Raw genomic sequence first — 57,671 nt, 5'->3', positions numbered from 1 at the left:
TAAAATAACCGGCGCAAACGTCGCTGTTAATGTATGCGGTCGCGTCATTTGCCACATCAGCTTTGCTGGGCTTAACTCTTTTTCATATTCCATAGAATTATTCAACTCTCCTATTTAGATACCTATATAAAACGATTCCAAACAACAATTATACACTACAATTGCATAATACTAAAGTAGGAATCGCATTAAACCGTTGTTCTTGAAATAGCGAGGATATCGTTATTCGAAAGAAGAAGAGAACAATATATATTCACTATATTTAGAACTAGATATCAGGTAAACTAGTGATAGATTGAAAATTACAGTACAGCTTTGGAGAAACGATGGGACAAAAAAAGGGAGTTGTTGGTATTGGGGAATTTGAGCGAGTTTGACGTGTTTGCAGAAAAGCTAATAAAGGAAAATCATATCCCAGGGGTGGGGATAGGGCTTAATAGAAACGGCGAGCGTTTTTATGAGAAAGGCTATGGCTATCGCGACGTGGAGAACGAGTTGCCGATTACACCGGATACGATTTTTGGGATCGCTTCCATGACGAAATCATTTACATGTGTTGCGATTATGCAACTTCAAGAAGCAGGTAAACTTTCTGTTCATGATGGAATTTCGAAGTATTTACCGGAGTTTCATACAGCGGATATCAAGAAAACAAAACAAATCACGATACATCATTTAATGACGCACACGGGGGGAATTCCACCAATATCAACCCATGTATTTGCACGGAAACGCAGTATTGACAAAGATCCATCGGCGAAGGATTATCTTGATTTGGATCTGGTTAATAATGCTGGTGATGCAATCGATACATATGATGACATGTTTGAATTTATTGCAGCGCTAGATTTTCAACCGCTTGACCAACCCGGACAGTCTTTTAGTTATTCTAATGATTCTTACGGTTTACTCGGTGTGATTATTGCCCGGGCAAGTGGGCAGTCTTATGAGGAATATGTGAGTGATCATATATTAAAACCGGCAAAACTAGAGAGAACTTTTTTTGATTTAGAGAAATTAGCTAACTTTGAAGATGTGACAACGCTTTATGCGGCTAAAACGACAGAAGATGGGGTGACGGTTTATCCGACAGCAGTTTGGTGGGACGCGCCTGCCATGAGAGCTGTGGGTTATTTGAAGTCAACCATCAATGATATTTTAAGATATTTAGAAATCTATCGGAATGAAGGCATGGTAGACGGGGTTCAAATTTTATCGAAGGAAAGTATTGCACAAATGTTATACCCTCATTTTGAGTATAACAAGGGCATTTCTTACGGTTATGGGTTGCGGATTACACCAGATTATTATGGAGATACGCTGATTGAGCATGGGGGCGGCTTGAAAGGTGTTTCTTCACTGATGTTTATGGTGCCTGAGAAAGGGTTAACGGGTGTGGCGTTATCAAGTTTAGCAAGTGTCCCTTCTGGTAGAATGCTCATGGGCGCGCTAAATGTTCTCAGCGGGAGAGCACTAGATGCGACGAACGTTCATTATAAATCTGAACCAATTGATGAGGTCAAGTTGGAAAAGTTTGCCGGGATCTACAAGTCAGGGGAAGGGATGCATGTGCAAATTGATGTGAAAGATGGTCAATTAAGACATCTTACAGGTGGTTCCTACAATCCACTACGTCATGTTGGAAATCATACGTTTGTAGGAATTGAGAAGAATAAACAAGAGCCCATTCGGTTTATTTCAAATGATGAAGGAATCGTTGACCGAATCTATTATAGTTCTAGGCAAATACTGAGAGCTGAGTAGTGACTGAGGACGCTTAGTATTTAGCCAACTGAAAGCAGGTATTTTATGAATATTATTGATAAAGCAATTAATTTTGCTGCAGAAGCACACGCAGGCCAACTTCGAAAAGGAAACAACACACCGTATATTACACATCCGTTTGCAGTAGGCATGAGCCTGCAGAGAATCCAGTGTTCTGATGAGGTAATCGCAGCTGGTATTTTACATGACACGATAGAAGATACATCTGTTACTTATGAAGAATTAGCAAAACACTTTGGGCGTCATGTCGCTGAACTAGTGCTTGCGGCATCTGAAGAAGATAAGCGTCTATCATGGCTAGAGCGGAAACAACATACGATTGCTCAATTAGACAGTTTGAATTTAGAGGAAATCCAAGTGATCACCGCAGATAAATTGCATAACATCAAATCAATTCGAGCGGATATTGAGAGTCATGGAGACGGTGTTTGGAGTCGATTTAATCGCGGCAAAGCAGACCAACATTGGTACTACAGCAGCATTGTAAAAAAAGTTTTACCAAGAAAACAGGAATGTGAATTGATAGCAGAATTAGAACGAGAAGTATTCGCAGTATTTGGATGATCGGAGATTGCCGATTAGGGGTGTTGAGAATAATGAAAAAAACAAAGATGTTATGGTTTTTGTTAGCATATAGTCTATTCGCTGCAACTTCCACGATTATTTTTGCATATAAACAAAATGGTCATTTAGATATTAAAATATTAATAGATAGTTTTGTATATATTCATTTTATAATATTTTTGATAGTTTTAATGTTGCTATTTATAATGAAGAAAAAGATAGTAGAATCCTGATTTACTATTGCAATGAACGCCTTGAATACATCGCAAGATTTCTCCGTGATGGAATAGTCAGTAAATTCATTGTGGTTGTATAATGACTAAAGGGGTTATCGATTAAACTATGCTTTATCGATAACTCTTTTGAATTTTTATCCTAAGTCATGCATTGTCATGAAAAAGTCTCACACAAGTTCCTCTGATTTTGATCAAAAAAGCTCCATTTTTAGACAGCCACTATCTGTCCGAAAATGGAGCTTATTTATATTTGTTAAAAAGGTTTAAAGGGTTATGAATTGCAATTGCTATTGATGTAGCTTGACTTCTTGGTGGAATTTTCAGTATAGCCACTTATTCACAATATAACATAATTACAGATAATTCTTGCGCTAGGAAATTAATTATGCTATATTCTCAATTATTACACTTACACTTCAATTTGAAGGAGCAGAGTCATGGATGAGATTCATAACAAGATTAAAGCTTTACGTCGGGATCGTAATCTCACGTTAAAAGATTTAAGTGAACAAACAGGATTATCCCTAAGTTTTCTGTCACAAATTGAGCGAGGTGCATCGTCATTATCGATTACTTCACTAAAAAAAATCTCAGATGCTTTGGAAATCCATATTAACTATTTTTTTGAAGAAGAAAATGAACATCAAAATTATGTTGTACGTTCAACGGATCATCATAGTTTTACCACGAGTTCAGGTAGCCAATTGTATACAAGGCTGACAGGTACTTTCAACAACCGAAAACTTGAACCGATGAAAGTAGTATTACCACCGAAAATGAAGGAAGAATATTCTTATAGTCATAACGGCGAAGAATTTTATTTTGTTTTACAAGGTGAAGTGATTTTTCATTTAAATGATGATGAATACCACTTGTTTGAAGGGGATACCATTCACTTTCCTTCGAGCTTAATTCACCAGTGGGAGAATCCACTTTCAACGGATAGCATTGTACTTAGTATCGTGACACCATTAATTTTCTAAAAAACAGGAGTGTGAATAGGATGAGAGTCGCAACAGATATTGGCGGAACATTTACAGACTTAGTATACGTTGATGAAAATGGCCATATTGGCATAGCTAAAAGTAGTACAACACCACCGAATTTTGAAAAAGGTGTTTTGGATGTTATTCGAAAAAGCGGTGTGGATCAATCACCCATATCGATGTTCATACATGGAACAACGGTGATTATTAATGCATTAACAGAAAGAAAAGGCGCGAAAACAGCACTCATTACAACAAAAGGTTTTCGGGATGTGTTGGAAATCGCAAGAGGTAATCGACCTGATCTCTTTAATATCAATTATGAAAAGCCAACACCATTTGTAGAAAGATACTTACGTAGAGAAGTAAATGAACGTGTAAATTATAAAGGTGAAGTTTTACAGGAACTTGATTTGGACGAAGTAAAAGAGTTAGTAGCCTATTTTAAAAAAGAAGGAGTAGAGGCGATTGCTGTCTCATTCTTACATTCGTATGTAAATCCTGCGCATGAACAAAAGGCAGCCCAACTGATTCGAGAATTATGGCCAGAAATCCAAGTGACTGCTTCTAGTGATATTACGCAAGAGTGGCGTGAATACGAGCGGACGAATACAGCTGTATTGAATGCTTATGTTCAACCTGCCGCAACAACTTATATTAACCAATTAGAACAAGAACTGAAGGCACAAGTGGACATCGACCAACGCTATATTATGCAATCGAACGGTGGAACGACCAAGTTCGATAAAGCGAAAGAAGCACCAATCAATATGGTTGAATCCGGTCCTGTTGCTGGTATTTTCGGCGCTGCCGTCTTAGGAGAAATGATCGGCGAGAAAAACATTATTGCCTTCGATATCGGCGGAACAACAGCGAAATGTTCACTTATCGAAAACGGTGAAGTGAAAGTATCAACTGATTATTATATCGAGAAAGATAGTCGTCACGCAGGTTATCCGATTAAGACACCAGTCGTCGACATCGTCGAAATCGGTAATGGTGGCGGTTCGATCGCTTGGATTGATCAAGCAGGATCACTAAAAGTTGGCCCTCAATCAGCTGGCGCGAATCCGGGACCAGTTGCTTATGGACAAGGAGGAACTGAGCCAACTACGACTGACGCAAACTTACTAACGGGGCGACTCTCACCGAAGAACTTTGATTATAATGTGGACTTAGAGGCAGTTAAGGCTGCGGTTGAAACGAAGATTGGGAATCATTTTGGTATAACCGCAGAAGAAGCAGCACTTGGAATCATTCGAATTGCCAATTCAAATATGTTGAATGCATTGAAATTGATATCCATTCGTAAAGGGTACAACCCACAAGACTTTACATTGCTCGCATTTGGCGGCGGTGGTTCAATGCACGCACCTGCACTTGCGATTGAACTCGGTGTTAAAAAAGTTGTCGTACCCGTTGCTTCGCCAGTATTTTCTGCATGGGGCATGCTCATGACGGATCTCCGACATGACTATATCCAAACCTATATTAAGCGAATGAATGAATTAACATTGGATGAAATCGACAGTCAGTGGACGGAAATCGAAAGTAACGCATTTAAGCATTTTGAAGAAGAGGGAATGGAAGCAGACAATGTAGAATTCCATCGCTTCGCTGATATGCGATACCTCGGGCAAGAGCACACTGTTAAAGTCCCTGTGGCAAACGGCAAGTGGACAGACGAAGATAGATTGAAAGCCATAGAAGATTTCCACAAACTACACGAAAAAAATTACACGTTCAAATTGGATGATGCAGCTACGGAAATCGTAAATATTCATGTAACAGCATTTGGAAAAGTAGAGAAGCCGGTCATTTCAAAACTGGAGAGATCAGGTTCTTTAGAAGAAGCGAAAAAAGAAGATCGAGATGTTTATTATGAAAATGAGGGTTGGGTTTCTACACCTGTTTACGACCGCGATCTATTACCGACAAATGAAGTGGTATATGGACCGGCGATTGTCGAGGAAAAAGCAGCAGTAACCGTAATATACAACCAGCAAAAGCTCTACTTGGATGACTACGGCAATATTATCATCGAGAAGGAGGATAACTAATATGACTGGAACAAGAAAAGTTGACCCATTTACGCTCGAAATTGTGAAAGATTCTTTACTTGCTGTGGGAGATGAAATGTTTGTTGCGCTTGCACGAACATCCATGAGTCCAATTATTTATGAAGTTCTTGACTATGCAAGTGGTCTGACAGATGCAAAAGGGAACTTATTGACGCAAGGGAATGGTGTTACAGGTTTTATCGGCATGCTGACGTTTATGGTGAAAGAGACGTTGAATAAGTACCCTGGCGACAAATTGAAACCAGGCGATATTATCATCATCAATGATCCTTACCAGGGTGGAGGTTCCCATTTGTCAGACGTGGGGCTCGTTATGCCGATTTTCCAAGACGGCGAATTAATTGCCTTCTCGGCGAATAAAGCTCACTGGACAGAGGTAGGTGGAAAAGATCCTGGATCCTTTACAAATGACTCCGTCGATATTTTCCAAGAAGGCCTTCAGTTCTCGTGTATAAAGCTTTACGACGAAGGCAAGGTGAATGAAGGAATCGTGGAGATTATACGTTCGAATGTTCGCTTCCCGGATTTATCACTAGGTGATATGTGGGCACAAGTGGCAGCACTTCGCACGGGAGATCGACGTTTGAAAGAGCTTTGTGATAAGCATTCCAAAGAAACAATCCTTTCTGCAATCGATTATTTATTAGACCACGGTGAAAAAATTTCACGACAAGAATTACAAAAATTACCGAAAGGCGATTTTTATGCAGAAGACTTTATTGACACGGATGGTCTTGGAAACGGTCCATTCCCAATTAAAGTAAAAGTTACGATTACAGATGATGAGTTTATCTGTGATTTTAGAGGAAGTTCACCACAAGTACCAGGGCCTATGAACTGTTCCTATACTGGACTTGTTTCAGCGGTTCGCGCAATATTCTTAGCGCTCACAAACCCTGAACAAGATGTGAATGATGGTGTATTCCGCCCGCTTAAGGTCATCGTCGATCCGAAATCGATTATGTCAGCTGAACGTCCAGTACCAGTATCGAATTACTTTGAAACATTATTAGGTAGTTTAGATCTTGTGTGGCGTGCAATGGCACCGCATGTTCCGAACCGTTTAACTGCTGGACATTTCCTTTCAGTCTGTGCGGTAACTTTATCTGGGAATCATCAAGATACCGATGATGCATTTCTAATTGTTGAGCCTTCAGTTGGTGGATGGGGCGCATCGCCAACGAAAGACGGAGAATCGGGTCAATTCTGTTTCTCAGATGGTGAAACTTACAACGTTCCTGTTGAAGTTGCAGAAACGCGCTACGGTGTTTTATTGGATGAATATAGCCTTCGTCAGGACGGAAATGGTTCAGGGGTTGGTAAGTTTATCGGCGGTAAAGGGGTGATTCGCTCTTACCGTGCATTATCGGATGGACAAGCCGTTACAGTCACATTTGGGCGAAATAAATTCCTACCTTGGGGACTTGAAAAGGGGAGCGACGGTTCACCGAATGAGTTTTATATTGTAAAAGCAGACGGCGAAACTGATGGTCCTTATGGTGTTTATCCGCGCTATAGACTTGATACAAATGACGTCGTTCAACTGATGACAGGAACAGGCGGCGGTTACGGTGATCCGAAACAACGGCCAGCCGCACAAGTTGCGATGGATGTAAAAAATGATTATTTTACGATTGAAGAAGCGCGTGAGCATTTCTTAGTAGAAGTTAATCCTGAAACATTTGAATATGTAGAACTGGCTGGCAGATAATTCTAAGGGAGGAAAATTGATATGATCAAAAAATCACCACAAAACACAGGAGAAATAGTACAAAATCTATTTCACGACAAATATCCAAATGCGGAAGTAAAGTTTGGATTTGTTACGATACCGGTAGGAGAGCGTTTGCCAGCCGAAGGAACAACATTTCATGAAGAGCAGGAGTATTCTTATGTGCTAAAAGGTACGCTCAAAGGCGTGTCAGGTGGAGAACCATATGAAATAACTGCAGGTGAAGCATCCCTTATTCCAGCTGGAGAAGAACATTGGTGTCAAAATATTGGAGAAGAACCAGTTGAACTAATCTTTGCATTAGTAAAAGCATAATAGAAATTACATCTTAGATGAAAAGGAGCGAGATTATGGAGCAAAACCAAGGCAATGATGCCAATAACAATCTAACAGGAACTGACGAAGCTTTAGCGCCAGTTCCTGAAAATAAAAGACAGCACTGGATCACACCTGCAATGATTTTTGGTGGGTTAGAATTTACAATTCCAGTTTTAATGGTTGGAGCAGCACTTACAGCAAGTTTTGGATTAAATAAAATTCTATTGATTTTAATCATTGCCCTTTTCGGGTTTCAGTGGGTTGGAAATACATTACAAGGTTATATTGGCGCTAAAACCGGTCGCTCCTCTTCTGTCATTGCAAAGTCTAGTTTTGGGACAATCCAAGCAAGATTTATTGTTGGATTGACAATTTTTGCAGTTTCACTTGGTTGGTGGGCATTACAAACTGCAGTGGCAGGTAACGCGATGTCAGCAATGATCGGCATTGATTATGAAAATAACTGGTTTGGCTGGGCTGCGGTTACGACGGTTGCAGGATTATTATTTGCTCTGCCATCGATCATTGGTTATAACTCGATGAAATGGACGGATTACCTTGCAGTCCCTTCAGGTCTCTTACTTATTATTGGAGGAATTTACCTTGCACTGAAAAATACTGGGTGGGAAACAATTACATCCTGGAATCCAGAGCCAACGATGACTATAATGGCTGCCATCAGTCTAGTCATTGGTGTCAACGTTTCACAGTGGGTGATTGCATCGGATTATACACGTTATGCTAAGCCAACTTGGAGAGACAACTGGATCATTCCGAGTGGTATTGTTGTTATCGGGTTTCCTCTCTTCATTGTCGGGGCAATTATGTCTGTTGGTGTTGGAGATGCAGACATTGTAAACGTCATGATGAATCTTGGTTTTCCATTTTGGGGATTCTTAATATTATGGCTGGCAACATGGACATCACAATTAGTTAATAACTACAGTATGGGACTAGCACTATCCAACGTGTTAAATGTCAACTCAAGTAAAGGTCGCGCCATTCTAACGCTACTAGGTACACTTCTAGCAATAGTCGTTGCACTTATGGGTATCCTAGATTATTTTGAAGACTTCCTATACTTAACAGCTCTTTTCTATCCTGCAATGGCAGGCGTTATGATGAGTGACTTTTTCCTTGTACGAAAACAAAAATGGGTGGAAGTACCAGGCTGGAACTGGATGGCTACAATTGCGATTGTTGTTGGAATTATCCTAGGGTATATTACACAATACGTAACACCTATGGGATTACCAGCTGTTCAATCTTTACTAGCTTCCTTGCTAGCTTACTACATTGCCATGAAGATTAAGAAAAAAGTAGCACCGGATTTATTCACAGGATGAAATCAATACTTCTTTTCAGGTAGTACTGTGCAATAAGTGAATCAAATGACTAAAGGGATATCGACTAAGCAACGCATTGTCGATATCCTTTTTGAATTGTTATCCTAGCTCATTAAACTTCCTATCTATGTATAAAATTCGAAATCAGAAAAGCCGCCTTCTGGATTGTCTGTTTAGGTGGAAGGCGTCTTTTTGCATTATTGATTTAATTTTTAAGATTACTTCAGATAAAGCATCATTTACACTCTGCAAGAACACTTACTCCCCACTGTGACCATTTCCAATTACCTGTAAATCTGCCGCCTTTATAGACCAAACACCATATTGTTAAACCTGCAAAAATTGTAAATGCTAGGCCTAATAAAACTGCCAAAAATATTAAAAACCAAGCATCACTTCTAATCAATTGTTTTTCAAAATAGTTTACTGTGTTCATTTTCATTGTTTCAGCAAGAACCCAAAGACTAATTAAACTATTATTGATAGACATGGTCAAATTACTCACCTCCTTTCAAGTTGGGACTTAGCAGAGCTTTCATAATCATCTTCCCATCTCCGAATGGGGGAATGAGAAAGAGAATATGTAGAAGGAAAATATATGAGATAACCAACATGAGTTGAGAAGTTGCCGACACATACAAGACTAAACCAATCACAAAACATAGAGTAGGTCCTAATATAGCCATTATCATTATTTGAAAGTTACTGAGAGAGAAAAGGGGAATGATAGATATGCGCAAAAAATTGCTTTCAAAACAGACAGGGCCCTTTTTATTGAAAAATTTAAATGATAGCGTATGAAAATATTCATGTAGCATGAACGAAACTAACAACGATCCAAATAAGGCAAATTGTTGAAAAGATAATAGGGAAACATCAAATTTAATGAAAAATGGCAAAGGTAAAATTAGGCTTGTACACATTATGATCACCAAAGGCTTATTAAGCTTGAAAAATAGAATAGTGAAACTCAAGAAAGTGATGTCCTCAACATTTTTTGTGATTTTTTTCATAATTAGCTAAGTCCTGTTTTTCAGCTGAAGTTGTTTTTGTTTTAAAGCTTTATACATGATAAAAACAAACAAATAAAATAGGGTAAACACAACCACAGTAATAATTGCCGGATAAAAATTTTCAACTCCAAAATTCATCGTTGTAGAACCATCTGGCTGATCAGTAGAACTGAAAAATAAGGTGTCAAAGTAAATCGTTCTTTTTCCCGTATCCGCACCACCACTAAATAGCATATAAAGGAATGAACAAACAAGGATAATGAGCGTGGTGATGATCGCACCTAAAAATGCATTGAATCCTGAAGTTACTTTTTTCACTTTAAATTTCCTCCTTTATCTTATTTAAGCCCAGTATGCTGAAATAGACGATGACAATGAAAATAAAGAAAATGATTAGGATATTTTGAAAGTTTGACAGTTGAAGAATTCCTAATCCTAATAATAAAACAATAGAGATTGTGAAAATAATAATTAAACTAGTAATCACTGAAAACGGATTATCGTCATATGGCGGAAAGAGAATACCCATTAAGGTGAATAGAAAAACAGCAAGCAGTAAAGATGGAATTGCTAGTAGATCTACAGGTGTATTGAAAATAAGAATCGTTACCAAAGGCGGTATGGCAATGAGAAATATATAGAAAAATTGGCTACCCACAAGTAATAAATAATCTTTTAACACTGTATAATTTGTTTTCCACCATAGTTTTCTGACCGAGTTTGTATTGACGTATTGGTAAATTCCATTGAATGCAAGAGGGAATAATGAATACAAAATATACTCTTCCTTTTGATCAATGTATAAAAAGATAAAGATGACGTAGGAAACCCCTATATAACTTATCGTATCTTTCTTTCTAAGTATGCTGTAAACATAAGAGCCTAGCAGATTATTAAACGACTTTGAAATCTCAATTTTTAAATAATTCTGTACGGACATATAGCCCGTATCCGGAATTTTGATGATGAACAAACAAAGTAAAAGAAACAATAAAAGAAATAGCATTAAAACCGCCCAGAAACCAAATTGATCGAATAGCATAGGCCAGAAAGTTAATATGTGAAATTCAGGACCTTGCTCTCCCAAATATGTGGACACAATAGATTCTATTACAGAATTAGCTTCTTTATATAAAATGAAAAATAAACCACTGAAAAGAAAAATCGTAAAGATGTCTTTTAAGTAATTTAAATTCAAGAGGTTAAGAATAAATACGAGAATTTTGTCCATCAGTTGGAGTCCTAAATACGTAATGATGCTGGAGAAATAAATTGTACTAAATAATAAAAAGATAAATTGCATTCCGTGAACCAAGAGTAAGGCGAGTACAATAGCACTCGACAATAATGTTATCACTACAATAGAAATCAAAGTTTCAAAAATGAGCAAGGCAGTATTTCTTTCATTCATAGAAACGGGTAGGGTGGTCGTCATTTTCAGGAAGTTATTGGATTTCATAAAAAGGATTTTGACAAACAAAAAAATAATTAAGGTCCAAAACGAGATTGTCATGCCATATACTTTTAGAATGAGTTGAACTTCAAATTTAGTGTTGCCAATATCATTAAAGAACAAATAAACTAGAAAAGTGAACATACCAATGATCGCAGCTAATACAAATAGCAGTAGAAACCTAAAAGCTTTACTTTTTAAAGGTCCAATATTAAAAACTTTTCTTGTGAAATATAGGCTAATCAAATGAATTAAACTGGAAACCTGTGTTAATCTCATTTTTCACCTCCTCCAGATTCATCAGTTCTTTAAAATGTTCTGACAGAGATTTTTGAAGATTGCCGACTAAATCGTCAAGATAGACCTTCCCTTTGTATAATAGAATGACCCGATCACTGATTTCCTCCATTAAGGGGAGATCATGTGAACAAATGATGACTGTACCGCCATTGTTCACATAGGCGTCTAGTAAAACTTTAATGATTTCTTTCGCTTCAATATCAATACCGTTTAGCGTTTCATCTATGATCATGATTGGTGGATTTATAAGCAGTGCGTTTATTAACTGAAGTTTCTTCTGCATGCCATGAGAGTAAGATTCGACCATCTCAGTAAGCTTGTTATTCATATTAAGATGGGTAGAGATCAAATTTAGATTATCTACATCTATTTTCTGTTTATATAACTTAGCCATCAACATAATATATTCTTTTCCTGTTAAAAACTCCGGAACATAATTATCACTGGGTAGATAAACAATCTGGCTTTGTACAGACAGAGAAGTGTGGGGTGTGTCCTTAAATGTAATAGAACCATTTTGTAATTTTAGAAGATTGCATATTAACTTGATTAATGTCGTTTTTCCGGAACCATTTGAACCAGCAATAGCAACGAAATCTCCTCGTGTAATTTGGAGATTAATATCACTAAGAACTTCTTCTTTTTTATCGTATGAATGATTTAGGTTTTGGATAGATAGCATTGTCATCCTCCATTCATTAATAATCAATTAAGTAGTTTTAGACTTAAACTAGCCCTAATTCCTGTTAATAAGTAAAGTCTAGCACAATTATTTCACAATTGGGTCATTAGTTTTCGACACACTCTGACAACTAGGACTAAAGCCTAATTATTCGATTCCTACTTATAAAGATTAAAATTTAGTTTTCATTTCATATTAGTAGTCATTAATTGCGAATAGACTTAATTGTTCACTAGAAAGAATAATGGGTAGTCCGCATAGAGGGAATAGAATTGCAGACTGGATTTTGTCGAATGATTTTTGAAAATATTTCCAAGTACCTAATCAAGCAGCGTTTTTGAAGAAAAGTCGTCAGCGCATAGTCGTAAAGCATGAATCAAACAATAAATGCCCAAAATAAAAAGGTCAAGAAATCATGTCGATTTCTTGACCTTCTTCACTACTGTTTATTTTTTGTAGACCACGGCGTTCCTAAACGAGGCAATAGCCAACGATCGAGTCCGTACCAACCTGCAACTTTCCAAGCTAAGATTACGAGTATGGCAATCATGAACATAACGGGATTCGAACTCACAGTACCGGCCAATAAGAATGACATATTCATAAGTGCACCAAAGAAAGCAGCAATACCTGTTAAGAGTCCAACGATTAGGCCAAGTCCTATTAACACTTCACCCCAAGCGACCATGTAAGAAAAGGGAACTGCATTCGGAATCACAAGGTTTTCTAAAAACCATGCATACCAACCTGCAACTTCGCCTGCCTCAGCCTTGGCGAGGGCACCGCCCATAAATCCTTCAATTGCAACACCTGCATTAGCACCAGTCCATGCGTCAGAAGTAACTTTTCCAATTCCAGCTGTTAGCCAAGAATAACCAAGGTACAGTCTCAACACTAGCCAGATCCAAGCGGATGTTGTGTTAGAAAATAACCATCTTGATAATGGGTTTTCCTCAATAATTACATTTTTACCGAACTGAGATTTTCTTAATTCAACCATGTCATCACCTCATAATTTTTTTGTGTTGAATGCATTAATTTGTGTAAGATAATAAAGCATTTTGATTAAATTGTTGGAGGGCTAGTATTGCTTCATCTTGATCCTGGTATTCAAAGAATCTAACATTCATTTTCTCGAAAACTGTAATTACCCACATTTTGCATTCTTCCTTTCCTAATTTTTTGTTTGCTATATTTTTTAATGAATCCTTGCTTCTACTTTTGTTTCTGTCTAACTTAATTCTTATTTTACACCTTTTCTATATAGTAAATAGTAGTTTGTGAAATAATTCACAAAGCGTCCAAATTTTTTAGTCGAATTTGTGAATAATTTTGGTGATTGGTTTATTGTCGTGCTTGTTTTTTAGTTTGAGGTAAATACGAATAAAAGATGCTGTCCTTACAGACGTAAGGACAGCATCTTATCGTTTTAATTATTTTCCACCAAGCATGTTAAACAATCCACCTGCAATACTACCTTCATCGCGAGAACCGCCGCCCGGTGTTTGTGGTGCTGCTGCGAATACACGGCTGGCAAGTCTTGAAAACGGCAAGGATTGAATCCAAACTGTTCCAGGGCCGCGAAGTGTAGCAAAAAATAATCCTTCGCCGCCGAATAATGCTGTTTTCACGCCTTTTACCATTTCGATATTGTAGTCAATGTCATGCGTCATTGCCACAAGACATCCTGTATCAACACGTAAAGTTTCACCTGGCTGTAATTTTTTCTCAATAATCGTTCCACCTGCGTGGACGAATGTCATCCCATCGCCTTCGAGCTTTTGCATGATGAAACCCTCGCCACCGAAAAAACCTGTTCCAATTTTTCGCTGGAATTCGATACCGACTGAAACGCCTTTTGCGGCTGCGAGAAAAGCGTCTTTTTGACAAATAATTTTGCCATTGTACTGACTCAGATCCAACGGAATGATTTTTCCTGGATACGGCGATGCAAAGGATACATGTTTCTTTCCAGAGCCGTTATTTGTAAATGTCGTCATAAAAAGACTTTCCCCAGTGAGGACTCGTTTACCTGCTCCCATGAGTTTCCCCATGATTCCACTTCCAGAAGAACCGGATCCATCGCCGAATATGGTTTCCATTTCAATATTGTCTTCCATCATCATAAGGGCGCCTGCCTCTGCAATAACCGTTTCTTGTGGATCGAGCTCTACTTCAACGAACTGCATGTCATCCCCGTAAATTTTATAATCGATTTCGTGATTATTCATCGAATTCCTCCCAATTTAAGATAGTTGCTGCTTATTTATACGTGGACGAATAAAAAAAGTTTCACTGATATTTTATAGTTCCATCCGTATCACCATGTAAAAAATGCTTATAAAAGTTCTATGATGCATTAAAAATCATTTTTGGTAAAAGATAAGTCGAATTGTAACAACTTCAATTCGATTGCTAAACAAAGGAGGGTAATGCATGGGAATAATTCGAAGGATTGCTTTGGCGTTAGTTATCATTGGCGCGATTAACTGGGGCTTGATTGGGTTTTTCAATTTTGATTTAGTTGCATCAATTTTTGGAGGTCAAGATGCAGCTATGTCTAGGTTGATTTATGCGCTTGTTGGAATTAGTGGACTCATTAGTTTAGGGGTTTTACTTAAACCAGATGAGGAACCGGCTCCCACTTCAAATCGCCAGAAGTTCACAAATCCGAATTTAAATACCGAGCTAGGAGAAGAGCCGGACTTTTCCAAAGAAAGGGATTCTGCTGACAAGAAATCAGATCCTAACAACCATCAAGGTCCTTTAATGTAGTTGAGAGAGAAACAGCTGGTCTTTATCAACAAGTTTGCAGCCACGTTGGAACCTTTCCTCCAAGTGGCTGCTTTTTTTTCGCGTAATGTATTTATGCTCATTAAATAGGGGGAATATCACTTTAGATCAATATTCTAATTTATCGCACTAAATAAAACATTAGGGAACACCGACTATAAAATACTTTGTCGATATCCCCTTAGGATTATTATTATATTTTCGGAAAAAACTTTCTTAATGCAATAAATACCCATGAACATAAAATAAACGGGAATGTTAAAGCAGGTAAGCCAAGTGGATCGAGGAGTAATTCCAAACCTGCAGTGACGGGTACAGTTAACATTGCGGCGATAATGCCGGTAATGAGCGTTTTTTTAGATTTATGGTCAAAGACGAGACTAACAGCAATAATTGTCAATACGGCGTTATAATTATACAAACCTAAATTTAGCGAATGTGTATCAGCACCGATAAAATAAGCGGTTAACCAGGATGCGAAAGCTCCGATAATCGCGTAAAGCCCAAATCGCCATCCGACCCAAAATAATGCTAAAAGAATGAGCAGTCCAGTCCAAAGTGAGTCGATAACAAACACTTCGCCAATTCCTTTAATCATGCCAATGATTAATGTCGGCCTTCCTTCGACAGCTAAATTCCACATTGCGGGCGAGCTTATGACAAAGTCAGGATCCATATAAAGCTTGTCGACGCGATAGGCAATCAGAAGTCCTATCCATGTGATGATAACGAATGGAAAAGTCATGACAGGGATGTTCCACTTATCCAAAATTTTTGTCAGCACTTTCATACTTAATGCAGCAAGACCAGCAGCAAAGAGTGCGATAAACCACCGCTTATCTCCGTGGAGAAAAAGAATTGCTGCAATCCCACATAATACGGAATTGAAACCATAAATCCCATTGCTGATTAAAACTCGATCTCCACCACAGTATTTTCCAGTAATTGTACCCACCATTGAACTAAGAAAAGCCATCACACCGAGAACAGGTGAGTGCAAAAAAATTCCAATTAAAATTAAAAATCCGGAAAAAGCATTTCCCACTAATAACACTTGTGAAAAACCTTTTAATGAACTTGTTATCAATAAAATGAGGCTTCGGAAAAATTGTAAGTTTGCAGTTGCTTGGAGCAAATCATCATCTCCTGTGTGAAAGAAGTATTCTGGTATGTTAACACAGAAATCTATTTACTTAAACCCAATTACCCATATTGATAGTTTTCAGATAGATTACGCTGTTACGGTAAGTATGGAAATCTTTCCAGAATCCATGTCAAATTTGGGGCGACATACAAAAGGAGTTTAAAAGAAGCAGCTATTTACTACAATGGGTTTGATCGAAGAATAGGGCAGTCGATTAGTGAAAAAGTTCTTAATCCTTAAACTAATGACTTACTATGGATATAAAAAAATGGTAGTCTTGGGGTATACTCAGAGAACACGGCATTTTACGTCATGTTGCCAAGAATATCTACACTATAATAGGAGGGGAATTTATGAAACTAGGTGCTTTTTCAGTAAGTCTAAGTGTAAAAGATATCGAAAAATCAAAGGCGTTTTATGAAAAATTAGGATTTGAAGATTTGGGCGGGGACATTTCTCAGGGGTGGCTAATTCTGAAAAACGGAAGCACTGTGATTGGTCTATTTCAGGGAATGTTTGAAAAGAATATGCTCACGTTCAATCCAGGTTGGAATCAAAGTGCAGAGAATCTTGACGGATTTACTGATATACGGAAACTTCAAGCTGAACTAAAAGCTAAAGGCATTAAATTGACAACTGAAGTAGATGAAACAAGTGAAGGTCCAGGAAGCTTTACAATTGAGGATCCGGATGGTAATCCTATTCTTGTGGATCAACACAGATAACAGGTGGCAACTGAAAAATCGATAGAATAAAACAGAAGCTGTCAGAATGAATTTATTCTGACAGCTTCTGTTCTATGTTTTGTCCTCGGTCTTTTCCGCAATCCACAAAGCGACCTGTAAATTCAAAGCGTCATTAAACTTTCGGGGGTCATACCCTGTATCGCCTGTAATCTTGTTGAGTCGATAAATTAATGTATTTCGGTGCACATATAAAGCGTCAGCAGCTTTTTGGATATTCAGGCCATTGGCGAAAAAAGCATTAAGTGTTTTTGCTCTCACAGCGTTGTGGCCATCTTTAAATATCCGACTAGAAAAACGCTTTGATAATACTTCATCCAATTGATAGATTAAAGATTTGACTTCGATATTGGTAAAGGAAACCAGTTCTTGGCTATCCTCACTAATTTGTAAAGTAAGATCACAATCTAAATAAGACTGATTGAACTTTTCGAGTTTATGGAAAGGAAGGCTATAAGCCATTTTAAACACAATATCCGTCTTCTTCAATGTTTGATAGATACGGTCTACGCTATGATTCACCTCGTCTTTATCAAGTCTACAAAGCGTAATGAGGACCCGGTGTAGATTAATAAAACTCACAATCCCGTTTTGGTTGCCAATCGTGTGATCTAATTTTTTGATAAGTGCTTGATTGGACATCGAGCGTTCGGATATTTCTATCATGATTGTTAGATAAGGTGGGTTCATGTCAAATTCGAGTAAACTTAGGCCACGCTGAATTTGACTATAAGCAGGGTCGACTTTTAATAATTCTCCCACAATCATATCTTTCGTTTGTTGACGCCATTCCAATTGTGATGCGATAAATTCCTGTTTTATCATAAGTTCTGTTGTCATTTTCACAAGTTCTCCAACGTCTTTCACTTCATCTGGATCACCAGTAATGCCAATCACACCAATTGTTTCCTTTTGGAAAACAATCGGTAGATTCACACCAGGTTGGGCAACTTCCCAGGCTTTATCTTGCTCAGAATCGATAATGAGCGTAACGCCACTTCGAAGTACTTCAATAGCACCCTCATGCATGAGTCCGATTCTCGATTTATCTCTAGAGGCAATAATGATTCCATCAACATCCATAATATTTATATTTCTTTGCAGGCGCAGTGAAGTTTCCTGTACAATCTCATGTGCAATCTTAGTTGTTAGCATATTCACAGTAATCTACCTACCTTTTGGTTAAAGTAACTAATTATTAGTCTATTACACAGTCTATTTCTGTATTGTATAGCCATAGACAAATTACGTCAATATTCGTATGATTATATCAATACATTGAAAGCGCTTTCCTGGGAGGACATTATGAAGATTATTATTGCACCAGATTCATTTAAAGGCAGTTTAAATGCTGTTGAAGTAGCAAATGCCATAAATAAAGGGGTTAAAAAAGCTTATCCTCATGCAGAAACGCATTTACTTCCCGTAGCAGACGGCGGCGAAGGAACGATGGAAACACTGGTGGCTGCGACTAATGGAGAAATACGAGAAGTTATCGTTGTCGGGCCTTTGGGAAATAAGGTGAAAGCCGCATATGGCATTCTAGGTGATGGAGAAACATGTGTCATTGAAATGGCTAGTAGCTCCGGATTGGCACTTGTACCTGAAGGGAAACTAGCCCCGTTAGACGCAACAACATATGGTGCTGGGCAATTAATCAAACAAGCACTGGATGATGGGTTTTCATCGTTCATTATCGCATTAGGTGGTTCTGCGACAAATGACGGCGGCGCAGGAATGCTACAGGCGTTGGGTTTAAAGTTGTTAGATAAGGTCGGAGAAGAGGTTGGATACGGCGGGGGAAAACTAGCAGACATTGAAAAAATTGATACGCATAATTTTGATTTAAGAATAAAAGATAGTAAATTTCTGATTGCATCGGATGTACAAAATCCTTTAATTGGCTTAAATGGTGCTTCGCATATATTTGGACCACAAAAAGGCGCGTCTGCAAATGATGTGAAGGTTCTCGATGAAAACATGTCTCATTGGGCAAATCAGATCGCTACCTTAACCGGAATCTCTTTACATGATCTACCGGGAGCTGGGGCTGCTGGTGGCATTGGAGGCGCATTTCAAGCATTCTTTCCCGCGAAAATGGAGCGGGGTGTTGATGTTGTTTTAAAATATGTTAAATTTTACGGATATTTAAAAGACGCGGATTTGGTAATTACAGGTGAGGGGCAGGTTGATTATCAAACTGCTTCTGGGAAAACACCGCTTGGGGTTGCTCAGGCTGCAATGAGTGAAAATGTACCTTCAATTATTTTGGCGGGTGCGGTAGGTAAGGGTGTTGAAGTCCTTTATGAACACGGTGTAGTCAGCGTCCACAGCATCATTGATAAACCGATGACACTCAGTGAATCTATGGGCCAGACAGCAAGTTTGTTAGAAAAAAGCGCAGAACAAATTATTCGATCATACTTTTATGGTCGCATAAATGAACTAGAAGGAGGCAGATTGATTTGAAGATTAAAGCAACGATTGAAAAGGTTCCCGGTGGGTTAATGGTTGTTCCACTATTATTAGGTGCTACACTTAATACAATAGATCAATTACATATCCCAATCGTTATGAAAGCCCTCGAATTTCTAGGTGCGCCGCAAACAGAAGCGGGTTACTATGAATTTTTAAGAATTGGCGGATTTTCACAAGAATTATTCAAAGATAGTGCGCTTGTCCTTATCGCATTATTTCTATTTTGTGTAGGGAGTCAAATGAATCTAAAAGTTGGTGGACTCGCCTTGAAAAAAGGTTTTCTACTGACAAGTTCTAAATATTTGACGGGGCTTGCCGTAGGTGTGGCGTTCGGTATCTTCTTCGATCCATGGCATGGCATACTTGGTCTCTCGTCACTTGCGATCATCGCAGGAATGACCAACAGCAACAGTGGTATGTATGCTGCATTAACAGGTCAATATGGTAATCGGTCTGACGTCGGTGGGTTATCGATACTCGCGATTAATGATGGCCCTTTCTTAACGCTTTTGTCTTTGGGGATTCTTGGAACCGCTTTACCGATGATTGCGTTTATCGCTGTTTTATTGCCATTAGGCATTGGGATGATTTTAGGAAACTTAGATCCACAAATACGGGAGTTTTTAAAGCCTGGGGAGTCGTTAACTATACCGTTTTTTGCCTTTGCATTAGGGGCAGGTATGAACTTGGCAAGTTTTCTGAATCCGACTGTCGTCGCTGGTGGATTAGCACTTGCGGTTTTAACATTTGTTCTAACAGGTGGTGCGGGAATCCTAGTCTTTAAACTATTTAAGGAAAAGAGTTATATTGCGCCAATTGCTGAAGCTTCAACAGCTGGAAATGCCGCTGCAACACCAGCAGCAGTTGCTGCGGCAGCGTCTGTAGCAGTTGCTTCAGGTGCGATGACACCTGCAGAATTTGAAATGATACAAAACATTGTTCCGATTGCAACTGCACAAATTTCCATTTCAACAATTGCGACGACCTTACTTTGTCCGTTAGGTGTCATCTTGATGGACCGATACCAAAGGAAAAGAGGAATTGACGGAACGAAGGAGTATATTGTTGATCCACAGAAAAAAACTAAAGAAACGCTAGAAGAAACATTGAACAGTTAAATGATCGTAAATAATATTGAAAAAGGTGATTTTAACGATGAAGACAGAATTATTATATGGAAAAGAAGGGCTAGAATTAGAGTTACCCGACCAATCCTTTCTCATTGAACCAAAGAACTTGCCGAAATTGGCAGACGAAAAGGAATCTATTCGTCAAGCACTGCGTCAACCAATCGGTATGAAATCTTTAAAGGAATCCGTAAAATCGACAGATACCGTTTCTATTGTCATAAGTGACATTACGCGTCCAACACCGAACCATATTTTGGTTCCTCTACTCATAGAAGAACTAAATCACGTGCCACTAGAAAGCTTTGTGATCATCAATGGGACAGGTACACATCGAGATCAGACAAGAGAAGAATTCATCCAAATGCTTGGACCTTGGGTAGTCGATAATATTCGGATTATCAATAATGATTGTCATAACAAAGAGACGCTTGTAAATCTTGGTGAAAGTACATTTGGATGCGATGTCTATCTCAATAAGGATTATGTTGAATCTGATTTCCGCATAGTGACTGGCTTCATTGAACCTCACTTCTTTGCTGGATTTTCAGGTGGTCCAAAAGGCATCATGCCTGGTATCGCTGGAATCGAAACAATCATGACATTCCATAATGCCAGAATGATAGGAGACCCACTGTCTACATGGGGAAACATGGTCAATAATCCATTACAAGATATGACGCGTGAGATTAATGCAATGTGCAAACCGGATTTTATGTTAAATGTTACGTTGAATCGTGATAAGGAAATTACGGCAGTTTTTGCAGGAGAGCTTTACGAAGCGCATGATCAGGGATGCTCATTTACAAAAGAACACGCAATGTTTCGTTGTGAAGAGCGTTTTGACGTAGTGATTGCATCCAATTCTGGCTATCCATTAGACCAAAATCTTTATCAAGCAGTGAAAGGCATGAGTGCAGCGCATAAAATCGTTAAAGAAGGCGGTACCATTATCATGGCATCCGAGTGTTCAGATGGATTACCGGATCATGGGAATTATTCGAAAATATTTGATTTCGCTAAAACACCTCAAGAATTACTAGATTTGATTAATGACCCTGAGTTTAAAATGTTCGATCAGTGGCAAGTTCAAAAACAAGCGGTGATTCAAGTCTGGGCAGATGTTTATGTGTATTCCAAGTTAACAGATGAACAGGTTACTGGAGCGATGTTAAAAGTCTCCCATGATATTGAACAAACGATCGAAGAGTTAAAGAAAAAATACGGTGAAAATATGTCAATTGCCGTTTTACCATTAGGCCCTCTAACAATCCCTTTCGTAGAAGAATAAAATTAGAAAAAGCGAGGCGAACGTCATGAATGAAACGATGAATGAGAAGAATAAGCGACTAGGTGAAGTTTTGTCAGACATGGGCAGTGTAGTTGTTGCCTTTTCTGGCGGAGTCGATAGCACACTGGTACTTAAACGTGCACAACAAGAACTTGGTGATCAGGTCTTGGCTGTTGTTGTAGGATCGGAATTATTCCGTCAAGAGGAATTTGATCTAGCGGTAAAACTTGCTGAAGATATGGGGGTACGGGTTTTGAAAACTGAAATTAAGGAACTGCAAGATCCCGGTGTCGCAGCCAATAATCCTGATAGTTGGTATTATAGTAAGAAATTGCTGTATGCCCATTTAAATCAATTGGCAAAAGAGCAAGGCTTTAATTATGTGCTTGACGGCATGATTATGGATGACTTGGAGGATTTCCGACCGGGTCATATCGCAAGAACGGAAGCAGGCGTACGAAGTGTCTTACAAGAAGTTGGTTTATATAAAATAGAAGTACGTGCCTTGTCCAAAGAACTTGGGCTTGCGGTCTGGAATAAGCCTGCGTCCTGCAGCCTTGCTTCAAGAATCCCTTATGGTACAAAGCTCGATAAGCATAAAATTGAACAAGTCGACCAAGCAGAACAATTTATCATGAAGCTTGGAATTGAAACGGTACGCGTTCGTCACCACGGCAATGTGGCGCGAATTGAAGTGCCTATCAAGGATATGTCGAAACTCCTGAAACAGCATCATCAAATCCAATTGAAGTTAACGTCACTTGGTTTTACGTATGTATCATTGGATTTACTAGGCTATCGTACTGGAAGTATGAACGAAGTCTTGTCAACTGAAGAATTAGAGAGAGACATTAGTTAAACATATAGTCGATTCTTCAATAGCTGTATCAATTGTAAAAGCTTGCTAACAGTCATTTCACTGTAGCAAGCTTCTTTTCATTCTTTTGAAGAAATTTTATTAAAAATCACCGGCGATATGCCACATCGATTGCTTACCATTTAATTTGTTTGTTTCTCGCAGTACCTCCAATAAAAGGGTATATTTTTCCTCGATGAGCTTTTCTAATCCATAACTATCGTTGTCTTATCAAGCCTCAGTAAACTCTATTACATGCCGACTACAATAATTCAATTCAATTACAGCTATTACAACTGTATTAAACCGGTTGGAAAAGGTTTTCTTTTTGAATGAAAGAAGGTAAGTTGAAGTATGTAAAAGAAAAGGATGAGGAATTTGAAGAGAAACGCATATTTTGACAATGCAAAATTAGTGTTAATCTTTTTAGTCGTATTTGGACATATGATTCAGCCTTTCATAGACGGATCAAGCGGAATTAACACCTTATATATGTGGATCTATACATTTCATATGCCAGCTTTTATTTTTCTGGCAGGATTTTATGCGAAGGGTTCAGGAAATATAGCCTATATCGTCAAGCTAGCGAAGAAATTGTTGATCCCTTATTTGATCTTTCAACTACTTTATACGTTTTTTTATTTCTATATCGGAAAAGATGGATGGCAAACGGGTGTATTTCATCCACATTGGTCACTTTGGTTTTTATGTAGCTTGTTTAGTTGGCATATATTACTGGCGATCTTTAAAAAAGTTCCAGCTGTAATCAGTGTGTCTCTTGCGGTTTCTATCGGAATACTCGTTGGTTATTTTGGTGAAATTGGACATACTTTCAGTTTGTCGCGGACATTTGTTTTCTTTCCATTTTTCCTGGTGGGTTATTGGATGACGGAAGAACATGTCATGTGGTTAAAACAAAGAACTGTAAAACTTGTCTCACTAATTGTATTGCTAGCTGTAGGCGTAGCCATTTACTTTTCACCTGATTTTAATTCGGGCTGGTTATTGGCATCGAAATCCTACAGTGATTTAGATATGGCCACATTCGGTGGAATTGCCCGGTTGCTCGTTTATATAACGTCAGCGGTCATGGCAATGAGTATACTTGCATGGATTCCACAACAGAACAGTAGGATTACTCATTTTGGCACACGGACCTTGTATGTCTATTTACTTCATGGTTTTCTGATTCAATTATTCCGCCGGGCAGATGTTTTCGAGGTGAATGGCATTTTAGATTTACTTGGCATTGCGCTATTATCTGTGTTGATTATCCTTCTATTGTCTACTAAGCCTGTGCAACTCATTTGGCAACCGTTAATTGAATGTAGGATGACAATTATTAAAAAAGCATATGAGCGTACAACAGATCGATTGCACCATAAAACGTAGCACTAATTCTTATGATAACCCGGTTTGTGAAAGTGGTTATGTGACAGCACGGCAACAATTTGAAGTTATTGAGGGTTATGGGTTTAAAAATCCACATAACTTCGTTAAAATGCAAGTTAGGCTCAAGTAGTAAATGAGTTTTAGATTTGAAAGGGGTTCACACAAATGAAGTTTAAAAAAGTATTGATAGCAGGTGCACTTGCATTAGGTTTAGCAGCTTGCAGTGATGATGATAAAGCATCAGATGCGGCGCCAGCACCAGAAGAAGCGGTATCACAGGAAGAGATGCAAGCAAAATTAGCTGAACAGCAAGTTGAGAATGACAAGGTTGTGGCCGTTGTAAATGATGAGGATCTTGTAGGAGAGCAGTATAATGCTGTCTTGTCATCAATCCAAAGTCAATTACAGGAAATGGGTCAGGATCCAACAAGTAAAGAAGTCGTAGAAAATATAAAAGCACAAACGCTCGATACAATAGTGAACCAGGCATTGATTTTACAAAAGGCGAACGAGGCTGAGATTACTGCAACTGAGGCGGAAATTGATGAATCCTATGCAACCTTTGCTGAAAGCTTCGGCGATGAGGAAACAATGAAAGAAGCGCTGAAAAAGGAAAATATGGAAGTAGAAACGATTCGAGAAAAACTTGCAGAATCAATTATATTTAAAAAGTATCAAGATAAAATGATCCCAGTTGAAGAAGTTACTGAAGCGGAAATTGAAGAATATTATGATTTAGTCGCTGCTCAGGCAAAGGAAAGTGAGCAGGAATTGCCGCCAATTGAGGATATAAGCGAAGAAATCAAAAGAATTATGGAGCAAGAACAACAACAAAAATTACTCGGCACACATGTCGAAGAGTTAAGAGCAGATGCGAAGATTGACTTGAAAATCTAGGTAAACAATATAAAAAATCTTGCTAACAGTCATTTGGCTGTTAGCAAGATTTTTCTTATGACTTCTTTTGGTTTTCCTCGTTTTGCGAACCCGTAATACTATTTTCCCGTCTGGCATTTTTCTCTTTGATGGATGCGAGCTCTTTTCCTTCAGCGAATTTCATTGCCTCTTCTGCAGCTTCCATATTACGTATGGTCTTTTCTACTCTTTCTTCATAATCAGCAGGATCATTAGGTCTGGGATTATTTTTAGGCATTTTTTACCTCCTATATTTATAAATATCTATTCGATATATTGTCCCCAACTTGATGGAAATTATTTCAGGAAAATCGGTCAAAACTTAATTTGATAACAATTTTAATGGAAAGCAAAGCGCAAATCAAAAATAACAATTGAAACATATGTTCTTGCGTGTTATGATGAAGTCGATAGTCTGAACATTTTGATTCGTGGAACAACTATGCTTTTTGTGTTTTTAACTCGTGTTAGAAGAATTAAACAATTTTTGTTCTATAAAGCTAGAAGCGAAAGGGAGTATAATATGGAAACACGAATTGAAGAAATTGAAGAAATGATTGTCAAAGGATATGGGGTAAGAGGACCCGTTTCCTTAATTCCGAACAAATGGGAGATCTTAGGTGCAGAAATTACTAAGAAAGGTGTCTTAGTTGAAGAATCGTTTGGCGTTTGCTTATCCATGGAGGGAGAAGTGATTCACTATATCGCTGGCATTAAATCAGATCTTGCTGAAGGTTTCCCTAATACTGAAAAGGTCAAGATACCTGCAGGAAAGTTCATTGTTGCTAAAGTAGAGGGTGGTATTTCGGGAATTCCGGCTACTTATGATGCAATCATAAAAATGGAAGACATCCAATTGCGTCAGTGCTATGATTTTGAACGATATTCGCATCCTGAAGGAACAGCTGACCTTAATATTGAAATTTGGATGCCGATAGAATAAATAATTTAACAATAAAAAAGCTTGCTCACAATAATTGAATCGTAGCAAGCTTTTTTGTAACTAGAAGAATCTAGTTTATAGATTCTTCATCATTCAAGATCAATTTAAAATTAACATCTGCTTTTAATGAATCCGATACCGAACAATATTTTTCTTTACCTAACCTGATGGCTCGCCAAACTTTCTTGCTGCTAATATCACCATCAATCACAAATGTTACGTCCATAGCAGTAAAGCCTTTTGGCGCTTCCTCTTTTCGAGTTCCGTCGGTGATAATCTCGATTTTTGTCACTTTTTCCAAATGAGGTCTTAATATCATTGTTACATCGATGCCGATGCATCCTGCCAAAGCACCCAGAAGCATTTCAGTAGGGGTTGCGCCTTTCCCTAAACCTCCATAAGCTTCTGTCGCATCCATATTAATATCATATCCAGAATCTCCAACGGCAGTAAATGCACGTCCGCCGGTCCATGTAGTAACTACTTTCATATCAATCAACCCTCTCTTAATAAGTTAAACTTGTTCCAGGCCCAACCGGAATACCCAGTAGGTACCAAATTACAAAAAAGATTGTCCACCCAATTAATATAATAATCGAATAAGGTAACATCAATGATATGACTGTTCCAACACCATTTTGCTTACCGTAGCGTTGTGCAAAAGCAACTACTAACGGAAAGAATGGCATAAGTGGGGAGATAATATTTGTCGAGGAATCTCCCACCCGATAAGCAACTTGCGTAACTTCCGGAGAAATCCCCATTTGCATAAACATCGGAACGAACACCGGCGCCATAATCGCCCATTTCGCAGAATCCGCAGCAATGAATAAGTTAATAATCGTGGTAATGAAAATCAAGGACACAAGTAACGGTGCACCTTTTAAATTAATCGATTGTAAAAACTCAGCCCCATTGACGGCAATAATCGTACCTAAATTTGTATAATTAAATAAAGCAACAAACTGTGCTGCAAAGAAAATCAAGACAATAAACCCTGACATCGTTTCTAATGAAGATGACATTAATCGTGCAATATCTTTATCGTTTTTAATTGATTTTGTCACAAATCCATATACGATACCAGGCACTAGAAAGATGAGCATCATGATGAAAATAATACTACTCATAAATGGTGATTGGATTAGTCCACCGTCTTCTCCTCGTAATACACCGTTTTCTGGAAGTACAAGTAACGAAATTGCAATGATTGTGAAGACGATGGAAAGATTAGCCCATAAAAGTCCTTTTTTCTCAACACTCGTGACCACATGTTGATGGTCAGTCATATTATCAGGCTTGTATTTCCCTAATTTCGGCTCAATTAGCTTGTCCGTCACAAGTGTCCCAATAATAACGATTAGGAACGTCGAAGCGAACATGAAAAACCAATTATCTGTCGGATTTACTATGTACCCAGCATCCAAAATGTTGGCGGCCTCTGTCGTAATCCCGCTTAACAAGGGATCGTTTGTCCCTAGGAAAAGGTTTGCTGAATATCCTCCTGCTACACCGGCAAATGCAGCTGACAATCCAGCGAGTGGGTGACGCTTAAATCCTAAGAAGATGATGGCACCGAGTGGAACCAGGACAACATAACCGACTGAAGCGGCGACGTTGGACAGGACACCCATAAGGACAACAATTGGCGTTACAAATTTCTTAGGTGCTTTTGTTACGGTATTCGTCATTAACGCACTAATATAGCCACTTTTTTCAGCTACACCAACTCCCAGCATAGCAACTAAAACCGGACCAAGCGCCACAAATGATGTGAAGTTTGTCACGACATTTGAAAACATATAAGCAATGCCTTCAGGGACAAGTAAACTAACTGCTTTTACAGTCAGTGTTTCGATCTTACCTGTATCATTGTTGACACCTTCGAAGCTGACGCCAATGCCCATTAAATAGAGTACATGAGAGAACCCTATAACAAGTAATGTGAAAATAATGAAGATCGTAACAGGATCTGGAAGTTTATTTCCCTTGTCCTCAATGAAATTCAATAGCCGAATTGATTTCGTATTTTTATTTTGTGACATAATATTACTCCCTCTAAAAGAATTTCATAAACAAGCATACCCCTTGTTGGAAGCTTGAACCAGAAAAAAATTTGGCGTGATATTTCAGAAATGTTTGTGTGCAATTATTCATATTTCCCTTTTAATGGAACGAACCTCACTTTGTTCAATACTTCGGTCGTAACATGACCCTCTGCATTCTTTTCAATTCGTAATAGGTCCTGTAAGAAGGGTGTACCCACGGGAATAATCATCTTTCCGCAGTTTGCTAATTGGTCAATAAGTTCGGCTGGTATCTGGGCGGCAGCGGCTGTTACCATAATGCGATCATAAGGACCGTGCTCTGCCCACCCGGTACTGCCATCATCGAGTTTAAAATGGATATTTACAAGACCGGCTCCCTTTAGTCTTTCTTTCGCTCGTTTATACAAAAATTCAATGCGTTCAATTGTATAGACCGAGTCCGAAAAGGTGGCAAGCATTGCAGTTTGAAAGCCAGATCCCGTTCCGATTTCCAATACTTTTGAATATGGGAGTAAATCGATGGCCAATGTCATTTCGAGGACGAGGGAAGGTTGTGAAATGGTTTGGTTGTGGCCAATTGGAACAGCTTCGTCTAAATAGGCAAATTCCTTATGTGTATCCATAAAAAAACTACGATCTAAGTTTTCGAAATATGAAATGATTTTCTGGTTTTGATTTGTCATTGTCGAGTCTCCTTTGTATGATGGGTGTAGTAAAATCATTTTATAAATATTCGTATCTGAACAAAAAAGGGCTATACTATAGTTAAAGAAGGTGAGAATTATGGAACTTATTGATGACCTTGTTGTGATTTTCTTGGAGTCGGATTATGAAGTGACGTATAAGCTGAATACGACAACAAAGAAAATCCTTGTAGATACTTCAAAACCGCTAGTTAAAGGACCTGAAAGTAATGGAGAAGATGATGCAACGGTCAGAATCCCTCAAATTACAAAGTCCGAAGCCTATGATCTAATGGTTAAGTTTGCTGAAATGCAAGATTCAAATATTGCCGTTCAGCTGTTGGATGTATTAACTGGAAGAAAGCCTTTCCACTCATTTCAGGATAAACTAGGCGAACACGGAATTGGTGATAAATGGTATGACTATGAAAATAATTATGCAAAAGAGAAAATGTTAGCTTGGCTAGAAGAAATTCAGTTATCCTGAACAATAGGTGTTGAAAAGGGAAGTCGTAAAAAATCGACTTCCCTTATTCAATTGTATGTTTCCTTCCTCTTTTGTGAATGCTCAAAAGAAGGAGGAGATATTATGTTAAAATTGCAAACAGAACTTGATGGGAAAACCGCTATTTTTGGCGATGTGAGAAATTGTATTCGTGAACTTGGTTTTCATATAGGCGGAAACTGGGATTATCATAAAGGATTTTTTGATTATGTTTTATGCCGAGAAGGCGGAGAAACAATCTATGTTCGAATTCCTTTTAACGCAACGGACGGAGAACTCGATCAACACGACACATTAATTAAATTTGGTACTTCTTTCGTGATCAAGCATGTTGTCAATATCGGTTTGGATAGTGATGACAGTTCATTATTAGATGCAACCGGTTTTAGTCAATTCCAATCTCCTGTGGATACGGACGGAAATATTAGTAATAAAAATAGATGGATGCATGCCGGTGAAGTCGCTATACAAGACCTTTTGGATTGCTTATATGCAAAGCAACTCCTGAAATCCAGTTAAATAATTGAGGTTTGAAATGACAACAATCAGCCTAACTTTCTAAGGCTGATTGTTTTTTCAATGTCACTTAGTTTACTTCTCCCATACTGCCAACAAAGCGTTTGCGCGGTCGAACTGATTGATACCAGTGCCTAAATAGGATGACAATCAGCACTAGATCGACTGCATCGCCTCCATAATACATCAGCATCGCACCAGTTCTTGCCTCTTCAACTGGAACGCCTTCCGGTGGATATGCATAGAGAAACTTTGATAGAATGCCATGTCCTGCAAGCGCTAGAATGAAAATCGTCGTTCTATAAGGAAAACTGAATCGGTGGAAAACAGGGTCGATATAAATTAAAGAAATGGTGAATAGATAACCTGCAATGAATACATGAATGTGTATGATGATATGTAGGAACAGATTACCATGCATCGCTGTATATAAATTACTTGTATAGAGGAGCCACAACCCGCCAATATTCAAAATGGAAGCGGTAATTGGGTTGCTAAAGAAACGAATTGGTGGGCTTTTCAATAGTCGGCTAAGTTTTCTTGCAGTATGAACATTGAGCGTGCGAAGCATTAATGTCACAGGAGCTGAAAGTGCGATCAGAAGCGGCGCGAGCATACCAAGCAGTAAATGGCCTACCATGTGAGCTGTGAAATCAGCATAGGATTGGCGTGCAAGCGGACCAACCAATGCAGACGTGGCTAGAACCACACCTAAAACAAAGAAAATCATACGTTCCATGGGCCATTTACGAAGACGCTTTTGTCGGTTTGTTACGACAACAGCCCCCACATAAAAAACAATCACGAGAAGTGCTGGAACGCCAAAAAGAATATCAGTAAAGACAAAAGAAGCTCGATTACCTAACGCATCATGCATGAGAAAACGCCCCTTTTCCTTCACGTTGATCACGTTTCGCGCTCATAATCAGGAATATTCCAATCACAATCATGATGGCTGCAGAAATATTCCAGACCAAGTCATAAGGTAAAATATTTACATCGTATCGAATTTGGTGGATGCGTAATACTTTGTGTTGAATGGTCCCGTCATAAAGTTGAAAAGCACCAGCGCCAAGTAATTTTCCTCCCCACCACATCTTATGCCACAGTGCATTGTGTCTACGTAAGTCTGCCAATAAGAAGAGGCCTCCAACCGTCGCAAACCAGCTAAAAGCGTGGAATAATCCATCCGAAACAAGCCCCATGGCGACAGTCGATTTGTCGTAAAACTTATGCCAATGAAGCAATTGGTGGAAAAGTGTTTCATCAAGAAAAGCGACGAAACCTAATCCGAACAAGATGCCAGACCAAAGATTTCGACGTGCAAATTTTACTTTGTTCTTTGATTGTAGTTGTTTATTTTGTAAGTCCTTCATATTCTTACCTCCACCAGCTATAGAAAGTACTTTCAAAAGTATAGCCGTAATAGGATGAAGATAAACGGGAGATGGATTGAAATCCTACCGGGGTACGGTGTCTCAATTAGACCTTTCAATGATGATTTAACGAAAGGTCTTTTCCTTTGGAAATTTATTTTGGGTACCTGTGCAAGGAACTATTCGGTTAATTTACTGCAATTGCATAAAGTGAAACAGGGAATCCTACTATATATCACTTTGTCGATATCTATTTGAATTTTTATCCAAAGTTATGAATTGTCATAATTCAACCACGCACAGGTACCTATTCATGAGTGTAGAGGAGAGACCTTTCGAAGCTTAATTTTCGAAAGGTCTTTTTCCCGCTTTAGATTATGCGTTAGGGTATAAGAAAAATTAAAAATGGCGTATGATAATAAGAAAAAGCGAGGGTGAACTATGAAAGCATATATTCTTAAACTATCATTTGAATACATTACGCCGACCATATGGAGACGCATTATTTTACCGACAGACGCTACATTTCATCGATTACACCAAATGATTCAATCCGTTACAAATTTCCAAAGTACGTTGTCGCCATACCATTCTTTTAGCGTGGAAATAGATGATTATTTTATTACGGATAATGAAATGATCAGAGAGGAATACAAGGGGAGAAAATATGCCGGTAAAACGGTCAAGGCGCCAACAGGCATTAAAATCAATTCATATCTAGAAAAACATGGTGAGTTTATATATACCTATGATTTCGGGGACGATTGGCGGATTCTGGTGGAACTAGAAGAAGTCGTGGAAGATTATCATTTTGGATTTCCAACATTACTTGATGGCGAGGGAACAGCACCACCCGAGGATGTCGGGGGACCGCCTGGTTATGAATCATTTTTAGAAATCTATAATGACCCGAAACATCCGGATTATTTACATACTTATTCCTGGGCGGAGGGGCAGTATTACAGACCGTTAGATATCGCGCATATAAATGAGAGTTTGAAGTACGTTAAATACAAAAAAACAGAATGGCAATTGATCGATCATGATAATTACTATGTGATTTCAGATAAATACCGCGGTGAAATATCAGTTGATTTAGAGGGAATTCCCAATAAGGAGCTTATCGTCCAGTATGCAAAAGCATGTGTTAATTTATATGGGATGATTAACTATCCGAAACTTGTGGAGATTTACAATGCGCAAAATGAACCATCTATAACAATCAGTGAGGTAGAAGCATTATTAACAGATTCCCATTATGCAAAATTACTCGATGAAGTAGGTATGTTTATTCAAAACAGAATAATATGCCATGAAATCTTTGCACATTTCAGCGGTTATTCTGCTTTATTAGAAAAAACAAAGGGAAAGCCGCATTATATACCAGAAAAAGATGAGTTATTATGCTATGCGGACGGTCTTTACTATGAAAAGACAAGCCATCAAGACAAACTTGCAAAGATGCTGACAAAAGATTTTTTCGGTGGCAGTACACTTATGGTTCAGGAAGAAATTGATGAATTGGTACTAGAATTCCTAGCAGATGATGCAAACTTCCAAAAAATCATACAGAAGTTTTTCAGTCGTTTTGAGTGCAAAGATGAGAAGCAAATGAATGAGTATGTGCAAGTATTATTAATGATTTCCAACACGACACGTATTTGGGAAAATAGAGGCCATACACCAAGTGAACTAGGACAATTGGAAAGACTTCACTTGCAGCCATTACCGGCTATTCCGTTTCAGGTGATTGAAGGCGGGAAGGTTGGTCGAAACGAACCGTGTCCGTGTGGAAGCGGGAAGAAACACAAGAAATGTTGTGGAAAATAGGTGCGTGACGGGGAGGACATTATTTGAATAGAGTATTAGTAGGTTTGGTTTTAATAATGATAATGACTTTTTTATTCCAATATCAAGCGTCTATTATTAGCACCGAGGAAGCCATAATAAATGCAGAAAAACACTTTGAAAATCCTCCGGAGGAATGGAAAAAGTCATTATCCTTTGGTGATTTAAATGAAATCACTCCTGAAATTATTAGTGTGAATCTCAATCAAAAGCAAGGTTTTTGGAACGAATTAACAAATAAAAAGCAATGGGAAGTCCAACTTGAATATAATGGAACTTCGCCAACATTTGTTATAGACGCATATACGGGAATATTTATCGATATATATGGACCTTTGAATTAAAATTGAAATTATTTGACTTTCAATTGCTATGAGTGCGTTCAATTCACGTAAAATTCAACTATGAACGTCCACTCGGCGTGCTTTTATTTTTCCACATCCGACAGCAACGTAGAACGACTATCTAAATAACGATATAAAGTCGATTTACTAATTCCCGTAGCTTCTTTAATATCAAATAATGTATAGTCCTTACTCTCATACATCGCGAAGGCACGCTGTAAATTTTCATCTGACTTTCGCGGGCGACCAATTGATTTGCCCTGTTGTTTGGCAGCTTGCAAGGTGAATGTCGAAGAATGACTTAAGAATGTTGACTGTAGCTTGGCGAAAAATGTGATTCCTTGAAGTAGAGAAGCTTCATGAATCGTTTGATTGGTGAGTTGTTCATCAATAAAATGAATCAATATATCATCTCGTTCTGCCAATCGTAAAATATCTAGTAGTTGTTGAAGTGAATCGGCTAATGTTTCGATATTTTGGACGAATAACTCGTCTCCCTGTTGTACAGTCATCAATAAATTTTCAAGCGCTGTCCTTTTCTTCGCAAGACCATGTGTTTCTTTATAGAATGATTCAATGGATAGATCATTTAATTGATGGATGGATTGTTGGTCTGCTACGATTGGGCGGATGTATCCGTATTTCATTTTTTTCTCCTATCTTCCCAAAACTATTAACTTTTGGGACGAAAAATGATATGCTATAAATATTCTACCATTGGTACAAGCTTTATTGAAGCTTTGCGATTATGAAAGGGGAAAGACATGCATACTTTAAAACAACAATGGTTTGGGAATGTGCGTGCCGATATTTTAGCAGGAATCGTTGTTGGACTCGCACTCATTCCTGAAGCATTGGCTTTTGCGTTCATTGTGGGTGTAGATCCACGAGTCGCGTTATATGCTTCATTTACAATTGCAGTCATTACATCGTTTGTCGGCGGACGTCCCGGGCTAATTTCTGCGGCAACAGGTGCAATGGCGTTAGTGCTCGTCAGCTTAATGGCGAATCATGGTTTACAATACGTACTTGCCGCAACTGTTTTAACAGGAATTATACAATTTATACTTGGGCTGTTTGGTGTCGCAAATTTAATGCGCTTTATTCCAAACTCGGTCATGTTAGGTTTTGTAAATGCGCTTGGGATTATGATTTTTATCACGCAAATGCCTTATTTAATTGGCGGCGGCGTTATGACATATGTCTTTGCAGGTATTACGCTAATATTGGTGTATTTGATTCCGCGATTTTTTACCGCGATTCCTGCACCGCTTATTGCGATTGTCGTTATGACGGGCATTGCGCTTATGAGTGGCGTGAAGTTACAGTCGATTGGTGATCTTGGAACGATGCCAAACTCATTACCTATCTTTTTCTTACCAGATATTCCGCTTAACTTAGAAACGTTGAAAATTATTTTACCGTACGCATTAGCGCTTTCGGTTGTCGGTTTATTAGAATCATTACTTTCATCACAGGTGCTTGATGATATGACGAATACGCCAAGTAATAAAAATACAGAAGCACGCGGGCAAGGGATTGCTAACTTCATCACTGGTTTTTTTGGTGGTATGGCAGGTTGTGCATTGCTTGGACAATCCGTTATCAATATTAAATCAGGCGGACGTGGGCGTTTATCGACATTGATAGCAGGCGTATTTCTCATGTTTTTAATAATTGTGTTGGGCGATGTCGTCATCAAAATACCGATGCCCGTTCTTGTTGGTGTTATGATTATGGTCAGTGCGACAACGTTTAATTGGGGCTCATTTAAGTTTTTGAAACAGGCACCCAAGTCGGAGTCGCTCGTTATGCTTACCACAGTTGTGATCATTTTATATACACATAATTTGGCAATCGGTGTTGTCGTTGGGGTTATTCTAAGTGCTCTTCTTTTTGTTGCAAAAGTATCACGTGTGACAGTCACGCAGGATAAAGGGGAGTACAAAGTAAAAGGTCCTTTATTTTTTGCATCGACGACAAAGTTTATTAAGTCATTCGATCATGTTTCAGAAAATATGATTAGCATTAATTTTGAAGATAGTCAGCTTTGGGATGAATCCGCGGTGGGGGCTGTCTTAAAAGTGAAACAGCAGCTTGAACAAAAGGGTATAACCGTGCATATCAATGGGTTGAATTCTTCAAGTGAACAATTGTACCAACAATTCACATAGGGGGGATTTGAATGAAAATTGCTGTAGCTGTTGATGGGTCCGACAACGCATTACGTGCCGCTGAGCATGCCATTATGCTGGTTCAATATTTGCCAGATGCACAATTAGAAATGATCTATGTCGCAGATTATAACAAGGCTAAAGACGAACGGCTGCTAGCTCAGAGTCCTGAAAGTTTATCTTTAAAACGGGAACAAAAATTACTGCCTATTCGCGAAATCGCGAAATCTGTTGGTGTAGAGATCGTGATTACAATGCTAAAAGGAAATCCGAGCCAAGAGATTATTAAGTATGTCAATGAACATTCGATTGATCAACTTGTTATCGGAAGTCGAGGGTTAAATACTTTTCAAGAAATGGTACTCGGAAGTGTGAGTCATAAAGTAATGAAACACGCGAGTTGTCCAGTAACCATTGTTAAATAAAAAAATAAATCAATTAAAATTCAAGGCGACTACAGAAATAATGTAGCTCGCTTTTTTGTTTTTTAACATAGGAACTTATAAATTGGACAATCTAACATAGAAATAAACGTTGAATGGGGTGATGTTTTGATCATTGAAAGATCGTCTGAGTGGAAAGAAGGCCTAACAGAACGATTGGAAAATCGTAAATCATGGGATAGTTGGAAATTATATAATATGAGTTATGAGATAGCTAAATCGAATTTGATTACAGATTTCCAAGGTCTTCAATCGCCAAAATATTTACCAACGCTCACTCCGCTAATCCATCAATTGGAAGTGGCAGAAACGGTCATCGAAAGGATGAATGGTAAAGCGATTCTCGCAGATGAAGTGGGACTAGGTAAAACCATTGAAGCCGGTTTAATCTTGAAGGAATATCTCATTCGAGGACTTGTGAAAAAAGCACTAATCTTGGCGCCGGCATCGCTAGTCAATCAATGGATTGATGAATTAAATCAAAAATTTCACATTCCGGCCTTACAGTATAAGAAAAATTACGATTTAGATTATTGCTCGGTGGTTGTCATGAGTTTGGATACGGCGAAAAGAAGTCCTCATAGGGAAAAAATCTATGAACAAGATTTTGATTTAATTATCATTGATGAAGCCCATAAATTAAAGAATCATAAAACACAAAGCTACGAGTTCGTCCGAAATTTGAAGAAAAAGTTTTGTCTGTTGCTAACGGCTACGCCCATTCAAAATAATGTGTTCGAGTTGTTTTATCTTATTTCTTTATTAAAACCTGGTCATCTCGGGAATTACGAATCGTTTCAATCTGCATTTTCCGCAAGTAAACACGCTGTGGAACATGATGAGTATTTAAAAGAATTAGTTAACCAAGTTATGGTCAGAAATCGACGAGAAGATACTGGAATTGAATGGACAAATCGTCATGTGGAGATAATCCCGCTAAATTTTACGAAAGAGGAACAAGAAGTATACGATATGATTTCAGAGTTGAAAAATGTGTCAACTGCATTTTCGGATGCCTTTTCACTCATTACTTTGCAGAGAGAAATGTGTAGTAGCAAGGAAGCGACGGCTTTAACATTAACGAATATGCTTGAAAAATGTAAGAATCCAGAAGACGTTTCTCATATAGAAGAAATTATTGGAAAATTGATGGGACTCGAAGTAAACTCGAAAGCTGAAAAAGCATTTGAGATTGTATCACGGGCAAATGGGGCTAAGGTTATTATCTTTACCGAATACCGGGCAAGTCAAACCTATTTGCAGTGGTATTTACAATCAAAAGGAATTACAAGCGTTCTTTTTAATGGTCAGTTCAGCAAAAGTAAACGCGAATGGATGAAACAATTATTTGAGCAAAAAGCGCAGGTCTTGATAGCAACAGAGTCGGGGAGTGAAGGGATTAACCTACAGTTTTGTCATCATGTTATCAATTACGATTTACCGTGGAATCCGATGAAGTTAGAGCAGCGAATCGGTCGTGTTCACAGACTAGGTCAAGAACATGACGTTCATATTTATAATTTAGCCATTCAGAATACAATTGAAGATCATATACTGGATTTGCTATATGTTAAAATTGGGGTTTTTGAGCAAGTCGTTGGCGAATTGGATGATATCCTTTCGCGTGTAAACGTGCCGTAAAGTTCATAAACGGCACGTAAGTACGGAGGAATAAAGCTCCATTCCTCTTTACCCGATTGGTTCAAATAGAGATAATGAAGGAGTAAGCTGTACTAGACACCAACGAATTACTGTAGAGGAGGGAGTAAATGTATCCGCAACAGATTCATGGCTATGTAAAAGAGCTTTTTCAAGAAAATGATTGCCAGGTTTTGAGTGATAGTGATGATTACCTTACTGTTCAATTAACGATTGATATGGATAAAAGAATTATGAATCGCCCGTTTTATTGGCACTATTTGGAGAGTACGAACGGAGTACCTTGTCCAGCGCAGATTACTTTAATTACGGATAAAAACCAGCTTAATGAAGAGGTTAAAGGGGAAGTTGTGCATTTTGGTTCTCCGCGGCTCAGTCAGTTATTTCAAACGATTAAAGAACAGGGTTCTTTTGTATTAATGTATGAAAAAGTATCCGATAAATTGGGACAGCAAACCATATTAACCCCGTGGTTAGGTGTTAATTATAAAATATCGTATTACAGTGACCAAACGAAAGAAACGTTATATTCGTTAGGGATTAACTTAATGACAGGCGATCTTATCGAAGGGTTTCAGGAAACGATAAGTGATGTGGACTTGGATAAGAAAGTGTCGGGAAACACATTCAATTTACCGTATATTATAAATCCCACTCGTGCACTCGAACGTTTGGATGCAGTCATTGAAAATAAGATACGACAAGATGATCATACATGGGCGGAAGAAGCTAAAATGAGATGGCAAAAGGATCGCAAAGTATTGGAATACTTCTATGAAGACGTAGAGGAAAGGCCGGATTGTTATGAAGTCGAGAAACAAGCAATGGACCAACAATACGAAGCAAGAATAAAAATTGACATTATTAATGGTGGATTATTTTATTTGATATGATATGAATTACCTAAAATAAGGTAGGCCTTTCGCAAATTAAAAAAACATGCGAAAGGTCTTTTTTGATACTTTGATTATTTAGTCGATGAAAACTATGAATTGCGCCAAAACCTGGTATTTTATTGTTTTATAAACTTTCCAAATCAAGCAAATGTGCTTTCATTTCCAATCCGCCACGAAAACCGGTGAGAGAACCGTTTTTCCCAATTACTCGATGACACGGAACGATGATTAGCATTGGATTTGCGCCAATTGCTGTTCCGACAGCACGCACAGCCTTTGGATTTCCGATACGTTCTGCGATTGTTGAGTAGAATACCGTTTCACCAAAGGGGATTTCAAGTAATGCTTGCCAAACGGATTGTTGAAATGGCGTTCCGTGCAAGGCGGTGGTTACAGTAAAATCCTTACGTTGGCCGTCCAAAAACGCTATCAATTCTTGTGCATAACCCTGCAGTGAATCTTCATCTTCCACTAAAATATAACTTGGTAGCCGCTTCTTTACCCATTTCTCAAGGTCTTCAAAATCCTCGTTTTGCGTTCCGACATAGCAAAGTCCCGTGTTAGTCGCTGCCAAAAACAAATCCCATTGGCCGTGCTTCAGCCGCATCCATCTAATTTTATTGTCCATTCAATTGCAGCCCCTTATCCCTTTTTTAACTAGATAACTCTCTCATATAGTATAACAGGATATGGGAATGGAAAATTGATTCGTAATATACGGGAAATCTTTTCAAGAAGCTATGCGAATGGGCATAGAGTATAACGACCACCGAATTCTGAAGTAGGAGGAATAAGTTATCAATGGAAAACCTGTGTTGTTGGACTGGAAAATAGCAGATGTCAACGGTGATGGTATTTTAGATAATGTCTATTTATATGGAGAGGTCGATGGGCCACCGGGTACCTATGCCGATAACATCACCATTGTTATTCAGGATGAGAGGTCAAGTAAAAAGACATCTGTTCCTTTGAAAAACACTGCAGGCTATAATGCACGGCTGTTTCTTGGCGATTTCAACAAAGATAATATAGCCGATATTATGGTCAGCGCTGATACAGGTGGAAGTGGCGGATATGGTATCTTTTATATCTATTCGTTTAGAAATAACGTTTTACAAGAAATGTTTGATGTTGATCAATACAATGATAAATACTCATTCCAAGTGAATTATGCAGATTTCTATAAGGTTCGTGTTGAGAGTCCGAAGTTAAATGTATTGTTTACCATTGATATTAGCAATAAAGGTTCTGATTACTTATCGCAGTTTTATAAACCAAATGGGGTATTAATAGAACCATTCCAAGGTGGGGCTTTAGCTATTGGAGCATTAAATCCGATTATTACAGATAATAATAGTTATAATTATGACATATTAGCCTTCCAGCGGATTATTGGGACGGTTAATGCTGATACATTGGGATATGTTGAAAATCTTTTAACATGGGAAGACAATCAGTTCGTATCAAAGTGGTTGTCTCTTTTAACCTCTGGTGAAAAATTGACCTCTTAATTAACGCCAGTAAAAACCTTCACCCTAAAAGTCATGAAAAATACTTTTGTAGATATTATTTTGGTCTTTGCAAACTAACGCGAAGACCTTTTTAAATTCAATTAGTTGTACATATATTGTATCCGTATACTGTCCCAATATCAGCGAATACTAAAAGAGATTCAACTAAAAGGAGTGAGGGATTTGGCGAAAAAAGATAATAAATCACATCATGACAGAGGCGTTAGGTTAAACTTGAATCGACAAGAACATTCGAATAGTTTAATCCAACGACGTGATCCACGGTTAAACCAGCAAGAAATAGCCGAACAAAATTTGGCGCAAAATCATAAAGATGGCAATGAAAACTACCGAGACGTTCAAATGAAGTTAGCAGAAGCTGCAGAGGAATTTGATATTCAGACGTATTCTTCGGAAAAAAAGAAAAAAGATTAACCGGAATAAAGGAAATGCCTGGTTGTCACGACCCGGCAGATTCCTTTATTCTTATTTATTTTTTCAACAGTTGTTCTTGAGCCAAGCGAACCATTTCTTTGACCATGTGCCCACCAATAGAACCACCAATTTTACCTGCATCTTTCGCTGTCATTTCTCCGTTATTGTATTTTGAAAACGGAATGCCGAGTTCGTCTGCAATTTCAAATTTCACTTGATCAGGATTGCTATTATTTACCTTATATCCTTTTTTCCTCATGACATCAGCCTTTATTTCAACTAATTGCTTACGTGCTTCCGGAACTAAAACTTTATTGTTTACCAATTTCACTCCTCCTTTTTCGTAGTATTTCCTGAAATCATTCATTTACACTGAGCGCGGATGATTCGATATCAAAATGGATAATGCGTATAATAAATTAAAATTCAGTGGATTATGGGATTTATTGGGTAGCCTTTAATTTTGATATATAAGGAGATGTACACGACATATGACGAACACAAAAGAAGAGATGGAAATAGGCTGGAACTTCGACAATAGTTATGCTGATTTGCCGGACATGTTTTTCACGGAAATGGACACCAATCCTGTAGAAGCTCCCGAGTTAATCATTTTTAATGATTCATTAGCCAAAACATTAGGCTTGGATGCTGGGAAATTGAAAGGTGAAGAGGGGATTGCGGTATTTTCAGGAAATAAAACCCCAGAAGGTGCTAACCCATTAGCGCAAGCTTATGCTGGCCACCAATTTGGTCATTTTACAATGCTTGGGGATGGTCGTGCCATGCTCATTGGTGAACAACAGACACCATCTGGGGAAAAATTTGATGTTCAGTTAAAAGGATCTGGACGCACCGAGTATTCCCGCGGAGGAGATGGACGGGCATCACTTGGTCCGATGCTTCGTGAATACATAATTAGCGAAGCCATGCACGCACTTGGAATTCCGACAACTAGAGGGCTTGCTGTAGTGACAACAGGCGAAGCAGTTTATCGTGAAGAAGTATTACCTGGTGCAATACTGACGCGTATCGCCAGAAGTCATTTGCGCGTGGGGACTTTTCAATACGCTGCAGGGGGTGGGACATTTGATGACCTCAAAGCTTTAGCTGATTATGCGATCGAACGCCATTATCCAGAAATCGAAAACGATGAAAATCGATACCTTTCTTTTCTACAAGCTGTGATCAAGCGACAAGCGGCACTAGTTGCAAAATGGCAACTTGTTGGGTTTATTCACGGGGTCATGAATACGGATAATATGACAATTAGCGGAGAAACAATCGATTATGGCCCTTGTGCTTTCATGGATACGTACGACCCCGCAACAGTCTTCAGTTCAATTGATAGCCAAGGTCGTTACGCCTATGGAAATCAACCATCTATTACCGGATGGAATCTCGCTCGTTTTGCTGAATCACTCATCCCGCTTCTACATGAAGACGAAGCCGAGGCACTCAAACTAGGGCAGGATGCCATATCGGAATTTCCTGAGTACTATCAGACGAATTGGTTTTCAGGTATGAGGACTAAACTAGGATTATTTAATGAAGAGAAAGAAGATGAAGCGCTGATTGATGAGTTTCTTACGCTTATGAGTAAAAATCAAACAGATTTCACCAATACATTTCGCGCACTAACTTTTAATAATCTAGAGAATAATGAAATGTTTAGCACAAAAGAATTTGCTGATTGGCATGAATTGTGGCAGGCTAGATTAAATAGACAAGAGGCAACGAAAGAAGATTCCCATCAATTAATGAAAGATAGCAATCCAGCTGTCATACCTCGTAATCATCTGGTTGAAGAAGCACTGGAAGCTGCGGTAGAAGATGGCGATTATGGTGTGATGCAAAAACTTCTAGCTGTCATATCGAAGCCTTATACACATATGGTTGAACAGGAAAAATATACAACACTACCTGACAAACCCGTTTCTTATCAAACATATTGTGGGACGTGATAGAAAATCATATAAATTAACCTTCCAAAGAAAGGTGGAAGGTTTTTTGTTTTATATTTTGTGACCTGGGTATTTACTAATTAAGCACCAAAACTACTCGAACGCTAGGAGGAATATAAACATGGCAGATAAAAGAATTGTAGGTACATTCCAATCAGAACACGAAGTATTGAATAAAATCGATGAATTGAAGGTAGAAGGCTATTCAGAGGAATATATTTACGTAGTCACAGATGATGAAGACTCGCTTTCCATTGTTCGCGGACAGACTGACGTCGACCTGAAGTCGGCAGAAGCAAACTGGTTAGATAAATTTATAGAATAGAGTTTCTTAGTGGTGAAGAACCAGTGAGGGCAGCATTTAATGATATTGGTTTAACAGAAGAAGAATCTGCTCGTTATTACAATGAAGTGAAAAACGGAAGCATCTTAGTGTATGTTGACAAAGATTACGGCAGACCGAATGATGAGACAGCTGCAGGCGAAATTTTCGACGATGGTGAAAACATTCATATCCCTGTTATGGAAGAAAAGGTAGAAGTGACAAAACGTCCCGTAGTGAATGAAGAAATTGTGGTTAGTAAACGCGAAGTACAAGATACTGAAACTGTAAATGAAACAGTACGTCGTGAAGAAGCAGCTATTGATCGCAGCGATGACTTTGTGAATCAACTCGATCGAGATAAAGAAGAAGAAGGAGAAACAGAGCGTTCACAATTTGACCCTCTAAATAATCGTAACCGACTCTAATTGTTAATTAAAAAGGAACTTCCGTACAGTATGGGAGATCCTTTTTCATGTTCAAAAATAACTAGCTACCAAGTACTTCCCCGTTATGTTAAAATGAGACTATATAGATAATTCCGCAAACTGCTTATTGGTGTTTTCTTATCAACGTGTTTTGATAAAGGAAAGGGGTAGTATTACATGAGGATTATGAGTGCTTTCTATAGGGACAATAATGGTATGGAGAAGGAAATTCATCTCGGTGAATTATCAACTCCTCTCTATAACCGTGAATATAAAGGGGAATTATATTGTCTTACTGGAGGATGTAAATCAAGAATCAGTTATAGTGGTGGGAGATATCCACATTTTAGAACATGGAGATATGATCAACACTCAGAGAACTGTCCTTATTATTATGATAGAATTCCTATTCATTTAGGGAGAAATGTGTCTGACATTGGCAGTGTCGAAATATCTTATAATAGAAGACAAAAGGCACTTCATGACGCTTATATACTTATGAATTTAACTGCTGAAGAAAGGAAAGCAATGCGAACATCAAGAAGGCGGCGGCGGCCTAGGATTCAATCAATCACTAGCCAAAAAGCTAACGTGAAAGGCGAGCAGTTGGTTTTATTCGACACTGAACTCTACAAAGATGACCTGATTTTTCGGAGAAGAAACATTTCTAAAAGGTTTGTTGATGATTTAGCAGCCTCAGATTTAGGCCAAATCCGATTGGTCATGGGGAATATTACATCCAGTCTTGAAAATCAAGATGTTGCTGAAATAACAGTAGAAAATAATGACGGCAGGATAGCGGTGGTCTTTGAAGAGTCCTTCACTGCAGATCCGTATAATCGAAGTTATTTGAACAAGTTTTGGGCGATTAATCATATCTTTGACCAGAATATAGTCCAATTCACGGGGATAGGTGATGTACGTCAAAATACCAGAAACAAAAGATTAGAACTCGTGATTCATGCAGGCACAGATTTTAAGGTGAATAACTTGGACATGTCTACTTTAGCAGCACAGTTAGCATTAGAACAGTATCGGTTGGGGTGAACATTTGACGAAACTTCATTAATAGGTCTGATGATATTCTATATAAACAATAAAAAATGCTGAATCAATGTTAATCATTTTTCTAATTCAAAATGATTAAAGGATTATTTTTTCTTACCAATGCGTGAATGTCTTTTGTCAGCCGCACTCAATACAAATAATATAGCAATACCAAAAACAATGCCCTCTATAATCATCGCAGTCCAAATACCAATAGGGAACAAAAGTGAATACAAGAATAACAATAATGGAATTGTCAGTATTAAAGTTAAGCCTATAGCAAATGCCACCTTTTCAGGTAATGCTTTTAATTTAGCTAACATTATTTTCACCCTCTTTGGTTTTTTAAATGACCTATTCATTTTTATTTTATTATATCGCCAACCCTCACTAATTACTATGCAAGTTGAAGTTATCTGTCATTTAAAGTTTGGAGGATAGCTCCCCGATTTTGAAATAAGAAGTTTTTTTTATCTAGTAGCTTATATTATTACCTCAACGAAGCGCGTAAAGTACTAATCCCGTTTTCCAAATATCCTTTTAAGCAAGTTAACATATAAACCCAGCCCTCTTTTTGGCCCATCATTTTGTTAATGAGTTGTGGGTCGTCTTCTAGTAATCCAGATTCAATGATCGTAATCAGCGTGTTCGAGGCATCTAGTGCTTCCAACGTTATCGTGACGACTGTTTTATGGTCCGCTTCGCCCCATGAAAATTCTATTTTCTCATTTTCAATAACCGTTAATACTTCAATGACACCTTCTGCATTGTACTCTTCGTATCGCCAAGTAATCGTTTTCCCTTCTGCAACTCTTTCCGTGCCAGATGAGAACCAATAATTAGCCATTTCCTCAGGATCAACAATCGCTTCAAAGACTTCTGCAGTTGTTTTTTGTATGTTAAGTTTAGTTGTTATTTTCGTATTCAAGTTTAAACATCCCTTTCCATGAAACTTATATGTTCTTACATAATAGCATAGAGGAATTATAATTAGGAATTTTAGAAGTAACTCCAAAAGACCAGACCTTTGTGTATTTCCGCAAAGGTCAGCTTAATGTTTACATTATAGTAAAGAAGTAGGAAAAAGAAATACTATTGGAGGGGTTATTATGAAAAAGCTTTTGTATATGTTAGGTGTTATAAGTCTGTTCATGTTGGCTGCATGCGGAGACATTGATGAGAAGAATGATCGTGATGTGTCATCTGCCTCAGATAAGGATGTATCCGAGACAAGTGTAGTGGATGAGGAAGAAAATGGTGGGGCTGAAACAGAAAAGCAAGAGGAAAAAGCTAAATCGATTGGGACACGTTCAAACCCATTGCCATTTGGTGATACAATTACAGTTAAAGAAAATATTTATGATGATAGCTTTAACGCATATGCTTCATCGCTAGAAATTACATTATTAGAAGTCGTCCGTGGTGAAGAGGCTTGGGCAATTATTGAAGAGGAAAATCAATTTAATGAACCAGCGCAAGATGGTTATGAATATGCACTTGTTAAGGTTAAAGGTTTCTTAAAGGATTCCGAAACGGACGATGACAGTCTGTTTTTCTCTTCGTTTAGCTTTGATTTTGTATCTGACGAAGGAGAAGTATATGAATTAAATTCTGCAGTGATTCCAACCGAATTGCAAAAAGAGCTTTTTAGCGGCGGGACAGGGGAGGGTTATATTTATAACCAAGTCAGGCTTGATGATGATTTTAAAGTTTCCTATGATTCAAGTGAAGGATCACCCGTCTTTTTCTTTGTGAAATAGATCTAGTTCTAACAAATCAGGAGGTTATTTTATTGAAAAAGTTTGGTTTGGTGTTGTCTTTGTGCACGCTGGTATTGTTGGGGGCATGCGCATCAGATGATGATAAAAACACGACTGCTGGAAGTGGCGAAGAGGTAGCAGTAGATAAAGGCATTTTGAATGTTGAAGTTACATTACCCGCATCATTCTTTGAAGGAGAAGATATTGATGAAGCCATTGCTAATGCAAAAGAAGATGGTGTTTCAGAAGTTACAAAAAACAGCGATGGCTCATTAACATATAAGATGCCGAAATCTAAGCATAAAGAAATGATGGCGGATATGGCTGATAATTTGAATGGGTATATTGATGAATTGAAAACAGATGAAGAATTCCAATCCATTCAAGATGTAAAGCACAATAAATCGTTTTCTAATTTCACCCTCGTTGTTGATCAAGAAGTGTTTGAGAATAGTTTCGATGGTTTCGCAGCATTTGGCTTAGCTATGTCTGGTATGTATTATCAAGCTTTTGATGGTACAGCCACAGATAAGATTCAAGTAACAATCGACTATGAAAATCAATCAACAGGTGAAGTTTTCGATAGCACAATTTTCCCAGATGATTTAGAAGAATAATGAGTAGAATCCCTCTAATACTTTTTTAGTGGGATTCTTTTAAATTGATTTACCATTCTATGATTGATTTAGCTTGGTCGTAGTTAAGAACAGGCTAGTTGACAGAGCAAATCAAATTATGTTATATTTATCTTGAATTAAAGATACTTGAATTCCAACTAAAATAGGAGTGAGAGGAATGGAACTAGCTAATGATTTAAAAGCTGTTACTGTCATACTTCGCGCCGCTCAAGCAATTCAAGAAGTCATTCGTAAAGATGTAGCAACCCATGGACTTAATACAACGGAATTCTCAGTTTTGGAGTTGTTGTATCATAAAGGCGATCAGCCAACACAAATGATTGGAACAAAGGTTTTAATTTCAAGCGGCAGCATCACATACGTAGTGGACAAGCTCGTTACTAAAGAGTATGTCATTCGTAAAGCCTGCGCTGAAGACCGACGTGTCACTTATGCTGGGCTCACAGAAAAAGGAATAGAACTAATGGATTGCATTTTTCCAAAGCATGCAGAAATAATGAAAAGCATTTTTGATCAGTTAGAAGATGATGAGATTGTTGAAACGATGGAATTATTAAAACGTATCGGCTATCGAGCAAAAAGTTTATAAAATTATACAAATATCCGAGGAGGAATATAAAATGAACCATTTAAAAGGAATTCACCATGTCACAGCAATTACAAGTAGCGCGGAAAAAAACTATGAGTTTTTCACCTATGTCCTGGGCATGCGTTTAGTGAAGAAAACGGTTAACCAAGATGATATTCAAACTTATCACTTATTCTTTGCTGACGACAAGGGAAGTGCTGGGACAGATATGACGTTCTTCGATTTCCCAAAAATCCCAAAAGGTGTCCATGGAACCAATGAAATTTCAAAAACATCATTCCGTGTCCCGACAGATGCTGCGCTTGAATATTGGGTAAAACGTTTTGATCGTTTGGAAGTAAAGCATACAGGTATTAGTGAACAGTTTGGCAAAAAGACCTTATCATTTGTTGATTTTGATGACCAACAGTATCAACTAATTTCAGATGAGCTTAACGAAGGTGTAGAATCAGGAACGCCTTGGCAGAAAGGACCGATTCCACTCGAATTTGCGATTACGGGTCTAGGACCAATTTTTGTCCGCATCGCTGAATTTGAATATTTTAAAGAAGTACTTGAAAAAGTGATGCTCTTTAATGAAATTGCAAAAGAAGGATCTTATCATTTATTTGAAGGGGGCAAGGGTGGAAATGGTGCTCAAATAATTGTAGAGCATAATGCAGTTTTGCCAAACGCTCGACAAGGTTACGGCACTGTTCACCATGCAGCATTTCGTGTAGAGGATCGTGCTGTGCTAGATGAATGGACAAAAAGACTTGAAAGCTTTGGATTCCAAACGTCTGGCTTCGTAGACCGTTTCTTTTTTGGATCGCTTTATTCACGTGTTGCACCGCAAATCTTATTTGAATTTGCGACAGATGGTCCTGGATTTATGGGCGATGAGTCATACGAAACTGTCGGAGAAATCCTCTCTTTACCACCATTTTTAGAACCGAAACGTGAGCAAATTGAGAAGTTAGTAAGACCTATCGATACCGTAAGAAGCACGATTGATTTCGAAAAAGAGTATGAGGACTAAAAGTAATACAAATAGGCAGTCACAGCAGTCAGTTACAGCGACTCGTGTGACTGCCTTTTTTTTATGATTAATCATTCAATCATAACTTCTTAACCTTCTTTTAACCTTCATTCATTACACTTGTTATAGAGATGGGTTATTTCGAAAGGGAGAGGTTAGTGGGAATGATTCTTGGGTTGTTTCTTACCGTGATGATCATATTATTTTGCCTGGTGGGGGCTGTGATTATTTACGCTGTCGTGCAGTACAACGCATTTATTTCATTGGGCAATCGAATAGAAGAAGCAGCTCGTGCGATTGACACGTATTTATTGCAGCGATTTGATCAATTATCGAAACTTGCGGACACTGTGGTGTCTTACACAGATTATGAACAAGAAACGCAGGTAAAGTTGGCTAAAATTCGTACGAATTACACCCAGATGTCGGCCAATGAAAAACTAGCCGCATCCAGCCAGATTGAAAATCTTGAAAAAAGTCTAAGATTACAAGTTGAAAATTATCCCGAATTGAAAGCCGACACAGTCTATCGCAGTTTAACAGTGGCGATTACCGATGTAGAAGAAAAATTATCCGCCAGTCGTCGATCCTATAATGCAAACGTTTACCAATTAAACACAAAGCTAAAACAGTTTCCAACACGAATGATTGGTTCCTATATGAAACTTCAAGAAGTGGATATGTTAGAAGTTTCAGAGGCGCAAAAAGTAGATATTAATATAAGAGAAAGGTTAGGGGGCGTATAAATGTTTCCATCATTTGAATCGATCTTACCGATATTGGAACCTTCATTCTCTGAGGTTAATGAACAAAGAAAAAAGACTAAAAATAAACAACTGATTTCTATATTAGTTGTAGCTATAATCATTATAGGAATTTATGTATTATCAAAAAATATATTCGTAGTCGCTATTTTTTCGTTTTTATCACTATTTCTGATGAGATTTATTTTCAATCATATGAAATATAAATTCAAAAAATTGTACGATGATTTACTTATTACAAAACTAATTGATGCACTCTTTCAAAATTATCATTCACCGGAAGATGATGGCGAGTTTACTTATTATGCCTATCGTCCTAATGAACATATTACCAAGCATGAAATCTATCAGAGTAATTATTTTGCACACGATTATATATTAAGTGGTGAAGATTATATCGAAGGACAATTGGGCAATACGTCATTCAAGTTTTCAGAAATCTGTCTAATGGATTCGGGGACAAGGGAAGATGATGAGCTCACAATTGTGTTTGAAGGTGTTGTATTTATTGCGGATTTTAACAAGTCTTTTGAGGGGAGCACGTACATTTACAGACGAAGTCGTTTTGGAAACACACATGCACAGGCTAAAAGCATCGGTGCTTTCAAAATTGAACTTACTGATCCCGTCTTCAATAAGGAATTTCTTGTCATGACAACGGATGATATAGAAGCCCGCTATATTCTTTCCACAAACTTTGTACGTAAGCTGATGGACTATAGTGATACTACTGATGGGACAGTAGAATTTGCGTTTGTGAATGATAAGATGTTTATTTTTAGAAGAACGAAAAAAGATCAATTCAGTGGTGAGCTAAACAATCATCATGACGAGGCAAGGCTTAGAGAAATTTACGATGACTTTATAGCGTATTTTTCGATTGTTGATGAGTTAACGCTGAATCGACGGATTTGGCGTATAATATGAATGGAAGCCCTCTACGAATGGGGGCTTTTTCATGTATAATCCAGTCATTTGTTAGAGGAACAAAAAAAATGAACGTTAAATCATGTATTCGTCCAAATATATTTCGGTCATAGGACATATTTATCAAGGCATAGTTACATACAATAAAATGAATAATTAAACTAGAAAGAGAGATTTCTCTTTTTCTATATACAAATATATGGTAAGATTCAGAATAAGCTTATAAGTTTCCATGCATCGTTTGCTAATTAATAGGGGAATGAATGATTCGATGTCAGTTGGAAAAATTTATGGCTAGTCTTTAAATGTATAAATTGCCGATGGTAAAGTTCTAGATTTGAGGCAATATGAATGGGGAGGAATGGAGAGAATGAGTGAAAACACGACAGCAACAATAAAAAATAGGTTTGCGGACTACCCTCAACAACCACATGGTGGGGAATTGATTGATAAGGTTTTGACGGGTAGTGAGTTAGAAGAAGCGGCCATCCGGGCAAAAGTCTTGCCAACAATTATGGTTGATCTAGAAGCTGTCATTACAATCGAAATGATTGCGACAGGTGTTTTATCGCCAAACGAAGGTTTTATGAATGAAGTAGATTATAAATCTGTACTTACAGAAGGTAGATTGGCAAATGGCTTGATATGGCCGGTACCTTTAAGCTTTGCCCCGACCGGAAATCGAAACAAAGAAGTTGTGAAAACGCTTTCTGTTGGTAATGAAATAGCACTTACTGATGAAAACAACGAGCCAGTTGCAATCATGACGCTAGAAGATATTTTTGATTATGATAAAGAATACCGTGCATCTAATCTTTTTGGGACGACAGACCGTAATCACCCTGGCGTTGACGCGATTTATAGACGTATGGGCGATACAGCATTAGGTGGACCGATTAAGTTATTACGTCGTGTGGACTGGGGCCCATTCGAAAAACTTCGGTTGGAACCGAAAGACACATGGCATGAGTTTTACGAAGAAAAGAAATTTCGTTCGGCTGCTGGTTTTATTACAGGCGCGAATCCGTTACATAGGGGCCATGAATATATTCACAAAAATGCGCTTGAGGAAATCGATGGACTATTGCTACAGCCGTTGGTTGAGATGGCGAAACGTGAGTATACGCGTCATGAGTTCCGGATGTTGTCGTATCGTAGTGTGTTAGATACGTATTATCCAAAAGGACGCTCGATTCTGGCGCCACTTCGAGTTACTTATATTTTTGCAGGACCACGTGAGACCGTTTTACATGCATTGATCATGAAAAACTATGGTTGCACACATGCCTTAATTGGTCGGGACCATGCCGGAATCGGTGAATATTATGATAAGTATGCGAGTCATAGTATTTTTGACGAATTTGATCCTGCGGAGTTGGGTATAGATGTTCGACTCTTCCATGAAGTTTTCTATTGTACACGATGCGATAGTCCTGCAACAGGCCAGTCATGCCCGCATGATGAACAATACCGTATTAATATTTCTGGTACAGGAATTCGGGAAATGCTGCGTCATGGAATTATGCCGCCGAAAGAAATTGTTCGTCCTGAATCAGCTCGTATCGCAATTCAAGGTGTTCAGCCAAAAGGACTCGACGAGAATGAAGTGGCTATTTCACCAGTCGGAAAAACGATCAAAAGTATGTTCCCATTCTATTTAGACCGAACAAGACTTGGTGGACGAAAGCGTCTGACTCCATTAACTGTGGAGGAATTGACAAACCTTGATTTAGAAGAAGTTAACCTAGATGTGCGTTCCAATGCAGATCGCATTTACCGTGAGGTTTTTGATGAGTTTAGTCAGTTAGGCGATACAAACCGGAATCTTCAGCCGGAGTGGGTGGCAGATGCTCGGGATGCTGTCAGGTCTCAACAGCAAATGGTTATTCAAGACTTGGAAGAAAAAATTGAGCAAGCACCAGCTGTTGCTTCCGATGAATTCATGTACCAGGATAAAGAAGAATCTGAACGCGAACTTGAAGTGGCGAAAAAGATCCTTGCCGACATGCCAAAAGTTCTTCGCTCGGAAGATGTCGAATACCGAAGTTGGAATCTCTTGCCTTATAAACGCTACCGGGGCAGTGACGAACCTAACGAATAACAAATTCTAACACATCCACCAAACCTTTTTTAGGTTGGTGGATGTTTGCGTTTTTGGCTATACTACATCGGAATCGAACTAAACTTATTTTGGGGGCGTTACAATTAGATGCAAGAGTTTAAAGTGACTTATTTTTTTGATGCAGTCCATTATATAAGAAGGTTTATCCATACGGAGTCTCTAGAAAAAGCAGAAAAACTTATTCAAAGTGAACGGGATCAGTACATCACATTCATCGACAGTAGAGGCATCTATCATGAGTTGAATACAAGAGATGTGCGTGTGACACAAATTTCCACATATCATCGCACAAATAAAAAGAACTCAACCGGTTAACAACCTGGGCGAGTTCTTGCACAAATTATGGTAATTCATTTCCAGCAGCTTTGTAAATTTCATACCATTCTTCTCGCGTTAAAACAATTTCAGACGCTTTTGCGATGCTTGCTAGTCGTTCAGGATTCATTGTCCCGACAACCGGTTGGATTTTTGCGGGATGACGTAAAATCCAAGAGATGGCGATTGCAGATTTAGTCACGTTATATTTCTCGCTGACTTCTTGAAGTTTTGCATTCAACTCAGGGAATTGTTCATCGTCTATGAAAACGCCTTTAAAATAACCATGTTGGAAAGGTGACCAAGCTTGAATGGTCATATCGTTTAAGCGACTATAATCCAGTATACTACCGTCTCGATCTACCGCGTTTTCAAATTTTGTATTCATCTGGAGGCCAGCATCAATCATATTTGTATGCATGATACTGAACTGAAGTTGGTTGACTATTAAATCCTGTTCAACATATTTTTTCAGTAGTTCAATTTGCAACGGGGTATGATTACTGACGCCAAAATGACGTACTTTTCCGCTTTTCTCTAATTCCGAAAATGCTTCTGCAACTTCTTCGGGTTCAACAAGAGCATCTGGACGGTGAAGAAGGAAGACATCGATATAATCAGTTTTCAGTCGTTTAAGGCTCTCGTCGACACTTGTTAAAATATGATCTTTGGAAAAGTCGAAAAATCCTTTACGAATTCCTGCTTTTGTTTGGATGAACATTTTTTCTCGGATGGTCGGATTCATGTCAATGGATTCTGCAAAAATTTCTTCCGATTGACCACCAGCATAAATATCAGCATGGTCAAAAAAGTCGACGCCCACATCCAATGCATTATGTACCACATTAGCCGCTTCGTTCTTTGATAATTTCCCCATGCGCATACAGCCAAGAGAAATCGTTGAGACATTTAACTCGCTGGTACCCAATCTAATTTTCTTCAATAAAAACCCTTCTTTCTACTTGAGATTAATACTAAAAGTATACCACTATTAGAATGAGGTTTTTGTGCTTAATCGTTTAATTGAAACAGTTTCTCATAATAAAATCTTACCTGGGCATACTTTAAGTATTCATTTAGGCTAGGAGGATCTTAAATTTGAAGACACTTGAAAACACGATGTCCATTTTCGCATTAGGGGGCATTAATGAAATCGGTAAAAATATGTATGTTTTGCAATATGAAGACGATATTATTGTGGTCGATTGTGGCTCTAAGTTTCCAGATGAAACATTAATGGGCATTGATTTGATTATCCAGGATATTTCATATTTAAAAGAAAACAAAGATAAAATACGGGCGTTAATTGTCACGCATGGACATGAAGATCATATAGGCGGGATACCGTACCTATTAAAACAAATCAATATGCCTATTTATGCATCTCGTTTGACGTTGGGTTTAATTGAACTTAGATTAAAAGAACATGGCCTATTACGAAAAACGGAGTTGCAAATGATCAATGGTGATTCGATTCTAGATTTTGGAAAGGTTCAAGTGGAATTTTTCAAAACGCATCACAGTATCCCAGATTGTTTCGGTATCGTGCTTCAAACACCTCAAGGGACAATTGTACATACGGGTGATTTCAAGTTTGATTTTACGCCTGTAAATAATGATTTTGCAGACATTCATAAGATGGCTGAAATCGGGGGTAAAGGCGTTTTACTGCTGTTGTCTGAAAGTACGAATGCCGAGCGTCCCGGGTTTAATCCTTCCGAGCGTCAGATTGGCGAACATATCGAAGATGCATTTCGAAAAGCGCGTCGGAAAGTTTTCATTTCGACGTTTGCCTCCAACGTGAACCGCGTGCAGCAAGTCTTCGATGCGGCGGAAAAGACGAACCGTAAGTTAGCGCTGCTCGGCCGCAGTATGGTTAATGTGGTGTCGGTAGCTTCAGAATTAGGTTATTTAACAATCCCTGAAGGAATGCTAATTGAAAAACATGAGATCAGTCGAATGGATCCTGAACGAGTCGCAATTCTTTGTACGGGGAGTCAAGGTGAACCTATGGCGGCATTGTCACGGTTATCGAGTGCGAATTTTCGCCAAGTCGAGGTATTGCATGATGACACCGTTATTTTTGCTTCCTCGCCAATTCCAGGAAATGAAAAAAGCGTTTCGCGTATCATTGATAATTTGTATCTTCTCGGTGCAAATGTAATTTACGGAGCGGGAAGTGCAACGGGCATGCATGTATCAGGACACGCCAGTCAGGAAGAACTAAAATTGATGTTAACGTTAATGAAACCTAAATATTTCATTCCGATTCACGGGGAGTACAGAATGCTTCACCATCATAAACGTCTAGCCGAATCCGTTGGTGTGGAGGGCGAGAATATTTTCGTGATTAATAACGGCGATGTTATTGATATTAAAGATAAAGTAGCCAGTCATACAAGAAGTATTCAAGCGGGGCATATTTTTGTCGATGGCCTGGGCATTGGGGATGTTGGAAATATCGTATTGCGCGACCGAAAACTTTTATCTGAAGAGGGAATGCTCGTTATCGTTATAAAGGTAAGTAAATCAGATGGGGGTCTTATCGCTGATCCAGATACAATTTCCCGTGGTTTTGTTTACAGTCGAGATGCTGAAGAACTGATGAGCGAGGTTAATGAAGTAGTCATTAAAACCGTTACTAACCTAGATAGTGCGAATGGCAACCGACAAAATATTATCAGACAAAGTATCAAAAAAGATGTCGACACATTTCTATATGCCAAAACGAAGAGAAGGCCAATGATTTTGCCGATTATTATTGAGATATGAGGTAAGAGATTGAGGTATTCGCCATCTGCTTTCCGAGCGAAAATCATAAAAAAGCAACTATCTCTAAAGTGGATAGTTGCTTTATATAGTTCATAGTTCAATCTAAAATCTTGATCTTAACTGTTCGTCGTCCCCAGTTGAGTGCGTCTGCTCGGTGTTGTAGGAAAACGTCGATAATGTTTCCTTTGATCGCGCCGCCAATATCGCCTGCGATGGCTTCGCCGTAACCTTCAACCCATACACGGGAGCCGAGTGGAATGACTTTTGGATCGACTGCGATGACTTTTTGGTTTGGGTTGGATCTTAAATCGATTCCGGTGTAGGTAATACCTGAGCATCCTTCACAGTAAGCAGTATAAGCTGTCGCTGTCATGGTCATTTCTTTTCCTGTAGATGTACTAGGTGCAGGCGCCTTTGCTACTGTCGTTTTTGGCGCTTCGGTTTTTTTAGCTACCGGCGCTTGTGACGATTTCATGCTGGTCGGATGCAATTCCACATTCGCCACCGTGATTGCATTTTTCAAGCCACTGACTTGCAATTGGTCATCTGGGTGGATTAAATAACTGGTTATCTGATTCCAAGCCATTAAATCATTCAATGAGATGTTATGGTCTTTAGCAATCTTCGAGAGTGTATCTCCTTTTTTAACAATATACTTTTTCACATCATCCTTAATCTTTAACTCTTGATCTGGATGGATGAGACTGCTTGATAACCCATTCCACTTGTTAATGTCTTCTACACTCACATTATATTCCTGCGCAATCGCCCATAAGGTATCTCCAGGTTTTACAAGATGAGTTGTAGTAGCTGGTGATTCAGTCACCAATTCAGTTGGAAAATCCATTTCAGGCCCCGCAAAAGGTGGTGCTACTGCGGCCACTTCGCTGACAGTACTGAGTGCCAATGTAAAAGTTAGCGCAAACACAATCATATATTTTTTCATACGAAACTTCCTCCTCATTATTCAAAATTGTGTCATGCTTACTAGTTAATAGTTCACATGTATCACATTTTCATTTCCCAAAAACCTCTTGGCGATGTAAGAGGGGCTTACTTCTCTACGAATAGTAGTAACCATGGCTACTAGAATCTATACATTTTAGTGTTTGAGGCTAGTAAATGTAATAATTGTAATAATAGTTAAAACATGAAATACCGTGCTGGTTGTCGAGGAATCATTAACTCTGAGAAGTTTTTTAATGAGGGATGCATATAGTAGAAGAGCTTAAGTAGATACTAACCAATTTTAAGAGGACTCCATTCAGGAAATTGCCAACCAACACTTTTGGAAATGTGATATTAATTGAAAAACAAAAACTGCTATCCAGAAATTTTCGGATAGCAGTTTTTGTTTTTCAATACCAATTTTCCATCTGTTCGGCTTCAGCAATTGCATTTAAATCGTCTGGTGTAATGGTCAATACTCGGTAGCCGGAAGATTCAGCGAAGCGATCAGCAGCTTCTTTTATAAACTTCGGAGATCCTTCGTTTTCTGAATCATACAGAATGAGTATGCCGTCGGAATTTCGTAGAAGGAACTTGTTTTTCTCGACGAATTGCCAAGGGGCCTCATAGGGAACTGAAGTCAGACTGACATGATAATCGGCATTAGCAATAATATCGCTGTATTTCATCTTATTTGTATCGTTCCAATTTTTCTCTTGTTCAAGAAAAGGCGTGATAACAGCATATTTAAGTTCTGGATAGATTTCTTTTAACTCGATAACAACATCTACTGCCCAGGCTTCAACACCGAGTTGTCCGCTGACAATCACCCATTCAAGTCCCTCGTCTAATAATTCAAGAAATCGGCTTCTAATCGCCTTTTTTATGTAATTAATGCCGGGATGCTTGTCATCAAATATACCAAGTTCATGTTGTTTATAGCCTGTAACGACTAACCGTTTCATAGGACGATTCACCTTCCTTACTCATTAATAGTATCGTTTGAAATAGGATTTTGCCATTAAAATCGTTGAAAAAATGACGCCGTTACCGAAAGGACAAGTCGTGCATAAAATACAGAGAGAAAAGAGGTGATGATATGTTTGAAATCTATGATGTTGTGTTAATCCCATTAATCATGGGATTGGTCGAATTGTTTAAGCGGGCAGGCGTTAGTAAAAAAATCTTACCGTTTATTGCGCTTGTGATTGGTATCGCAATAGGGGTTGTCTATGTAACGGATTTTGACTATAAGCAAGGGATACTAGTTGGTGCAATGCTAGGACTCTCAGCTAGTGGCTTATATTCAAGCACAAAAAATACAATAGAAAAACAAGAAGAATAATTTTTTGCACCCCTGCAAAAAAACACTATCCTTAAGTGGATAGTGTTTGCTTTTATATTATTATGTAAGTAAGCCGCCTCTGCCGTATTTATTAGA

General features: G+C 38.3%; 64 protein-coding genes (1 of these 64 running past the window's edge). 40 read left to right on the top strand and 24 right to left on the bottom strand.

The genetic code is table 11. From position 1 onward, the window contains the following. Positions 1-93: the 5' portion of a 1,4-dihydroxy-2-naphthoate polyprenyltransferase gene (locus AC25Y1_RS01485; RefSeq protein WP_488146160.1), read on the bottom strand. Its footprint begins 813 nt before the window's first position; the window shows 93 of its 906 coding nt (coding positions 1-93); the start codon lies at positions 91-93; its stop codon lies off the left edge, out of view. A gap of 261 nt (positions 94-354) precedes the next feature. Here AC25Y1_RS01485 and AC25Y1_RS01480 point away from each other — a divergent pair, with 261 nt between their 5' ends. From AC25Y1_RS01480 to AC25Y1_RS01450, 7 genes are all read left to right on the top strand, one after another. Continuing rightward, on the top strand, positions 355-1,764 hold the full coding sequence (locus tag AC25Y1_RS01480) for a serine hydrolase domain-containing protein (protein ID WP_488146159.1): 1,410 nt from the start codon (positions 355-357) through the stop codon (positions 1,762-1,764). 45 nt (positions 1,765-1,809) lie between these two features. Next, positions 1,810-2,349, top strand: coding sequence for an HD domain-containing protein (locus tag AC25Y1_RS01475; RefSeq protein WP_488146158.1), 540 nt, complete (start codon positions 1,810-1,812; stop codon positions 2,347-2,349). Positions 2,350-3,022: 673 nt separating this feature from the next. After that, positions 3,023-3,568, top strand: a complete 546-nt coding sequence (locus tag AC25Y1_RS01470) for a helix-turn-helix domain-containing protein (protein ID WP_488146157.1) — start codon at positions 3,023-3,025, stop codon at positions 3,566-3,568. A 20-nt stretch (positions 3,569-3,588) separates the two neighbouring features. Beyond that, a complete protein-coding gene (locus AC25Y1_RS01465) occupies positions 3,589-5,631 on the top strand; it encodes a hydantoinase/oxoprolinase family protein (protein WP_488146156.1) in 2,043 nt (680 codons plus the stop codon). 1 nt (position 5,632) lies between these two features. Beyond that, complete coding sequence (locus AC25Y1_RS01460) at positions 5,633-7,363, top strand: hydantoinase B/oxoprolinase family protein (RefSeq protein ID WP_488146155.1); 1,731 nt, start codon at positions 5,633-5,635, stop codon at positions 7,361-7,363. A 21-nt stretch (positions 7,364-7,384) separates the two neighbouring features. Beyond that, entirely contained in the window at positions 7,385-7,699 is a 315-nt protein-coding gene (locus AC25Y1_RS01455) for a cupin domain-containing protein (RefSeq protein WP_488146154.1), read from the top strand. 35 nt (positions 7,700-7,734) lie between these two features. Beyond that, positions 7,735-9,048 carry a purine-cytosine permease family protein gene (locus AC25Y1_RS01450; protein WP_488146153.1) on the top strand — a complete coding sequence of 438 codons (1,314 nt, stop codon included), beginning with the start codon at positions 7,735-7,737 and terminating at the stop codon, positions 9,046-9,048. Between the two features lie 235 nt (positions 9,049-9,283). Here AC25Y1_RS01450 and AC25Y1_RS01445 read toward each other — a convergent pair whose 3' ends face one another. From AC25Y1_RS01445 to AC25Y1_RS01415, 7 genes are all read right to left on the bottom strand, one after another. Beyond that, positions 9,284-9,538, bottom strand: a complete 255-nt coding sequence (locus AC25Y1_RS01445; protein WP_488146379.1) for a hypothetical protein — start codon at positions 9,536-9,538, stop codon at positions 9,284-9,286. 529 nt (positions 9,539-10,067) lie between these two features. Beyond that, the gene (locus AC25Y1_RS01440; RefSeq protein WP_488146152.1) at positions 10,068-10,379 is read right to left on the bottom strand and encodes a hypothetical protein; all 312 of its coding nucleotides are present in this window, start codon (positions 10,377-10,379) and stop codon (positions 10,068-10,070) included. A 1-nt stretch (position 10,380) separates the two neighbouring features. Beyond that, the gene (locus tag AC25Y1_RS01435) at positions 10,381-11,793 is read right to left on the bottom strand and encodes a hypothetical protein (protein ID WP_488146151.1); all 1,413 of its coding nucleotides are present in this window, start codon (positions 11,791-11,793) and stop codon (positions 10,381-10,383) included. Continuing rightward, entirely contained in the window at positions 11,753-12,496 is a 744-nt protein-coding gene (locus AC25Y1_RS01430; RefSeq protein ID WP_488146150.1) for an ABC transporter ATP-binding protein, read from the bottom strand. Before AC25Y1_RS01430 ends, AC25Y1_RS01435 begins: the two co-directional genes overlap by 41 nt. Positions 12,497-12,935: 439 nt before the next feature. After that, positions 12,936-13,496, bottom strand: coding sequence for a DoxX family protein (locus AC25Y1_RS01425; RefSeq protein ID WP_488146149.1), 561 nt, complete (start codon positions 13,494-13,496; stop codon positions 12,936-12,938). 34 nt (positions 13,497-13,530) lie between these two features. After that, positions 13,531-13,653: a hypothetical protein gene (locus AC25Y1_RS01420; RefSeq protein ID WP_488146148.1), complete on the bottom strand. Its 123-nt coding sequence runs from the start codon at positions 13,651-13,653 to the stop codon at positions 13,531-13,533. A gap of 276 nt (positions 13,654-13,929) precedes the next feature. Beyond that, positions 13,930-14,727: a TIGR00266 family protein gene (locus AC25Y1_RS01415; RefSeq protein WP_488146147.1), complete on the bottom strand. Its 798-nt coding sequence runs from the start codon at positions 14,725-14,727 to the stop codon at positions 13,930-13,932. 205 nt (positions 14,728-14,932) lie between these two features. Between AC25Y1_RS01415 and AC25Y1_RS01410 the strand changes: the two genes are divergently transcribed. Continuing rightward, positions 14,933-15,271 carry a DUF378 domain-containing protein gene (locus tag AC25Y1_RS01410; protein ID WP_488146146.1) on the top strand — a complete coding sequence of 113 codons (339 nt, stop codon included), beginning with the start codon at positions 14,933-14,935 and terminating at the stop codon, positions 15,269-15,271. A 211-nt stretch (positions 15,272-15,482) separates the two neighbouring features. Here the strand turns inward: AC25Y1_RS01410 and AC25Y1_RS01405 are convergent, their stop codons facing one another. Further along, positions 15,483-16,424 carry an urea transporter gene (locus tag AC25Y1_RS01405; RefSeq protein WP_488146145.1) on the bottom strand — a complete coding sequence of 314 codons (942 nt, stop codon included), beginning with the start codon at positions 16,422-16,424 and terminating at the stop codon, positions 15,483-15,485. A gap of 362 nt (positions 16,425-16,786) precedes the next feature. Here AC25Y1_RS01405 and AC25Y1_RS01400 point away from each other — a divergent pair, with 362 nt between their 5' ends. Further along, positions 16,787-17,158 carry a VOC family protein gene (locus AC25Y1_RS01400; protein ID WP_488146144.1) on the top strand — a complete coding sequence of 124 codons (372 nt, stop codon included), beginning with the start codon at positions 16,787-16,789 and terminating at the stop codon, positions 17,156-17,158. A 72-nt stretch (positions 17,159-17,230) separates the two neighbouring features. Here AC25Y1_RS01400 and AC25Y1_RS01395 read toward each other — a convergent pair whose 3' ends face one another. Beyond that, a complete protein-coding gene (locus AC25Y1_RS01395) occupies positions 17,231-18,331 on the bottom strand; it encodes a CdaR family transcriptional regulator (RefSeq protein ID WP_488146143.1) in 1,101 nt (366 codons plus the stop codon). 150 nt (positions 18,332-18,481) lie between these two features. Here AC25Y1_RS01395 and AC25Y1_RS01390 point away from each other — a divergent pair, with 150 nt between their 5' ends. From AC25Y1_RS01390 to AC25Y1_RS01365, 6 genes are all read left to right on the top strand, one after another. Further along, on the top strand, positions 18,482-19,645 hold the full coding sequence (locus tag AC25Y1_RS01390; protein ID WP_488146142.1) for a glycerate kinase: 1,164 nt from the start codon (positions 18,482-18,484) through the stop codon (positions 19,643-19,645). Further along, a complete protein-coding gene (locus tag AC25Y1_RS01385; protein ID WP_488146141.1) occupies positions 19,642-20,772 on the top strand; it encodes a 2-keto-3-deoxygluconate permease in 1,131 nt (376 codons plus the stop codon). Before AC25Y1_RS01390 ends, AC25Y1_RS01385 begins: the two co-directional genes overlap by 4 nt. Positions 20,773-20,809: 37 nt before the next feature. After that, positions 20,810-22,072: a nickel-dependent lactate racemase gene (gene larA / locus AC25Y1_RS01380; RefSeq protein WP_488146140.1), complete on the top strand. Its 1,263-nt coding sequence runs from the start codon at positions 20,810-20,812 to the stop codon at positions 22,070-22,072. 25 nt (positions 22,073-22,097) lie between these two features. Then, complete coding sequence (larE, locus tag AC25Y1_RS01375) at positions 22,098-22,931, top strand: ATP-dependent sacrificial sulfur transferase LarE (RefSeq protein WP_488146139.1); 834 nt, start codon at positions 22,098-22,100, stop codon at positions 22,929-22,931. Between the two features lie 375 nt (positions 22,932-23,306). Then, positions 23,307-24,320 (top strand): acyltransferase family protein, encoded by a 1,014-nt coding sequence (locus AC25Y1_RS01370; RefSeq protein WP_488146138.1) that lies wholly within the window; start codon positions 23,307-23,309, stop codon positions 24,318-24,320. Positions 24,321-24,485: 165 nt separating this feature from the next. After that, positions 24,486-25,217 carry a SurA N-terminal domain-containing protein gene (locus AC25Y1_RS01365; RefSeq protein WP_488146137.1) on the top strand — a complete coding sequence of 244 codons (732 nt, stop codon included), beginning with the start codon at positions 24,486-24,488 and terminating at the stop codon, positions 25,215-25,217. Positions 25,218-25,272: 55 nt separating this feature from the next. Here the strand turns inward: AC25Y1_RS01365 and AC25Y1_RS01360 are convergent, their stop codons facing one another. Further along, a complete protein-coding gene (locus tag AC25Y1_RS01360) occupies positions 25,273-25,473 on the bottom strand; it encodes a small, acid-soluble spore protein tlp (RefSeq protein ID WP_488146136.1) in 201 nt (66 codons plus the stop codon). Positions 25,474-25,758: 285 nt separating this feature from the next. Between AC25Y1_RS01360 and AC25Y1_RS01355 the strand changes: the two genes are divergently transcribed. After that, entirely contained in the window at positions 25,759-26,178 is a 420-nt protein-coding gene (locus tag AC25Y1_RS01355; protein ID WP_488146135.1) for a GyrI-like domain-containing protein, read from the top strand. Positions 26,179-26,248: 70 nt separating this feature from the next. Here the strand turns inward: AC25Y1_RS01355 and AC25Y1_RS01350 are convergent, their stop codons facing one another. The 3 genes from AC25Y1_RS01350 to AC25Y1_RS01340 form a co-directional block, all read right to left on the bottom strand. After that, positions 26,249-26,668, bottom strand: a complete 420-nt coding sequence (locus AC25Y1_RS01350) for an OsmC family protein (protein ID WP_488146134.1) — start codon at positions 26,666-26,668, stop codon at positions 26,249-26,251. A gap of 16 nt (positions 26,669-26,684) precedes the next feature. Next, positions 26,685-28,223: an AbgT family transporter gene (locus AC25Y1_RS01345; protein ID WP_488146133.1), complete on the bottom strand. Its 1,539-nt coding sequence runs from the start codon at positions 28,221-28,223 to the stop codon at positions 26,685-26,687. A gap of 104 nt (positions 28,224-28,327) precedes the next feature. Beyond that, on the bottom strand, positions 28,328-28,909 hold the full coding sequence (locus tag AC25Y1_RS01340) for a protein-L-isoaspartate(D-aspartate) O-methyltransferase (RefSeq protein ID WP_488146132.1): 582 nt from the start codon (positions 28,907-28,909) through the stop codon (positions 28,328-28,330). Positions 28,910-29,009: 100 nt separating this feature from the next. Between AC25Y1_RS01340 and AC25Y1_RS01335 the strand changes: the two genes are divergently transcribed. Both AC25Y1_RS01335 and AC25Y1_RS01330 read left to right on the top strand, forming a co-directional pair. Then, positions 29,010-29,396, top strand: coding sequence for a UPF0158 family protein (locus AC25Y1_RS01335; protein ID WP_488146131.1), 387 nt, complete (start codon positions 29,010-29,012; stop codon positions 29,394-29,396). A 102-nt stretch (positions 29,397-29,498) separates the two neighbouring features. Continuing rightward, the gene (locus AC25Y1_RS01330) at positions 29,499-29,933 is read left to right on the top strand and encodes a YugN family protein (protein ID WP_488146130.1); all 435 of its coding nucleotides are present in this window, start codon (positions 29,499-29,501) and stop codon (positions 29,931-29,933) included. A 67-nt stretch (positions 29,934-30,000) separates the two neighbouring features. Here the strand turns inward: AC25Y1_RS01330 and AC25Y1_RS01325 are convergent, their stop codons facing one another. Continuing rightward, positions 30,001-30,807: a cytochrome c oxidase assembly protein gene (locus tag AC25Y1_RS01325; protein ID WP_488146129.1), complete on the bottom strand. Its 807-nt coding sequence runs from the start codon at positions 30,805-30,807 to the stop codon at positions 30,001-30,003. Continuing rightward, the gene (locus tag AC25Y1_RS01320) at positions 30,800-31,306 is read right to left on the bottom strand and encodes a DUF2243 domain-containing protein (RefSeq protein ID WP_488146128.1); all 507 of its coding nucleotides are present in this window, start codon (positions 31,304-31,306) and stop codon (positions 30,800-30,802) included. Before AC25Y1_RS01320 ends, AC25Y1_RS01325 begins: the two co-directional genes overlap by 8 nt. Positions 31,307-31,747: 441 nt before the next feature. On the opposite strand from AC25Y1_RS01320, the gene AC25Y1_RS01315 reads away from it, so the two are divergent. Together AC25Y1_RS01315 and AC25Y1_RS01310 are read left to right on the top strand one after the other, a co-directional pair. Further along, complete coding sequence (locus AC25Y1_RS01315) at positions 31,748-33,136, top strand: IS1096 element passenger TnpR family protein (protein WP_488146127.1); 1,389 nt, start codon at positions 31,748-31,750, stop codon at positions 33,134-33,136. A gap of 23 nt (positions 33,137-33,159) precedes the next feature. Further along, positions 33,160-33,498 (top strand): hypothetical protein, encoded by a 339-nt coding sequence (locus tag AC25Y1_RS01310; protein WP_488146126.1) that lies wholly within the window; start codon positions 33,160-33,162, stop codon positions 33,496-33,498. A gap of 83 nt (positions 33,499-33,581) precedes the next feature. Here the strand turns inward: AC25Y1_RS01310 and AC25Y1_RS01305 are convergent, their stop codons facing one another. After that, on the bottom strand, positions 33,582-34,145 hold the full coding sequence (locus AC25Y1_RS01305) for a recombinase family protein (protein ID WP_488146125.1): 564 nt from the start codon (positions 34,143-34,145) through the stop codon (positions 33,582-33,584). Between the two features lie 117 nt (positions 34,146-34,262). Between AC25Y1_RS01305 and AC25Y1_RS01300 the strand changes: the two genes are divergently transcribed. The 4 genes from AC25Y1_RS01300 to AC25Y1_RS01285 all read left to right on the top strand — a co-directional run bounded on the left by AC25Y1_RS01300 (position 34,263) and on the right by AC25Y1_RS01285 (position 38,667). After that, positions 34,263-35,672: a SulP family inorganic anion transporter gene (locus tag AC25Y1_RS01300; RefSeq protein ID WP_488146124.1), complete on the top strand. Its 1,410-nt coding sequence runs from the start codon at positions 34,263-34,265 to the stop codon at positions 35,670-35,672. Between the two features lie 11 nt (positions 35,673-35,683). Continuing rightward, positions 35,684-36,097 carry a universal stress protein gene (locus AC25Y1_RS01295; protein WP_488146123.1) on the top strand — a complete coding sequence of 138 codons (414 nt, stop codon included), beginning with the start codon at positions 35,684-35,686 and terminating at the stop codon, positions 36,095-36,097. Positions 36,098-36,223: 126 nt separating this feature from the next. Next, positions 36,224-37,756 (top strand): DEAD/DEAH box helicase, encoded by a 1,533-nt coding sequence (locus tag AC25Y1_RS01290; protein ID WP_488146122.1) that lies wholly within the window; start codon positions 36,224-36,226, stop codon positions 37,754-37,756. 128 nt (positions 37,757-37,884) lie between these two features. Beyond that, positions 37,885-38,667: a YqhG family protein gene (locus AC25Y1_RS01285; protein WP_488146121.1), complete on the top strand. Its 783-nt coding sequence runs from the start codon at positions 37,885-37,887 to the stop codon at positions 38,665-38,667. Positions 38,668-38,794: 127 nt separating this feature from the next. Here AC25Y1_RS01285 and AC25Y1_RS01280 read toward each other — a convergent pair whose 3' ends face one another. Beyond that, entirely contained in the window at positions 38,795-39,298 is a 504-nt protein-coding gene (locus AC25Y1_RS01280; RefSeq protein ID WP_488146120.1) for a methylated-DNA--[protein]-cysteine S-methyltransferase, read from the bottom strand. A gap of 184 nt (positions 39,299-39,482) precedes the next feature. Between AC25Y1_RS01280 and AC25Y1_RS01275 the strand changes: the two genes are divergently transcribed. After that, positions 39,483-40,181: a VCBS repeat-containing protein gene (locus AC25Y1_RS01275; protein WP_488146119.1), complete on the top strand. Its 699-nt coding sequence runs from the start codon at positions 39,483-39,485 to the stop codon at positions 40,179-40,181. 183 nt (positions 40,182-40,364) lie between these two features. After that, a complete protein-coding gene (locus tag AC25Y1_RS01270; RefSeq protein WP_488146118.1) occupies positions 40,365-40,616 on the top strand; it encodes a hypothetical protein in 252 nt (83 codons plus the stop codon). 55 nt (positions 40,617-40,671) lie between these two features. Here the strand turns inward: AC25Y1_RS01270 and AC25Y1_RS01265 are convergent, their stop codons facing one another. Then, positions 40,672-40,983 (bottom strand): alpha/beta-type small acid-soluble spore protein, encoded by a 312-nt coding sequence (locus tag AC25Y1_RS01265; RefSeq protein WP_488146117.1) that lies wholly within the window; start codon positions 40,981-40,983, stop codon positions 40,672-40,674. A 124-nt stretch (positions 40,984-41,107) separates the two neighbouring features. Here AC25Y1_RS01265 and AC25Y1_RS01260 point away from each other — a divergent pair, with 124 nt between their 5' ends. The 4 genes from AC25Y1_RS01260 (at position 41,108) to AC25Y1_RS01245 (ending at position 44,377) form a co-directional block, all read left to right on the top strand. Further along, positions 41,108-42,580: a protein adenylyltransferase SelO gene (locus AC25Y1_RS01260; protein WP_488146116.1), complete on the top strand. Its 1,473-nt coding sequence runs from the start codon at positions 41,108-41,110 to the stop codon at positions 42,578-42,580. A 121-nt stretch (positions 42,581-42,701) separates the two neighbouring features. Then, on the top strand, positions 42,702-42,905 hold the full coding sequence (locus tag AC25Y1_RS01255) for a general stress protein (RefSeq protein ID WP_488146115.1): 204 nt from the start codon (positions 42,702-42,704) through the stop codon (positions 42,903-42,905). Positions 42,906-42,928: 23 nt separating this feature from the next. Next, positions 42,929-43,330, top strand: coding sequence for a YsnF/AvaK domain-containing protein (locus tag AC25Y1_RS01250; RefSeq protein ID WP_488146114.1), 402 nt, complete (start codon positions 42,929-42,931; stop codon positions 43,328-43,330). 177 nt (positions 43,331-43,507) lie between these two features. After that, entirely contained in the window at positions 43,508-44,377 is an 870-nt protein-coding gene (locus AC25Y1_RS01245) for a hypothetical protein (protein ID WP_488146113.1), read from the top strand. A gap of 104 nt (positions 44,378-44,481) precedes the next feature. Here the strand turns inward: AC25Y1_RS01245 and AC25Y1_RS01240 are convergent, their stop codons facing one another. Beyond that, on the bottom strand, positions 44,482-44,700 hold the full coding sequence (locus AC25Y1_RS01240) for a hypothetical protein (RefSeq protein ID WP_488146112.1): 219 nt from the start codon (positions 44,698-44,700) through the stop codon (positions 44,482-44,484). A 167-nt stretch (positions 44,701-44,867) separates the two neighbouring features. Next, positions 44,868-45,305: an SRPBCC family protein gene (locus tag AC25Y1_RS01235; protein ID WP_488146111.1), complete on the bottom strand. Its 438-nt coding sequence runs from the start codon at positions 45,303-45,305 to the stop codon at positions 44,868-44,870. Between the two features lie 181 nt (positions 45,306-45,486). Here AC25Y1_RS01235 and AC25Y1_RS01230 point away from each other — a divergent pair, with 181 nt between their 5' ends. The 8 genes from AC25Y1_RS01230 (at position 45,487) to AC25Y1_RS01195 (ending at position 52,510) form a co-directional block, all read left to right on the top strand. After that, positions 45,487-46,137, top strand: coding sequence for a hypothetical protein (locus AC25Y1_RS01230; protein ID WP_488146110.1), 651 nt, complete (start codon positions 45,487-45,489; stop codon positions 46,135-46,137). 32 nt (positions 46,138-46,169) lie between these two features. Further along, entirely contained in the window at positions 46,170-46,754 is a 585-nt protein-coding gene (locus AC25Y1_RS01225) for a hypothetical protein (RefSeq protein ID WP_488146109.1), read from the top strand. Between the two features lie 178 nt (positions 46,755-46,932). Further along, entirely contained in the window at positions 46,933-47,364 is a 432-nt protein-coding gene (locus tag AC25Y1_RS01220) for a MarR family winged helix-turn-helix transcriptional regulator (RefSeq protein ID WP_488146108.1), read from the top strand. 31 nt (positions 47,365-47,395) lie between these two features. After that, the gene (locus tag AC25Y1_RS01215; RefSeq protein ID WP_488146107.1) at positions 47,396-48,382 is read left to right on the top strand and encodes a ring-cleaving dioxygenase; all 987 of its coding nucleotides are present in this window, start codon (positions 47,396-47,398) and stop codon (positions 48,380-48,382) included. Positions 48,383-48,573: 191 nt separating this feature from the next. Next, on the top strand, positions 48,574-49,128 hold the full coding sequence (locus tag AC25Y1_RS01210) for a LemA family protein (RefSeq protein WP_488146378.1): 555 nt from the start codon (positions 48,574-48,576) through the stop codon (positions 49,126-49,128). Continuing rightward, positions 49,129-50,073 (top strand): DUF3137 domain-containing protein, encoded by a 945-nt coding sequence (locus tag AC25Y1_RS01205; protein WP_488146106.1) that lies wholly within the window; start codon positions 49,129-49,131, stop codon positions 50,071-50,073. Between the two features lie 370 nt (positions 50,074-50,443). Next, positions 50,444-52,174: a sulfate adenylyltransferase gene (locus tag AC25Y1_RS01200; RefSeq protein WP_488146105.1), complete on the top strand. Its 1,731-nt coding sequence runs from the start codon at positions 50,444-50,446 to the stop codon at positions 52,172-52,174. 108 nt (positions 52,175-52,282) lie between these two features. After that, positions 52,283-52,510: a hypothetical protein gene (locus AC25Y1_RS01195; RefSeq protein WP_488146104.1), complete on the top strand. Its 228-nt coding sequence runs from the start codon at positions 52,283-52,285 to the stop codon at positions 52,508-52,510. 25 nt (positions 52,511-52,535) lie between these two features. Here AC25Y1_RS01195 and AC25Y1_RS01190 read toward each other — a convergent pair whose 3' ends face one another. Beyond that, positions 52,536-53,453, bottom strand: coding sequence for an aldo/keto reductase (locus AC25Y1_RS01190; RefSeq protein ID WP_488146103.1), 918 nt, complete (start codon positions 53,451-53,453; stop codon positions 52,536-52,538). A gap of 155 nt (positions 53,454-53,608) precedes the next feature. On the opposite strand from AC25Y1_RS01190, the gene AC25Y1_RS01185 reads away from it, so the two are divergent. Then, entirely contained in the window at positions 53,609-55,282 is a 1,674-nt protein-coding gene (locus AC25Y1_RS01185; protein WP_488146102.1) for a ribonuclease J, read from the top strand. A 97-nt stretch (positions 55,283-55,379) separates the two neighbouring features. Here the strand turns inward: AC25Y1_RS01185 and AC25Y1_RS01180 are convergent, their stop codons facing one another. Next, the gene (locus AC25Y1_RS01180; RefSeq protein WP_488146377.1) at positions 55,380-56,129 is read right to left on the bottom strand and encodes a 3D domain-containing protein; all 750 of its coding nucleotides are present in this window, start codon (positions 56,127-56,129) and stop codon (positions 55,380-55,382) included. Between the two features lie 511 nt (positions 56,130-56,640). Further along, positions 56,641-57,195: an SLOG family protein gene (locus AC25Y1_RS01175; protein WP_488146101.1), complete on the bottom strand. Its 555-nt coding sequence runs from the start codon at positions 57,193-57,195 to the stop codon at positions 56,641-56,643. A gap of 134 nt (positions 57,196-57,329) precedes the next feature. Between AC25Y1_RS01175 and AC25Y1_RS01170 the strand changes: the two genes are divergently transcribed. After that, positions 57,330-57,575 carry a hypothetical protein gene (locus AC25Y1_RS01170; RefSeq protein WP_488146100.1) on the top strand — a complete coding sequence of 82 codons (246 nt, stop codon included), beginning with the start codon at positions 57,330-57,332 and terminating at the stop codon, positions 57,573-57,575. Positions 57,576-57,671: the final 96 nt, after the last annotated feature.

The sequence above is a fragment of the Sporosarcina sp. Y1009 genome, from assembly GCF_057669865.1.
Note: the sequence above shows the minus strand (reverse complement) of the source record. Positions and strands in the feature narration are given on the sequence as shown.

Coding starts and splice junctions, on each gene's coding strand:
- AC25Y1_RS01335 (WP_488146131.1), top strand. CDS start 29,010: ATGGAACTTATTGATGACCTTGTTGTGATTTTCTTGGAGTCGGATTAT.
- AC25Y1_RS01220 (WP_488146108.1), top strand. CDS start 46,933: ATGGAACTAGCTAATGATTTAAAAGCTGTTACTGTCATACTTCGCGCC.
- AC25Y1_RS01315 (WP_488146127.1), top strand. CDS start 31,748: ATGAAAGCATATATTCTTAAACTATCATTTGAATACATTACGCCGACC.
- AC25Y1_RS01205 (WP_488146106.1), top strand. CDS start 49,129: ATGTTTCCATCATTTGAATCGATCTTACCGATATTGGAACCTTCATTC.
- AC25Y1_RS01330 (WP_488146130.1), top strand. CDS start 29,499: ATGTTAAAATTGCAAACAGAACTTGATGGGAAAACCGCTATTTTTGGC.
- AC25Y1_RS01350 (WP_488146134.1), bottom strand. CDS start 26,668: ATGAAAGTAGTTACTACATGGACCGGCGGACGTGCATTTACTGCCGTT.
- AC25Y1_RS01215 (WP_488146107.1), top strand. CDS start 47,396: ATGAACCATTTAAAAGGAATTCACCATGTCACAGCAATTACAAGTAGC.
- AC25Y1_RS01195 (WP_488146104.1), top strand. CDS start 52,283: ATGCAAGAGTTTAAAGTGACTTATTTTTTTGATGCAGTCCATTATATA.
- AC25Y1_RS01390 (WP_488146142.1), top strand. CDS start 18,482: ATGAAGATTATTATTGCACCAGATTCATTTAAAGGCAGTTTAAATGCT.
- larA (WP_488146140.1), top strand. CDS start 20,810: ATGAAGACAGAATTATTATATGGAAAAGAAGGGCTAGAATTAGAGTTA.
- AC25Y1_RS01285 (WP_488146121.1), top strand. CDS start 37,885: ATGTATCCGCAACAGATTCATGGCTATGTAAAAGAGCTTTTTCAAGAA.
- AC25Y1_RS01360 (WP_488146136.1), bottom strand. CDS start 25,473: ATGCCTAAAAATAATCCCAGACCTAATGATCCTGCTGATTATGAAGAA.
- AC25Y1_RS01400 (WP_488146144.1), top strand. CDS start 16,787: ATGAAACTAGGTGCTTTTTCAGTAAGTCTAAGTGTAAAAGATATCGAA.
- AC25Y1_RS01475 (WP_488146158.1), top strand. CDS start 1,810: ATGAATATTATTGATAAAGCAATTAATTTTGCTGCAGAAGCACACGCA.
- AC25Y1_RS01430 (WP_488146150.1), bottom strand. CDS start 12,496: ATGCTATCTATCCAAAACCTAAATCATTCATACGATAAAAAAGAAGAA.
- AC25Y1_RS01260 (WP_488146116.1), top strand. CDS start 41,108: ATGACGAACACAAAAGAAGAGATGGAAATAGGCTGGAACTTCGACAAT.
- AC25Y1_RS01465 (WP_488146156.1), top strand. CDS start 3,589: ATGAGAGTCGCAACAGATATTGGCGGAACATTTACAGACTTAGTATAC.
- AC25Y1_RS01355 (WP_488146135.1), top strand. CDS start 25,759: ATGGAAACACGAATTGAAGAAATTGAAGAAATGATTGTCAAAGGATAT.
- AC25Y1_RS01345 (WP_488146133.1), bottom strand. CDS start 28,223: ATGTCACAAAATAAAAATACGAAATCAATTCGGCTATTGAATTTCATT.
- AC25Y1_RS01420 (WP_488146148.1), bottom strand. CDS start 13,653: ATGTGGGTAATTACAGTTTTCGAGAAAATGAATGTTAGATTCTTTGAA.
- AC25Y1_RS01340 (WP_488146132.1), bottom strand. CDS start 28,909: ATGACAAATCAAAACCAGAAAATCATTTCATATTTCGAAAACTTAGAT.
- AC25Y1_RS01295 (WP_488146123.1), top strand. CDS start 35,684: ATGAAAATTGCTGTAGCTGTTGATGGGTCCGACAACGCATTACGTGCC.
- AC25Y1_RS01175 (WP_488146101.1), bottom strand. CDS start 57,195: ATGAAACGGTTAGTCGTTACAGGCTATAAACAACATGAACTTGGTATA.
- AC25Y1_RS01230 (WP_488146110.1), top strand. CDS start 45,487: ATGAAAAAGCTTTTGTATATGTTAGGTGTTATAAGTCTGTTCATGTTG.
- AC25Y1_RS01395 (WP_488146143.1), bottom strand. CDS start 18,331: ATGCTAACAACTAAGATTGCACATGAGATTGTACAGGAAACTTCACTG.
- AC25Y1_RS01200 (WP_488146105.1), top strand. CDS start 50,444: ATGAGTGAAAACACGACAGCAACAATAAAAAATAGGTTTGCGGACTAC.
- AC25Y1_RS01320 (WP_488146128.1), bottom strand. CDS start 31,306: ATGAAGGACTTACAAAATAAACAACTACAATCAAAGAACAAAGTAAAA.
- larE (WP_488146139.1), top strand. CDS start 22,098: ATGAATGAAACGATGAATGAGAAGAATAAGCGACTAGGTGAAGTTTTG.
- AC25Y1_RS01445 (WP_488146379.1), bottom strand. CDS start 9,538: ATGTCTATCAATAATAGTTTAATTAGTCTTTGGGTTCTTGCTGAAACA.
- AC25Y1_RS01170 (WP_488146100.1), top strand. CDS start 57,330: ATGTTTGAAATCTATGATGTTGTGTTAATCCCATTAATCATGGGATTG.
- AC25Y1_RS01460 (WP_488146155.1), top strand. CDS start 5,633: ATGACTGGAACAAGAAAAGTTGACCCATTTACGCTCGAAATTGTGAAA.
- AC25Y1_RS01450 (WP_488146153.1), top strand. CDS start 7,735: ATGGAGCAAAACCAAGGCAATGATGCCAATAACAATCTAACAGGAACT.
- AC25Y1_RS01265 (WP_488146117.1), bottom strand. CDS start 40,983: ATGAATGATTTCAGGAAATACTACGAAAAAGGAGGAGTGAAATTGGTA.
- AC25Y1_RS01245 (WP_488146113.1), top strand. CDS start 43,508: ATGAGGATTATGAGTGCTTTCTATAGGGACAATAATGGTATGGAGAAG.
- AC25Y1_RS01325 (WP_488146129.1), bottom strand. CDS start 30,807: ATGCATGATGCGTTAGGTAATCGAGCTTCTTTTGTCTTTACTGATATT.
- AC25Y1_RS01240 (WP_488146112.1), bottom strand. CDS start 44,700: ATGTTAGCTAAATTAAAAGCATTACCTGAAAAGGTGGCATTTGCTATA.
- AC25Y1_RS01305 (WP_488146125.1), bottom strand. CDS start 34,145: ATGAAATACGGATACATCCGCCCAATCGTAGCAGACCAACAATCCATC.
- AC25Y1_RS01455 (WP_488146154.1), top strand. CDS start 7,385: ATGATCAAAAAATCACCACAAAACACAGGAGAAATAGTACAAAATCTA.
- AC25Y1_RS01470 (WP_488146157.1), top strand. CDS start 3,023: ATGGATGAGATTCATAACAAGATTAAAGCTTTACGTCGGGATCGTAAT.
- AC25Y1_RS01365 (WP_488146137.1), top strand. CDS start 24,486: ATGAAGTTTAAAAAAGTATTGATAGCAGGTGCACTTGCATTAGGTTTA.
- AC25Y1_RS01255 (WP_488146115.1), top strand. CDS start 42,702: ATGGCAGATAAAAGAATTGTAGGTACATTCCAATCAGAACACGAAGTA.
- AC25Y1_RS01425 (WP_488146149.1), bottom strand. CDS start 13,496: ATGGTTGAATTAAGAAAATCTCAGTTCGGTAAAAATGTAATTATTGAG.
- AC25Y1_RS01300 (WP_488146124.1), top strand. CDS start 34,263: ATGCATACTTTAAAACAACAATGGTTTGGGAATGTGCGTGCCGATATT.
- AC25Y1_RS01210 (WP_488146378.1), top strand. CDS start 48,574: ATGATCATATTATTTTGCCTGGTGGGGGCTGTGATTATTTACGCTGTC.
- AC25Y1_RS01180 (WP_488146377.1), bottom strand. CDS start 56,129: ATGGATTTTCCAACTGAATTGGTGACTGAATCACCAGCTACTACAACT.
- AC25Y1_RS01435 (WP_488146151.1), bottom strand. CDS start 11,793: ATGAGATTAACACAGGTTTCCAGTTTAATTCATTTGATTAGCCTATAT.
- AC25Y1_RS01415 (WP_488146147.1), bottom strand. CDS start 14,727: ATGAATAATCACGAAATCGATTATAAAATTTACGGGGATGACATGCAG.
- AC25Y1_RS01280 (WP_488146120.1), bottom strand. CDS start 39,298: ATGGACAATAAAATTAGATGGATGCGGCTGAAGCACGGCCAATGGGAT.
- AC25Y1_RS01410 (WP_488146146.1), top strand. CDS start 14,933: ATGGGAATAATTCGAAGGATTGCTTTGGCGTTAGTTATCATTGGCGCG.